This window comes from Streptomyces sp. NPDC005070, assembly GCF_053600395.1.
Genome location: NZ_JBSFZS010000033.1, coordinates 1 through 56859, shown reverse-complemented (window position 1 = coordinate 56859; position 56859 = coordinate 1). Strand labels below are relative to the sequence as shown.

Annotated in this window: 50 protein-coding genes and 1 pseudogene (1 of these 51 only partly in view); 28 read left to right on the top strand and 23 right to left on the bottom strand. The window is 70.8% G+C overall.

The features are described 5' to 3' along the window. The 4 genes from ACWEBX_RS14040 to ACWEBX_RS14025 form a co-directional block, all read left to right on the top strand. Window positions 1-406, top strand: the 3' portion of a protein-coding gene (locus tag ACWEBX_RS14040) for a hypothetical protein (RefSeq protein WP_451885105.1). Its footprint begins 188 nt before the window's first position; 406 of the gene's 594 nt are visible here — the last part of the coding sequence; its start codon lies beyond the left edge, outside the window; the stop codon is at window positions 404-406. 3 nt (window positions 407-409) lie between these two features. Beyond that, window positions 410-1057 carry an OmpA family protein gene (locus ACWEBX_RS14035; RefSeq protein WP_451885104.1) on the top strand — a complete coding sequence of 216 codons (648 nt, stop codon included), beginning with the start codon at window positions 410-412 and terminating at the stop codon, window positions 1055-1057. 84 nt (window positions 1058-1141) lie between these two features. Further along, window positions 1142-1762 carry a dihydrofolate reductase family protein gene (locus ACWEBX_RS14030; protein WP_451885103.1) on the top strand — a complete coding sequence of 207 codons (621 nt, stop codon included), beginning with the start codon at window positions 1142-1144 and terminating at the stop codon, window positions 1760-1762. A 40-nt stretch (window positions 1763-1802) separates the two neighbouring features. Further along, window positions 1803-2687, top strand: a complete 885-nt coding sequence (locus ACWEBX_RS14025; RefSeq protein ID WP_451885102.1) for an LLM class flavin-dependent oxidoreductase — start codon at window positions 1803-1805, stop codon at window positions 2685-2687. A 249-nt stretch (window positions 2688-2936) separates the two neighbouring features. Here the strand turns inward: ACWEBX_RS14025 and ACWEBX_RS14020 are convergent, their stop codons facing one another. After that, window positions 2937-3281 carry a DUF192 domain-containing protein gene (locus tag ACWEBX_RS14020; protein ID WP_384788014.1) on the bottom strand — a complete coding sequence of 115 codons (345 nt, stop codon included), beginning with the start codon at window positions 3279-3281 and terminating at the stop codon, window positions 2937-2939. A gap of 408 nt (window positions 3282-3689) precedes the next feature. Further along, on the bottom strand, window positions 3690-4727 hold the full coding sequence (mgrA, locus tag ACWEBX_RS14015; protein ID WP_451885101.1) for an L-glyceraldehyde 3-phosphate reductase: 1038 nt from the start codon (window positions 4725-4727) through the stop codon (window positions 3690-3692). A gap of 144 nt (window positions 4728-4871) precedes the next feature. On the opposite strand from mgrA, the gene ACWEBX_RS14010 reads away from it, so the two are divergent. The 4 genes from ACWEBX_RS14010 to ACWEBX_RS13995 all read left to right on the top strand — a co-directional run bounded on the left by ACWEBX_RS14010 (window position 4872) and on the right by ACWEBX_RS13995 (window position 9973). Continuing rightward, entirely contained in the window at window positions 4872-5645 is a 774-nt protein-coding gene (locus ACWEBX_RS14010; RefSeq protein WP_451885100.1) for an isoprenyl transferase, read from the top strand. A 320-nt stretch (window positions 5646-5965) separates the two neighbouring features. Then, window positions 5966-7291, top strand: coding sequence for a PhoH family protein (locus ACWEBX_RS14005; RefSeq protein WP_451885099.1), 1326 nt, complete (start codon window positions 5966-5968; stop codon window positions 7289-7291). 426 nt (window positions 7292-7717) lie between these two features. After that, window positions 7718-8416, top strand: coding sequence for an aggregation-promoting factor C-terminal-like domain-containing protein (locus tag ACWEBX_RS14000; RefSeq protein WP_451885098.1), 699 nt, complete (start codon window positions 7718-7720; stop codon window positions 8414-8416). 135 nt (window positions 8417-8551) lie between these two features. Beyond that, window positions 8552-9973: an AI-2E family transporter gene (locus tag ACWEBX_RS13995; protein WP_451885097.1), complete on the top strand. Its 1422-nt coding sequence runs from the start codon at window positions 8552-8554 to the stop codon at window positions 9971-9973. Window positions 9974-10046: 73 nt separating this feature from the next. Here the strand turns inward: ACWEBX_RS13995 and ACWEBX_RS13990 are convergent, their stop codons facing one another. Both ACWEBX_RS13990 and ACWEBX_RS13985 read right to left on the bottom strand, forming a co-directional pair. Beyond that, window positions 10047-10580 carry an alkyl hydroperoxide reductase gene (locus ACWEBX_RS13990; protein ID WP_382787873.1) on the bottom strand — a complete coding sequence of 178 codons (534 nt, stop codon included), beginning with the start codon at window positions 10578-10580 and terminating at the stop codon, window positions 10047-10049. Window positions 10581-10586: 6 nt separating this feature from the next. Then, the gene (locus ACWEBX_RS13985; protein WP_451885096.1) at window positions 10587-11141 is read right to left on the bottom strand and encodes a peroxiredoxin; all 555 of its coding nucleotides are present in this window, start codon (window positions 11139-11141) and stop codon (window positions 10587-10589) included. Between the two features lie 175 nt (window positions 11142-11316). Between ACWEBX_RS13985 and ACWEBX_RS13980 the strand changes: the two genes are divergently transcribed. From ACWEBX_RS13980 to ACWEBX_RS13965, 4 genes are all read left to right on the top strand, one after another. After that, window positions 11317-12291, top strand: a complete 975-nt coding sequence (locus tag ACWEBX_RS13980) for a LysR substrate-binding domain-containing protein (protein WP_451885095.1) — start codon at window positions 11317-11319, stop codon at window positions 12289-12291. Window positions 12292-12469: 178 nt separating this feature from the next. Then, window positions 12470-13528, top strand: coding sequence for a MarR family transcriptional regulator (locus ACWEBX_RS13975; protein WP_451885094.1), 1059 nt, complete (start codon window positions 12470-12472; stop codon window positions 13526-13528). A 54-nt stretch (window positions 13529-13582) separates the two neighbouring features. Next, window positions 13583-14056 (top strand): roadblock/LC7 domain-containing protein, encoded by a 474-nt coding sequence (locus tag ACWEBX_RS13970; RefSeq protein ID WP_451885093.1) that lies wholly within the window; start codon window positions 13583-13585, stop codon window positions 14054-14056. A 4-nt stretch (window positions 14057-14060) separates the two neighbouring features. Beyond that, a complete protein-coding gene (locus tag ACWEBX_RS13965) occupies window positions 14061-14489 on the top strand; it encodes a hypothetical protein (RefSeq protein WP_451885092.1) in 429 nt (142 codons plus the stop codon). A gap of 96 nt (window positions 14490-14585) precedes the next feature. Here ACWEBX_RS13965 and ACWEBX_RS13960 read toward each other — a convergent pair whose 3' ends face one another. From ACWEBX_RS13960 to ACWEBX_RS13950, 3 genes are read right to left on the bottom strand one after another with little or no spacing between them, the layout of a single operon-like run. Then, a complete protein-coding gene (locus ACWEBX_RS13960) occupies window positions 14586-16919 on the bottom strand; it encodes an ABC transporter permease (protein ID WP_451885091.1) in 2334 nt (777 codons plus the stop codon). After that, window positions 16916-17614, bottom strand: coding sequence for an ABC transporter ATP-binding protein (locus ACWEBX_RS13955; RefSeq protein WP_451885090.1), 699 nt, complete (start codon window positions 17612-17614; stop codon window positions 16916-16918). Before ACWEBX_RS13955 ends, ACWEBX_RS13960 begins: the two co-directional genes overlap by 4 nt. Then, the gene (locus ACWEBX_RS13950; protein ID WP_451885089.1) at window positions 17611-18138 is read right to left on the bottom strand and encodes a PadR family transcriptional regulator; all 528 of its coding nucleotides are present in this window, start codon (window positions 18136-18138) and stop codon (window positions 17611-17613) included. The genes ACWEBX_RS13955 and ACWEBX_RS13950 overlap by 4 nt, the downstream gene beginning before the upstream one ends. 471 nt (window positions 18139-18609) lie before the next feature. Here ACWEBX_RS13950 and ACWEBX_RS13945 point away from each other — a divergent pair, with 471 nt between their 5' ends. Then, window positions 18610-20919: a transglycosylase domain-containing protein gene (locus ACWEBX_RS13945; protein ID WP_451885088.1), complete on the top strand. Its 2310-nt coding sequence runs from the start codon at window positions 18610-18612 to the stop codon at window positions 20917-20919. Window positions 20920-21045: 126 nt separating this feature from the next. Here the strand turns inward: ACWEBX_RS13945 and ACWEBX_RS13940 are convergent, their stop codons facing one another. From ACWEBX_RS13940 to ACWEBX_RS13920, 5 genes are all read right to left on the bottom strand, one after another. Then, window positions 21046-22512, bottom strand: a complete 1467-nt coding sequence (locus tag ACWEBX_RS13940) for a catalase (RefSeq protein WP_451885087.1) — start codon at window positions 22510-22512, stop codon at window positions 21046-21048. A 231-nt stretch (window positions 22513-22743) separates the two neighbouring features. Further along, the gene (locus ACWEBX_RS13935; protein ID WP_451885086.1) at window positions 22744-24909 is read right to left on the bottom strand and encodes a SpoIIE family protein phosphatase; all 2166 of its coding nucleotides are present in this window, start codon (window positions 24907-24909) and stop codon (window positions 22744-22746) included. Window positions 24910-25306: 397 nt separating this feature from the next. Beyond that, window positions 25307-25999 carry a cytidylyl-2-hydroxypropylphosphonate hydrolase gene (gene fomD / locus ACWEBX_RS13930; RefSeq protein WP_451885085.1) on the bottom strand — a complete coding sequence of 231 codons (693 nt, stop codon included), beginning with the start codon at window positions 25997-25999 and terminating at the stop codon, window positions 25307-25309. Between the two features lie 115 nt (window positions 26000-26114). After that, window positions 26115-27518, bottom strand: coding sequence for a class II fumarate hydratase (locus ACWEBX_RS13925; protein ID WP_451885084.1), 1404 nt, complete (start codon window positions 27516-27518; stop codon window positions 26115-26117). Between the two features lie 110 nt (window positions 27519-27628). Next, entirely contained in the window at window positions 27629-29293 is a 1665-nt protein-coding gene (locus ACWEBX_RS13920) for a fumarate hydratase (RefSeq protein WP_451885083.1), read from the bottom strand. A 250-nt stretch (window positions 29294-29543) separates the two neighbouring features. On the opposite strand from ACWEBX_RS13920, the gene ACWEBX_RS13915 reads away from it, so the two are divergent. Together ACWEBX_RS13915 and ACWEBX_RS13910 are read left to right on the top strand one after the other, a co-directional pair. Further along, entirely contained in the window at window positions 29544-30272 is a 729-nt protein-coding gene (locus ACWEBX_RS13915; protein WP_451885082.1) for a DUF1707 SHOCT-like domain-containing protein, read from the top strand. Window positions 30273-30468: 196 nt separating this feature from the next. Then, the gene (locus tag ACWEBX_RS13910; protein ID WP_451885081.1) at window positions 30469-30840 is read left to right on the top strand and encodes a WhiB family transcriptional regulator; all 372 of its coding nucleotides are present in this window, start codon (window positions 30469-30471) and stop codon (window positions 30838-30840) included. 133 nt (window positions 30841-30973) lie between these two features. Here the strand turns inward: ACWEBX_RS13910 and glpX are convergent, their stop codons facing one another. Then, entirely contained in the window at window positions 30974-32005 is a 1032-nt protein-coding gene (gene glpX / locus ACWEBX_RS13905) for a class II fructose-bisphosphatase (RefSeq protein ID WP_326785733.1), read from the bottom strand. Window positions 32006-32131: 126 nt separating this feature from the next. Between glpX and ACWEBX_RS13900 the strand changes: the two genes are divergently transcribed. Continuing rightward, a complete protein-coding gene (locus ACWEBX_RS13900; protein WP_451885080.1) occupies window positions 32132-32650 on the top strand; it encodes a DUF4245 domain-containing protein in 519 nt (172 codons plus the stop codon). Window positions 32651-32761: 111 nt separating this feature from the next. On the opposite strand, the gene ACWEBX_RS13895 is transcribed toward ACWEBX_RS13900, so the two are convergent. The 3 genes from ACWEBX_RS13895 to xseA all read right to left on the bottom strand — a co-directional run bounded on the left by ACWEBX_RS13895 (window position 32762) and on the right by xseA (window position 35030). Beyond that, window positions 32762-33352 carry a malonic semialdehyde reductase gene (locus ACWEBX_RS13895; RefSeq protein ID WP_451885079.1) on the bottom strand — a complete coding sequence of 197 codons (591 nt, stop codon included), beginning with the start codon at window positions 33350-33352 and terminating at the stop codon, window positions 32762-32764. A 217-nt stretch (window positions 33353-33569) separates the two neighbouring features. Next, window positions 33570-33812, bottom strand: a complete 243-nt coding sequence (locus ACWEBX_RS13890) for an exodeoxyribonuclease VII small subunit (RefSeq protein ID WP_451885078.1) — start codon at window positions 33810-33812, stop codon at window positions 33570-33572. Between the two features lie 9 nt (window positions 33813-33821). Continuing rightward, window positions 33822-35030 carry an exodeoxyribonuclease VII large subunit gene (gene xseA, locus ACWEBX_RS13885; RefSeq protein WP_451885077.1) on the bottom strand — a complete coding sequence of 403 codons (1209 nt, stop codon included), beginning with the start codon at window positions 35028-35030 and terminating at the stop codon, window positions 33822-33824. 178 nt (window positions 35031-35208) lie between these two features. On the opposite strand from xseA, the gene ACWEBX_RS13880 reads away from it, so the two are divergent. Together ACWEBX_RS13880 and ppgK are read left to right on the top strand one after the other, a co-directional pair. Further along, window positions 35209-36213, top strand: coding sequence for a 4-hydroxy-3-methylbut-2-enyl diphosphate reductase (locus ACWEBX_RS13880; protein WP_451885076.1), 1005 nt, complete (start codon window positions 35209-35211; stop codon window positions 36211-36213). Window positions 36214-36242: 29 nt separating this feature from the next. Next, window positions 36243-36992 (top strand): polyphosphate--glucose phosphotransferase, encoded by a 750-nt coding sequence (gene ppgK / locus ACWEBX_RS13875; RefSeq protein WP_384788094.1) that lies wholly within the window; start codon window positions 36243-36245, stop codon window positions 36990-36992. Window positions 36993-37122: 130 nt separating this feature from the next. Here ppgK and ACWEBX_RS13870 read toward each other — a convergent pair whose 3' ends face one another. Continuing rightward, window positions 37123-37593, bottom strand: a complete 471-nt coding sequence (locus tag ACWEBX_RS13870; RefSeq protein WP_451885075.1) for a DUF6542 domain-containing protein — start codon at window positions 37591-37593, stop codon at window positions 37123-37125. Between the two features lie 305 nt (window positions 37594-37898). On the opposite strand from ACWEBX_RS13870, the gene ychF reads away from it, so the two are divergent. Together ychF and ACWEBX_RS13860 are read left to right on the top strand one after the other, a co-directional pair. Further along, window positions 37899-38987, top strand: a complete 1089-nt coding sequence (gene ychF, locus ACWEBX_RS13865; RefSeq protein WP_451885074.1) for a redox-regulated ATPase YchF — start codon at window positions 37899-37901, stop codon at window positions 38985-38987. Window positions 38988-39249: 262 nt separating this feature from the next. After that, window positions 39250-39396, top strand: a pseudogene (locus tag ACWEBX_RS13860) (ATP-binding protein); the annotation flags it as partial. Window positions 39397-39447: 51 nt separating this feature from the next. On the opposite strand, the gene ACWEBX_RS13855 reads toward ACWEBX_RS13860, so the two are convergent. After that, the gene (locus tag ACWEBX_RS13855; RefSeq protein ID WP_451885073.1) at window positions 39448-40554 is read right to left on the bottom strand and encodes a threonine synthase; all 1107 of its coding nucleotides are present in this window, start codon (window positions 40552-40554) and stop codon (window positions 39448-39450) included. Window positions 40555-40784: 230 nt separating this feature from the next. Here ACWEBX_RS13855 and ACWEBX_RS13850 point away from each other — a divergent pair, with 230 nt between their 5' ends. The 6 genes from ACWEBX_RS13850 (at window position 40785) to ACWEBX_RS13825 (ending at window position 47438) form a co-directional block, all read left to right on the top strand. Beyond that, entirely contained in the window at window positions 40785-42026 is a 1242-nt protein-coding gene (locus tag ACWEBX_RS13850) for a DUF4190 domain-containing protein (protein ID WP_451885072.1), read from the top strand. 147 nt (window positions 42027-42173) lie between these two features. Beyond that, window positions 42174-42926 carry a GntR family transcriptional regulator gene (locus ACWEBX_RS13845; protein WP_451885071.1) on the top strand — a complete coding sequence of 251 codons (753 nt, stop codon included), beginning with the start codon at window positions 42174-42176 and terminating at the stop codon, window positions 42924-42926. Between the two features lie 289 nt (window positions 42927-43215). Next, window positions 43216-43398 (top strand): SPOR domain-containing protein, encoded by a 183-nt coding sequence (locus ACWEBX_RS13840; RefSeq protein WP_451885070.1) that lies wholly within the window; start codon window positions 43216-43218, stop codon window positions 43396-43398. 45 nt (window positions 43399-43443) lie between these two features. Next, window positions 43444-43851 (top strand): (deoxy)nucleoside triphosphate pyrophosphohydrolase, encoded by a 408-nt coding sequence (locus tag ACWEBX_RS13835; protein WP_451885069.1) that lies wholly within the window; start codon window positions 43444-43446, stop codon window positions 43849-43851. 130 nt (window positions 43852-43981) lie between these two features. Then, entirely contained in the window at window positions 43982-44389 is a 408-nt protein-coding gene (locus tag ACWEBX_RS13830) for an ATP-binding protein (protein WP_451885068.1), read from the top strand. A 247-nt stretch (window positions 44390-44636) separates the two neighbouring features. Further along, complete coding sequence (locus ACWEBX_RS13825) at window positions 44637-47438, top strand: SpoIIE family protein phosphatase (protein WP_451885067.1); 2802 nt, start codon at window positions 44637-44639, stop codon at window positions 47436-47438. Window positions 47439-47531: 93 nt separating this feature from the next. Here ACWEBX_RS13825 and ACWEBX_RS13820 read toward each other — a convergent pair whose 3' ends face one another. Then, entirely contained in the window at window positions 47532-49115 is a 1584-nt protein-coding gene (locus tag ACWEBX_RS13820) for a hypothetical protein (protein WP_451885066.1), read from the bottom strand. A 256-nt stretch (window positions 49116-49371) separates the two neighbouring features. Here ACWEBX_RS13820 and ACWEBX_RS13815 point away from each other — a divergent pair, with 256 nt between their 5' ends. Beyond that, window positions 49372-49695 carry a hypothetical protein gene (locus ACWEBX_RS13815; protein ID WP_451885065.1) on the top strand — a complete coding sequence of 108 codons (324 nt, stop codon included), beginning with the start codon at window positions 49372-49374 and terminating at the stop codon, window positions 49693-49695. 60 nt (window positions 49696-49755) lie between these two features. On the opposite strand, the gene ACWEBX_RS13810 is transcribed toward ACWEBX_RS13815, so the two are convergent. From ACWEBX_RS13810 to ACWEBX_RS13795, 4 genes are read right to left on the bottom strand one after another with little or no spacing between them, the layout of a single operon-like run. Next, entirely contained in the window at window positions 49756-50526 is a 771-nt protein-coding gene (locus ACWEBX_RS13810) for a succinate dehydrogenase/fumarate reductase iron-sulfur subunit (protein WP_387298727.1), read from the bottom strand. Further along, on the bottom strand, window positions 50523-52499 hold the full coding sequence (locus ACWEBX_RS13805) for a fumarate reductase/succinate dehydrogenase flavoprotein subunit (RefSeq protein WP_451885064.1): 1977 nt from the start codon (window positions 52497-52499) through the stop codon (window positions 50523-50525). Before ACWEBX_RS13805 ends, ACWEBX_RS13810 begins: the two co-directional genes overlap by 4 nt. Before the next feature lie 18 nt (window positions 52500-52517). Beyond that, entirely contained in the window at window positions 52518-53339 is an 822-nt protein-coding gene (locus ACWEBX_RS13800; protein ID WP_451885063.1) for a hypothetical protein, read from the bottom strand. Window positions 53340-53384: 45 nt separating this feature from the next. Next, window positions 53385-53708, bottom strand: a complete 324-nt coding sequence (locus ACWEBX_RS13795; RefSeq protein WP_365480134.1) for a hypothetical protein — start codon at window positions 53706-53708, stop codon at window positions 53385-53387. Between the two features lie 545 nt (window positions 53709-54253). Between ACWEBX_RS13795 and ACWEBX_RS13790 the strand changes: the two genes are divergently transcribed. Further along, window positions 54254-56767 (top strand): ABC transporter substrate-binding protein, encoded by a 2514-nt coding sequence (locus tag ACWEBX_RS13790; protein WP_451885062.1) that lies wholly within the window; start codon window positions 54254-54256, stop codon window positions 56765-56767. Window positions 56768-56859 lie beyond the last annotated feature (92 nt).

Here is a 56859-nt window from a genome sequence, read left to right as displayed (position 1 = left end):
TCAGAACCAGGTACTGGCCGAGGTCAAGGGCGAAAACGGCTTGGTCCTCGCGGTCACCTCGGCCAAGAGGGACGGCGGGGGTTTCGTGACCGTTGAGGGAACGGTCACGAACGACACTGACACGCTCTGGGTGGCGGCTGACTGGCGTGGCGACGAGAAGGAGTTGGCCAGGAATGGCGGGTCCATCGCCGGTGCCAGTCTGATCGACCAGAAAGGCAAGAAAAAGTACCTCATTCTGAGGGACACCTCGGGCCGATGCCTGTGCACGCAGTTCACCGGAGGCGTCCGCCAAGGCGAAACCACCCAATGGTTCGCCCAGTTCCCAGCACCCCCCGCCGGAACCAGCGCCGTCGACTTCCAGGTCGGCTCCATGCCACCCGCCTCCATCGAGATCTCCGAGGGCTGACCCATGGCCCTCCCGCCCCGCGCCGCCGCGACGACGTTCACGGCCCTCGCCGTCCTGATCACGCTCGGCCTGCCGGGGCCCGCCTCCGCGGACGACGGTGACCCCAGTGCCCCGCCCGGCAGCGTCACCACCTCCCCGCCCCCCGACGTCGACGCCAACAGCCCGGGGCTCAAGCTCGCCGACGGCGCGACCCTCGCGCCCGCCAAGGTGCTGGACATCAAGTCGGTCGTGGAGGACCTGGGCGGCGAGGAGCGCCGGGAGGACACCAACGAGGACGTGACGTTCGCCCTCCAGGCGGAGGTCCTGTTCCCCAAGGACAGCTCGAAGCTCAACCCGGACTCCCAGTCCCGTATCCAGGCGATCGCCGACGAGATCAAGGCCCAGCACGCCACGACCGTCCGCGTCTTCGGATTCACCGACAACCTCGGCTCGTACGCGCACGGCCTGACCCTCTCCAAGAAGCGTGCGGAAGAGGTGCACGACCGGCTGGCCGCCGCGCTCGGCTCGGCGGAGGCGGACGTCACCTTCGAGGTGCGGGGCTACAGCGAGGACTACCCGATCGCGGACAACACCTCGGAACAGGGCCGCCGCAAGAACCGCCGGGTGGAGGTGACCTTCCCGAGGGGCGCCGCGGACGGGAACAGCGCCTGACGCGCGCGTCACCTTCTCCCGCGCCCGGCCTCCTGGCACCATTCCCCGACGAACGGGTCGCGCACGAGGTCGATGGAGTCCGCCATGAGGAAGATCGTGTTGATGTCGTCGGTGTCCCTCGACGGATACATCGAGGGCCCGAACCGTGAGATCGACTGGCACCGGGTCGACGCCGAACTGCACCAGCACTTCAACGACCTGGTCAGAGGCTTCGGTGCCCTGATGTCCGGACGGGTGACCTACGAACTGATGGCCTCCTACTGGCCGACGGCCGACAAGGACCCGGACATCAGCCCGGAGATGGCCGAGTTCGCCGGGATCTGGCGGAACATCCCCAAGGTGGTGTTCTCGCGGACGCTCGAACGCGGCACGGGGCACACCACGGTCGTACGGGAGGTCGTGCCCGAGGAGATCCTGGCGCTCAAGGCGCAGGAGGGCGGCGACCTCGCGCTCAGCGGCGCCGATCTCGCCGCGGAATTCATGCGGCTGCGCCTCGTCGACGAGATCAGGCTGTACGTGCACCCCGTCCTCATCGGCGCCGGCAAACCCCTGTTCCCCGAGTCCGAGGCCCCGACCGACCTCCGCCTCGTCGAGACGCGGACCTTCGGCAACGGCGTCACCCTCCTGCGCTACGAGCGCGACACGACCGCGAAGACGGGCCATGCCACCGGGACGGCCGGAACCGCCGGGACGAACATCGCGTAAAGCGGTTGTCCGTGACCGGCGGCCTGGGTAGGAAGTCGGCATGACGTCGCTCGGTGTTGTCTTCCGGCCCCAACTGCCCCCCGAGCGGCTGCGCGCCCTGGCCCGCGAGGCGGAGGAGGCCGGGCTCGAGGAGCTGTGGCTGTGGGAGGACTGCTTCCTCGAAGGCGGCATCTCCGCCGCCGCGGCGGCGCTCGCCTGGACCGAGCGCCTGCAGGTGGGAGTGGGACTCCTGCCCGTCCCGCTGCGGAACGTCGCCGTCACGGCGATGGAGGCAGCCACCTTGTACCGGCTGTTCCCCGGGCGGGCCGTCGTCGCGGTCGGCCACGGCGTCCAGGACTGGATGGGACAGGTCGGGGCGCGGGCCGAGTCGCCCATGACGTTGCTGCGGGAGCATCTCGACGCGCTGCGCGCCCTGTTGCGCGGCGAGCGCGTGACCACCGAGGGGCGGTACGTGAAACTCGACGGAGTCGCCCTCGACTGGCCGCCCGCGGAGGTGCCCGAGGTCCTCACCGGCGCCACCGGGCCCCGTACGCTCCGCCTCGCCGGACAGGCGGCCGACGGCACGGTCCTCACCGCCTCGACCACCGTCGACGGGGTACGGCGGGCCCGCCGGCTCATCGACGAGGGACGGCAGGCGGCCGGCCGGACGGAGGAGCGCCACCGGGTCGTCGTCTATCTGCTCACCGCCACCGGGGACGGCGCCGCCGACCGGCTGCGTGCCGAGATCGAGGCCGACGGCGAGAGCGCCGTCCCGGACCGCGGGATCGCGGGTGACGCGGACGCCGTCGCCGAAGCCGTCCAGCGCCTCGTGGACGCCGGCGCCGACACGGTGGTTCTCCAGCCCACCGCCGACGAGCCGGACCCCGAGGGCTTCGTCCGCTTCGCGGCGGAAGAGGTGCGCCCGCTGATCCCTACGGCAGATTGACCGAAAACCTCCCAATGAAGGTCACTCGGCGTGAGATGTCCCCCCGGGTGACGGACGGCGGGCCGGGTGGGCGGCGCGCCGTGTGCGGAACATCTGCACGGGGTTTCCACATCGTTATCGATCGGCTGTCGCCAGGGATGTTCGGCTGACGTAGGTTCAGGCCAAGGTAATTCGCGTCAGCAAAGCTGCGCGTGTGGCACCGCGCAGAGGAGGGGGCTGCGCGGTGCTGCCTTCCCTGGTGACGTGATGTCAGGCGTGCCGGACCGTGATCCGGGCGCCGCGCCGCACGCCCCAGCGCTCCATCGCCCCGGCCTCCGCCTCCAGGACGTGCCGGGCCCGCGGCCGCGGCAGTCCCAGCCGGCCCGGACGCATCGTGCGTACCGCCAGGACCCGCGACGACCGGTCCAGATAGGCGACGTCGATCGCGAACCGCATCCCCAGGGTGTGCACCGAACTCGCCGGTGTGAGCAGCAGCGCGCCCTCGATCCCCGAGCGTCCGAGCAGTCCCCGCCGCCGGGCGCGCGCCGTGGCGGCCAGCTCCAGGGGCACCGGCTCGGGCGTCCCCTCCGGTGTGTCCGTCGTGAACGTGGCCATGGGTGCGAAGGTAGCGGGCGGGTCAAGCGAGGGGCGCCACGCGGATCACCCGCCCGGAGTACGGACGGGCGCGGCGGCGCCACGCCGCGGAAACGGTCACGAACCCATTGGATCTCTGTCGATCCTCCACGATTCCCTTTGAATCAGCCATGATTCAGCCATGATCACACCCGGAATCCATGGTTCCGTGCTCATCGTGGCGTTGCCGGACGACTCCGGAGAGTAGTTGTGGCACGCGGATGCACGCAGCATCACTTACGAAGGGTTATGGTGGAAACCCCCCCTCGGGCCGGTCCGTCTCCCCCCCACGGACCGGCCCGTTTTTTTGTGCCCGTGACGGCCCGCCGGGCGGGCGCCCCCGTGCGCCCCTCGGACGGGCCGCCCCGCGCGGCCCGGGATTCCGGTGACTCAGTGGCGTTGGGCCCAGATGTTCGTGCCCTGCGTCGACACCGCGAACGTGTCGATCTCCCTCAGCTCCTCGTCGGTGAGCCGCGGGGCCGCCAGCGCCTCCAGGTTCTCCTCGAGCTGCCGCACGCTGGACGCGCCGATGAGGGCGGAGGTCATCCGCTGGTCGCGCAGCACCCAGGTGAGCGCGAGCTGGGCGAGCGACTGGCCGCGCCGGGCCGCGATGTCGTTCAGCCCGTTCAGCCGGCGCACGACCTCGCCGCTCAGCAGGTCCGGGTCCAGCGACTTGCCCTGGGTGGCGCGCGAGCCGTCCGGGATGCCCTGGAGGTACTTGCCCGTGAGCAGGCCCTGCGCGAGCGGCGCGAAGGAGATGCAGCCCATGCCGGCCGCCTCCAGCGTGTCGAGCAGACCGTCGTCCTCGGTCCAGCGGTTGAGCATCGAGTACGAGGGCTGGTGGATGAGCGGACGGACGCCCATCCCGGTCAGGATCCGGGCCGCCTCCGCCGTCTGCTCGCTGCTGTACGAGGAGACGCCGACGTACAGCGCCTTGCCCTGCCGGACGGCGGACGCGAGCGCGCCCATCGTCTCCTCCAGCGGGGTGTCCGGGTCGAAGCGGTGCGAGTAGAAGATGTCGACGTAGTCGAGGCCCATCCGCTCCAGCGACTGGTCCAGCGAGGCCAGCAGGTACTTGCGGCTGCCCCACTCGCCGTACGGGCCGGGCCACATGTCGTAGCCCGCCTTGGAGGAGATGACCAGCTCGTCCCGGTGGGGGGCGACATCCTCCTTCAGCAGCTTGCCGAAGTTCAGCTCCGCCGAGCCGGGCGGCGGCCCGTAGTTGTTGGCGAGGTCGAAGTGGGTGACGCCGAGATCGAAGGCGCGGCGCAGGATCGCGCGCTGGGAGTCCAGCGAGCGGTCGTCGCCGAAGTTGTGCCACAGGCCGAGCGAGATCGCGGGCAGTTTGAGCCCGCTGCGGCCCGTACGCCGGTATTCCATCGAGTCGTACCGCTCCGTTGCGGCACGGTACAGAGTGGGGTCGTTCATGGGGACGAACCTATGTCAGGGTGCACAGGCCCCTCGGCAGGCCTCGCGTTGCACAGGGGTAGGCTTCGCCCCGGGGGACCGCCATATGGACAGGGACTGTGCTCGGGCGCGGCTGTCCGATCCGCACGGAGGGGCTGACAACACGTGACCTTGCGCGACAACCTGCGCCGTCTGCTGGTCAGGTTCTATGCACGCAGGGTGGAAGGCCACCTCGACCACGACCAGGTGCCCAAGCACATCGGCGTCATCATGGACGGCAACCGCCGCTGGGCGAAGGCCGCCGGCTCGACGACGGCCCAGGGACACCGGGCCGGAGCGGACAAGATCGAGGAGTTCCTCGGCTGGTGCGCGGAGACCGATGTCGAGGTCGTCACCCTGTGGCTGCTGTCCACCGACAACTTCGACCGCCCGCAGGAGGAGCTCGGTCCGCTCCTCGGCATCATCGAGGGCGTCGTCCGCACCCTGGCGGCCGACGGCCGCTGGCGGGTGCACCACGTCGGGACGCGGGACATCCTGCCCTCCCCGATGCAGTCGGCGCTCAAGGAGGCCGAGGAGGCCACCGCGCACGTCGAGGGCATAGTCGTGAACGTCGCCATCGGCTACGGCGGCCGCCAGGAGATCGCCGACGCCGTGCGCTCGATGATCCTCGACGCCGCCGACAAGGGGACCTCGATGGAGGATCTCGCGGACCGTGTCGACGTCGACCTCATCGGCAAGCACCTCTACACCGGTGCCCAGCCCGATCCCGACCTGGTGATCCGCACCAGCGGCGAGCAGCGGCTGTCCGGATTCATGCTCTGGCAGACCGCCCACTCCGAGTACTTCTTCTGCGAAGTCTTCTGGCCGGCCTTCCGCAAGGTCGACTTCCTGCGCGCCCTGCGCGACTACGCGGCGCGACACCGCCGTTACGGAGGCTGAAACTCCGGGCGTCCCGCGTACTTCGGGACACCCGGGAGGGACGCACGTCATCGGGAGTTAACGAACGCGCCGTCATCTGCCCTGGCATGGCTTGGCTCGTTCGAGGGCATAAGCCTTGCAGGTCGACGCCCGAACCACGGGTGTCGTATCTCAGCGGACGGCACGGGGCCGTCCGCCCGGGAGGCCCTTTGCACCAGCCCGATCGTGCGGTCAGCACGGACGAAGCGGAGGGCCGGTTTTCGGCCTGTGCATCGGTGCCGCGAACCGGTCCGGTTCTCCTTCGTCGCTCCCCGACCTCATCCGAGGGGGTACGTCCTTCCGTGGTGACCAGCACAAAGCGCCGCACGCCAGACCGGCGCACCTATGTTCTCGACACCAGCGTCCTGCTGGCCGACCCGAATGCCCTGAGCCGCTTCGACGAGCATGAAGTAGTGCTCCCGATCGTCGTGGTCACGGAGCTGGAGGCCAAGCGGCACCATCCCGAACTCGGATACTTCGCCCGGCAGGCACTGCGCCTGCTCGACGAGTTCCGGGTCCGGCACGGCCGCCTCGACTCCCCGATTCCCGTTGGGGACCTCGGCGGGACGGTACGCGTCGAGCTCAACCACTCGGACCCCAGCGTCCTGCCCAGCGGGTACCGCCTGGGGGACAACGACTCCCGCATCCTCGCGGTCGCCCGCAACCTGCAGGCCGAGGGATACGACGTCACCGTCGTCTCGAAGGACCTGCCGCTCAGGATCAAGGCGTCCTCGGTGGGTCTCCTCGCCGAGGAGTACCGCGCGGAGCTCGCCATCACGGGCTCGTCCGGCTGGACCGGGATGTCCGAACTGGCCCTGTCCGGGGAGCAGGTGGACATCCTCTTCGAGGAGGGGCACGTCTACGTCCCCGAAGCGGCCGCCCTGCCCGTGCACACGGGGCTGACGATCCAGTCGGAGCGCGGCAAGGCCCTCGGCCGTGTCACGGCCGACGGCAACGTCCGGCTCGTGCGCGGCGATCGCGAGGCGTTCGGCATCAAGGGCCGCAGTGCCGAGCAGCGCATCGCGCTCGATCTGCTGCTCGACCCGGACATCGGGATCCTGTCGATGGGCGGCCGGGCCGGCACCGGCAAGTCCGCGCTCGCGCTGTGCGCGGGTCTGGAGGCCGTCCTCGAACGCCGCCAGCACCAGAAGGTGATGGTCTTCCGGCCGCTGTACGCGGTGGGCGGGCAGGAGCTCGGCTATCTGCCCGGCTCCGAGTCCGAGAAGATGAGCCCCTGGGCCCAGGCGGTCTTCGACACGCTCTCCGCGGTCACCAGCCGCGAGGTCATCGAGGAGGTCACCGCGCGCGGCATGCTGGAGGTCCTGCCGCTCACGCACATCCGCGGCCGCTCGCTCCACGACGCGTTCGTGATCGTGGACGAGGCCCAGTCCCTGGAACGGAACGTCCTGTTGACCGTTCTGTCCCGTATCGGCGCCAATTCGCGGGTCGTTCTGACCCATGACGTGGCACAAAGGGACAATCTGCGCGTCGGGCGTTACGACGGAGTGGTCGCCGTCGTAGAGAAGTTGAAGGGCCATCCGCTCTTCGCGCACGTCACGCTGAATCGTTCCGAGAGGTCCCAGATTGCGGCACTCGTGACCGAAATGCTGGAGGACGGGCAGATCTGATCCAGGCTGTCCCACCTGGTCAAAGGGTGGTGAATACACGCTGGTTGGCGCCGTCCGGCAAAGGCGAAGAGCCTAGCCGGGCGGCGTCTTGCTGCGCTGGCGTTTCCTCGAAACAGCCGAGGCAAACGGGGTGTGAGCTTTCACACGTGACGCGGAATTGCCGTGCGGCGTCGCGTAACGGCTAGAGTCTCACTCCTGTCAGGCCCCGCATACGACACACCTGTACCCCCAGCGGCACAGAACACCGGAACCTCAGAACTCCATAGAGCCGTCGTATGCCGCCCGCGCACCACGCGGCGCTCCCTCAGCGGGAGTTGCCCACCGGGCCCGTGTCTCCCCGTGACCCCGCAGTTGGGAGGCCAGCGCCGAGGGGCACGATTGCGTCCGCGAGGGTCACCTAAACGGGCGATGCTGGAAGGAAACCGTGTGAGCCGGATTTCGGTCCGGGGATTCGCAGTGGCTTCGGCCACCGCGGTCACCGCTGTCGGAAGCGTGGTCGGAGTTGCCTCGGGCAGCGTCGCCCAGCCCTCGAACGATGCCGAGGCGACGGCGAGCGACTCGACTCTCCTCGCAGACATACCTGCCGGCCAGCAGGCCCAGGTGCAGACCGCGTCCCTGACGCAGCAGGCCGATGCCCAGGCCATCGCCGCCGACGCGAGCGCCAAGAAGGACGCGGAGGCAGCCGCCCGCAAGCAGGCGGCCGACGACGCCGTCGCGAAGCAGAAGGCTGCGGCGAAGGCGGAGAAGGAAGCCAAGGAGCGCAAGGAAGCCGAGGAAGCGGCCAGCCGCTCCGCGACGCGTGACGCCTCCAGCTTCTCGGTCCAGTCCTCGTACTCCGTCGCCCAGATCCAGGCGATGGCGGCTCAGATGGTGCCGAGCGGTCAGTTCCAGTGCTTCAGCAACATCGTGAACCACGAGTCGAGCTGGAACTACCACGCGGTCAACGCCTCCTCGGGTGCCTACGGTCTCTTCCAGGCCCTGCCCGCGGGCAAGTACGCGTCCGCCGGGTCCGACTGGCAGACCAATCCGGCCACCCAGATCAAGTGGGGCCTCAGCTACATGAACGGCCGGTACGGCAGCCCGTGTGAGGCCTGGTCGTTCTGGCAGGCCAACAGCTGGTACTGAGTTCCACGCCGTACACCGGCGGCTCAACCTTGCCGAGCCCCTCCCCGTCCTAGGGGGAGGGGCTTCGGCCATGTACGGTCGGATCCGACGACTCCAGGGGGAGTGGTGGGGAGCGGCGGGGGAAGAGGACGCATCATGTCGCGTGTACCAGGATGGCTCGGCCGGATCGGCGCCGGACTCACCGAGCTGGGAGAGCGGTTGGACGAACGCCGCGCCGAGGTCGAGCTGGAGTCGCGGGGCCCCGTCGACGGTGAGGACGGCCTCGACGGGCCGGCCCCCCTCGACGCACCCGGCATTCACACGAAGACTCCCGGGCCCTCCGGTACCCCCGCCGGCCCGGCGTCGGACGCCGACGCCTCCGCGCTCCCGGTCCAGCGCCCCTCCGAGGAGCAGGCCGCGGCGCTCGCGTACACACCGCAGCCCCACCGTCCCGACCCCGCTCTCGCCGTGCCGTGGGGAGTGCGCGTCGCCGCCGAGGCGAGCTGGCGGCTGCTCATCCTCGCGGGCACCGTCTGGGTGCTGATGCGGGTCATCAGCGCCGTCCAGCTCGTCGTGCTGGCCTTCGTGGCCGCGCTGCTCATCACCGCGCTGCTCCAGCCCACGGTGGCCCGGCTCACCCTGTACGGGGTGCCGCGCGGACTCGCCACCGCGCTCACCGCGATCCTCGGCTTCGTCATCATGGGGCTGGTCGGCTGGTTCGTGGTCTGGCAGGTCCAGGAGAACATCGACAACCTCTCCAACCAGATCCAGGACGGCATCGACGAGCTGCGCAAGTGGCTCCTCAAGGGCCCGTTCCACGTCACCGACAAGCAGATCAACGAGATCGCCAAGAACCTCCGCGAGGCGATCGGCGCGAACACGGACCAGATCACCTCGGCGGGTCTGCAGGGCGTGACGGTGATCGTCGAGGCCCTCACGGGCATCCTGCTGACGATGTTCTCGACCCTCTTCCTGCTCTACGACGGCAAGCGGATCTGGGAGTGGTCGCTCAAGCTCGTCCCGGCCGCCGCACGGACCGGGGTCGCGGGCGCCGGCCCGCGCGCGTGGCGCACGCTCACCGCCTACGTCCGCGGCACGGTGATCGTCGCCATGATCGACGCGATCTTCATCGGCCTGGGCCTCTACATCCTCAAGGTCCCCATGGCCGTGCCGCTCGCCGTCTTCATCTTCCTCGGCGCGTTCATCCCGCTGGTGGGCGCGGTGATCTCCGGGGCGCTGGCCGTGGTGGTCGCGCTGGTGACCCAGGGCGTCTTCGTGGCCGTCATGACGCTCGTCGTGGTCCTCGCCGTCCAGCAGATCGAGGGCCACATCCTGCAACCCTTCATCCTGGGCCGCGCGGTCCGCGTCCACCCCCTGGCGGTGGTCCTCTCGGTCGCCGCCGGTGGCATGATCGCCGGCATCGGCGGAGCGGTCGTCGCGGTCCCGCTGGTCGCCGTGACCAACACGGTGGTCGTGTACCTGCGTTCGTACGCCGGTGAGGCGGAGCTCCGGCACACCCCCGAGCCCCGCGGCGCGACCGCGGTGGACGCCTCCCCGGCCCACCGGCCGACCTCGTAGCGAGCTCGAACGAAACACACAGGGCCCCGCCCACCGAGATGGTGGGCGGGGCCCTGTGTCCGCGTGTCGAGGACTACACGGCGAGGTGCGCCTCGGCGTCCAGCGTGGCGGCGACGGCCTGGAGCACGGCCGCGATCTTGAACGCCTCCTGGATCGTCTCCCGGTCGACGCCCGCCTTGCGGAGCACCTGCTCGTGGGAGTCGAGGCACTGGCCGCAGCCGTTGATCGCGGAGACGGCGAGCGACCACAGCTCGAAGTCGACCTTCTCCACACCCGGGTTGCCGATGACGTTCATCCGCAGACCGGCGCGCATCGTCCCGTACTCCGGGTCCGACAGCAGGTGCCGCGTCCGGTAGAAGACGTTGTTCATCGCCATGATCGCGGCGGCCGACTTGGCGGCGGTGTACGCCTCGGGCGACAACTGCGCCTTCGCCTCGGGCTCCAGCTCACGCAGCACGCGCGGGGACCGCGAGGCGATGGCGCAGGCCAGCACCGTGCCCCAGAGCTGCTGCTGCGGGAGGTCACTGTTGCCGATCACCGAACCGAGGTTCAGGCGCAGGTCCTTGGCGTAGTCCGGTATGGCGGACTTCAGTTCGTCGAGAGCCATGGAAGGTCACTCACCGGCCAGCAGGGCGACCGGGTCGAGGGTGGTCTCGCCCTTCGTCCAGTTGCACGGGCAGAGCTCGTCCGTCTGGAGAGCGTCCAGGACCCGCAGGACCTCCTTGGGGTTACGGCCGACTGAGCCGGCGGTCACCATGGAGAACTGGATCTCGTTGTTCTGGTCGACGATGAAGACGGCACGCTTGGCGAAGCCGTCCTCGCCCTCGATGCCGAGGTCGCGCATGAGCTCGTGCTTCGAGTCGGCCATCATCGGGAAGGGCAGGTCACGCAGGTCGTCGTGGTCCTTGCGCCAGGCGTGGTGCACGAACTCGGAGTCGCCGGAGAAGCCCAGCACCTGCGCGTCACGGTCGGCGAACTCGTCGTTCAGCTTGCCGAAGGCCGCGATCTCGGTGGGGCACACGAAGGTGAAGTCCTTGGGCCACGCGAAGACGATCTTCCACTTGCCCTCGTAGGTCTTGTGGTCGATCTGCTCGAACTCCTGGCCCTTCTCCAGCGAGACGCAGGCGGTCAGGTCGAACGTGGGGAACTTGTCACCGACAGTGAGCACAAACTCTCCTTGCAGCAAGGGATAGCCCTTTTTGGGGGTCTTTCCCTAGGGGGGTGGACGGCCCTGATCGTGGCACAGCCGGTATTGATTCGGGAAATAGCTACACTTGGTCGTGTTGATCGACTGCGGCTATCAGTGACGCCCGGTGAACCGACCCGGAAGGACGAGTACGGCCATGGTGAGCCCCACCGGCAGGACGGGCGGCAAGGGCGGCGGGCGCCGTACCCCCAGCCTCGCGCAGCTCCGCGCGTTCACCGCCGTCGCCGAGCATCTGCACTTCCGGGACGCGGCCGCCGCGATCGGCATGAGCCAGCCCGCGCTGTCCGGTGCCGTCTCCGCGCTGGAGGAGACCCTCGGGGTGACCCTCCTGGAGCGTACGACCCGCAAGGTGCTCCTGTCGCCCGCCGGCGAGCGCCTCGCCGTACGCGCCAAGGCCGTTCTGGCCGAGGTCGGCGCGCTGATGGAGGAGGCGGAGGCCGTACGGGCGCCGTTCACCGGGGCACTGCGCCTGGGGGTCATCCCCACCGTCGCCCCCTACCTCCTGCCGACCGTCCTGCGTCTCGTCCACGACCGCTACCCCGACCTCGACCTCCAGGTGCACGAGGAGCAGACGGCCAACCTGCTGGAGGGGCTGACGGTCGGCCGGCTCGACCTGCTGCTGCTCGCGGTCCCCCTCGGAGTCCCCGGTGTCGTCGAACTCCCGCTGTTCGACGAGGACTTCGTGCTGGTGACCCCGCTCGGCCACGAGCTCGGCGGGCAGGAGGGCATTCCGCGCGAGGCGCTGCGGGAACTGCGGCTGCTGCTGCTCGACGAGGGCCACTGCCTGCGCGACCAGGCCCTGGACATCTGCCGTGAGGCCGGGCGCGCCGACGCCCCCGTGACCACCACCGCCGCGGGCCTGTCGACCCTCGTCCAGCTCGTCGCCGGCGGTCTCGGGGTGACCCTGCTGCCCCGTACCGCCGTCAAGGTGGAGACGACCCGCAGCGATCAGCTCCTCACCGGGTACTTCGCGGACCCGGCTCCCACCCGGCGGATCGCGCTCGCGATGCGGTCGGGCGCGGCGCGGAGCACGGAGTACCAGGAACTCGCGCAGGCCCTGCGCGAGGCTCTGCGCCCCCTGCCCGTGCGGGTGTTGGGCGCGGAATCCTGAACCGCCGTACAGAGTCGGTCAATCGCGCGACCGATGAAGTCCCGTGACAGCCGGGAAATTTCAAGTTCCGTCAGGTAGTGCGACTCCCGCTGGGTTATCCGCCCCGGCTGATACACATACCCCCTCAGGGTGATTCGTCAGGCATCTGTGCGAAGTGCCGGAAGTTCCAAGGGGAGTGATGACGGGCATTCGGGATTCCCTTGGCAGGGTCGGATACGACCTGCTGTCGCACGCGCTGAGCGAATGCCAGAGCACACGGGCGACGGGGAAACTGCGGGTGTCCGGAAAACCCGGGGGAGTCTTCCATCTCCGCGACGGGGCGGTCGTCGCCGTCGAAAGTCCCGGCGCCCCGGGTGCCGAGGCGCGGCTGCTGCGCTCCGGCCGGGTCAGCGGGGAGCAGTGGGCCGAACTGCTCCGCGAGTCCGGCTGCACCCGGTGGCCCGAGGCCGGACTGATCGCGCACGGATACGCGGGGGCCGCACAGCTCCGGGTCGTCTGCATGATGGCGATGCAGGACGCGGCGTTCGCCGTCGTGGCCGGTGACGTGGAGGCGTGCGACCCGCTCGACGCCGCCTTCGAGCCGTACGCGCCGGTCGTCCTCGGCGAGACCCCCGGGCGGCTGCTGCAGGACGCGGCGAGGAAGCTGGCGGCCGTCGCCGGCCTGCCGCGGCCCGTACGGCCGGACCGGGAACGCCCCGTGCCGTCCGCGGTGCCGGACGAGATACGCCAGCAGCTCCCGCCACCGCACAAGGAGCTGCTGGCCCATGCCGACGGTCGCCGGACGGCCCGCGACATCGCCTTCGCGACCGGGCTCGGCGCCTACACCGTCACGGTGGGGATGGCCCGCATGCTCGGCGAGGGGCTGCTGGAACTGCCGGCGGAGTCCGATTCCGCCCCCCGCGTCACCGTGCGCGACCTGCCCACCGGAGCGCTCCGGCAGCGGCCCACCGGAGCCCCGCCCGCCCTGGACCCCGAGCTGTTCTCCGCCCTGTCGTCCGCGGTGGCCGCCGGAGAGTCCGCGGCACCGGAGCCCCGGCCGGCCCCCGGCCCGCCACCCGGGTCGATCGCTCCGGCCCTGCCCCGCAGAGAGCCCGGCGCGCATGCCCCGTCGCTGCCCCGCCGTGAGCCCGGCGCGAGCGGAATAGCCGAAACCCTCGCCCCCGAAAGGGCCGGGGCGAGCTGGAAAGGATTCTTCCGGCTGCGCCACCGGATCTGGACCCCGGACTCCGGAACGTAGAACCGACATGCCTGTCAACGATCGAATGCGCACCATCATCAGGGAGTTCAACGCATGAATCACGAGGCACTGGCCAGGGAAATGAGGGAACTCCGGGAACAGGTGCCCGGAATCACCGATACGGCGGTGGCGGCCGCCGACGGAATGCTCATCGCGGCCGACACCGCCGACATGATCGACCCGGAGAGCCTCGCCGCGATCGCCGCCGCGGGACTCGGCATCGCCCGCCGCGCGACGGCGGTGACCGGCCGGGGCGCGTTCCGCCAGACCGTGACCTACGGCAGTCAGGGCCTCGCGGCCTTCTACGCGGTCGGCGACACCGCGCTGATGATCGTCCTCGGCGACGAGGGCATCGACCTCGAACGGCTCCACGAGCAGACCCGGCCGACCCTCGGCCGCATCGGATCGATTCTCACCGGGACCGGCCCCGACCCGCTCGCCGGGACACCCGCCGAGCCCGATCCGCCCGCCGTGGCTCCCGACGCACTCGTCGGAGCCGTGACCGACACCGCGACCGAAGGGGTATGACGACATGGCCACCAAGCGAATGACACCCGGGTTCTCCGACCAGATCATGGGCCTGGTCAAATCACTGCGCACCGACGCCCCGGACTGCGTCGCCTCCGGAGCGGTCGACATGTCGACCGGAATGCTGCTGAGTTACGAGACCGTCGACAACCATCCGCCGGAGGTCCTGGACCTGCTCGCGGGCGCGACCCTCGATCTGTTCCAGGGGCGTACGGTCCAGATGATCGAGGACGTCTTCAAGGAGCGGCGCGGCATCGAGTCCGACTCGCACTTCTTCCAGGAGATCCTGGTCAACAGCGACAACCTCACCCATCTGTTCGTGCGGATGGGCGATCAGCAGGACGTCGTCGCCGTGGTCGTCTGCCGCAAGTCGGTGAACGTCGGCATGCTCTTCGCCCAGGTCCGCCGCGTGGTGAAGGAGTACAGCATGTGAACGCCGACCGGTGGCCCTCCCCGGGCGGGGAGGGCCACCGGCGACGGCACCCGGGGGCGCGGACGGTGTCCCGCCGCGCCGTGTCCGTCCGGGGTCCTACTCGGTGCGCAGTCCGTCCGGCCGCATCAGCCGGATCAGCGGCGGCAGGCTGAGCAGGGTCACCAGGAGCACGACACCCGCGCCGATACCGGTCATCGACAGCACACTCGCCCAGTCCACGCTCACCGAGGTCCCGGTCATCTTGAGCAGGACCGTGCCGAGGGTGAGCCCCACGACGGCCGCGAGGCCGAGCCCCAGCGCGATCGGGATCGCGGTCTGCCACAGCACCGACATGCTCAGGGTGCGGCGCCGGGTGCCGAAGGCGACCAGCGCCGACAGCAGCTTCTTGCGCTCGCGGAGCTGTTCGAGCTGCGAGATCAGCAGGCTCGCGCCGATCAGCACGAGGACGCACGCCGCGCCGACGGACAGGCCCGTGCGGATGGACGTGAACTTCCGGGACTGGGTCGTCGCCGTCCAGACGGTGGCGTCGGCCAGGGGTCCGATCCTCGCTGCGCTGTTGCGCACCAGTTCGATGACGTCCGGCACCGACTCGTCGAGCTGGACGTAGACCGTCGTGCGCGTGACGGACGCGGCCCGCTCGGGCAGCGCGCCGGGCGTGAAGAGGAAGCCGCCGAGCTCGCTGCCCGACGGGTCCTTGCGCAGACCGGCCGGCCTGACCCCCTTCGGCACCGTCCAGGCGATCTCCTCGCCCTTGCTGGAGGAGCCGTAGGAGGGGTCGAACCAGAGCCTGGTGCCGGCCTTGTCGAGTTTCGCGGTGCTGGTGTCCCACGCGGCGTTCTCGACGGCGAAGATGTCACCGTCCCGGCAGGAGGGCAGCACGGCCGTCTCCCGCAGCGCCGCGCAGTCGCCGACCGTCGCGGTCGTCGAGTTCTCCGGTTCGTCGCGCCCGTCGCCCACGTCGGTCCGCGCCAGAGCGGTCAGGTGGGTGACGCCCTTCGTCCCGGACAGGTACCGGACCGCCCGGGCCGACGAGACCCCGTCCGGTACGGCGACGGACATCTGGGCCCGGGTGAGGTCTTCCTTGCTGATCTTCGTGTAGTCGTCGTCGACCCCGGCGAACAGCATCTGCAGGGCTATCGCGCCGGCCACCGCCACGGCGATGCCGTTGACCAGGCGGGCCGCCGAGCCGCTGCTCAACTGAAGCCTGCGGATGGCCAGTTGCCAGGCCACGCCACCGGAGTTCAGCCGGGCGACGACCGCCTCGACCACCCAGGGCAGCAGCGCGGTGATGCCGACCAGCAGCAGCAGGACGCCGCCGATGACGAGGTACTGGTTGAAGTCCCCGTTGGACCGCCCCTGCCCGATCATCGGGTACAGCATCGCGAGGCCGCCCAGCGGGAGCAGCAGCCGCCACCACAGCCGGCGCCGCGAGGGCCGCGCCGTGCGCACCACGCCGAGCGGCTCGATGACGACACCGCGCAGCGCGAGGAGCGTCACCGCGACCGCGGCGGACGGGACCGCGACGGCCACCAGCGCCACCAGCGCGGGAGAGGGATCGAGGTCGGCCGGGAAGACGCTGATCCTGAAGACCATGATCAGCCCGGCGACCTGACGTCCGGCCAGGAAGAATCCCGCGCCGAGGACCAGTCCGAGCAGCGCTCCGGCCAGCGCCTCGCCGGCGGCGATCCGCCGGGTCATCCGCCCGTCCGCGCCGACCAGCCGCAGCGCCGCGAGCCGCCGGTCACGCCGCTCGCCGCCGAACCGGACGGCGGCGGCGATGAACACGCCGACCGGCATGAGCAGCACGACGAAGACGATCAGCACCAGCAGCACCAGGACGGGGTCCATGGCTTCGGACTGCCCCGGGGAGCCGAACGTGTCGATGCGTTCGACCCGGCCGGTGCCGACACCGGCCGCGGGCAGGCTCGCCGAGCCCGCGTAGTAGGCGAGCTCGTGCGGACCGACCAGCCCGGCGTCGGCGATCGTGCCGCTGACCCGGTATCCCAGGCGCTCGCGCAGCAGCGTGCCGTCCGCGGACTTCAGGAGCCGGTCGAGAGCGGGCGACACGACCATGTCACCGGGTGCGGGGAACGCGGACACGCCCGGCGGCAGCGGGGCCCGCGGACCCTCGGGCCGGACCAGCCGGCCCCGTACCTCCTCGTCGTGGAAGGTGGTGTCCGTGTGCGCGACGATCAGGGTGCGGTCCGACTTCTTCTTGACCGTCGCGCTGTACGTGAGGTCGCTGCGGGCGCTCTCCCGGTCGTGCCGGGAGGCCAGCGCGCTCGGCAGCGCGGTGGTGAGCAGCAGCAGCGCCACCCCGAGCCCGACCCCGACGGCCGTCAGCAGGACCCGCACCCATGCCTCGCGGCCCCCGGTCACCGCGAACCTGGCGCCCATGGCGAGGTCGCGGGTCCACTGGCGGGCACTCATACGATCCGCTCCATGTCCCTGGACCTGCCGTCGCGTACGACGACCTCACGGTCCGAGTAGGCCGCGACGCGCGCCTCGTGCGTGACGAGCACGACGGCGGCGTTCGTCGAACGGGCCGCGTCCGTCAGCAGCTCCATCACGCGCTCGCCGTTGAGGGAGTCGAGCGCGCCGGTCGGCTCGTCGGCGAACAGCACCCGGGGGCTGGTGACCAGCGAACGGGCGACGGCCACGCGCTGGCCCTGTCCTCCGGAGACCTCGCCGGGCCGCTTGTCCTTGAGGTCGTCGACCTCCAGCCGTTCCATCCAGGACAGCGCGGTGCGCTCGGCCTCCTTGCGGCCGGTGCCGTTCAGCCGCAGCGGCAGCGCCACGTTCTCGACGCAGCTCAGCTCCGGTACGAGCTGGCCGAACTGGAAGACGAACCCGAACGCGGAGCGGCGCAGCGCACTGCGCTGGGCGTCGTTCATCGTCGCCATCTCGCGGCCGTCGTACGTGATCGAGCCCGAGTCGGGGGTGACGATACCGGCGAGGCAGTGGAGCAGAGTGGACTTGCCGGAGCCGGAGGGGCCCATCACGGCGACGACCTCGCCGGGGTGGATGGAGAAGCCGGCACCGTCCAGCGCGGTGGTCGGGCCGTAGGTCTTGCGCAGCTCCGAGGCGGTGAGCAGGGAGCCGGGGGGAGGGGCGGCCGTGGTCATCGGGTCGTCACCGCCTCGGCGAGCCTGTCGAGGCGCGCGGCCGTCAGTTCCAGCCACCGTAGATCGGCCTCCAGGTGGAAGAGGGCGTGGTCGCAGATGAGCTGGTCGGCCAGGTCGCCCTTGCGCTTGCGCTCGGTCAGCATGCGCATCATCCGCAGATGCTCCGAGCGCTGGCTGTCGAGGAGCTCGCTCGCGTCCCGGTGGGTCAGCAGGGCGAGAACGACTTTCGTGTACAGGGTCGACTGGAGGTACGGCTCGGGCGTCTCCGGCGTCGCGAGCCAGCGCTGCACGTCGGTGACGCCGGCCTCGGTGATCGCGTACCGCTTGCGCTCGGGCCCGTCGCCCGCCTCGATCCCGTCGATCTCGACGAGCCCGTTCTTCAGCAGCCGCGACATCGTCGAGTAGACCTGGCCGTAGTGCAGAGGCCGGTCGTGACCGAATTTCTCGTCGAAGGCCCGCTTCAGGTCGTAACCGTGGCGCGGCCCGGACTCCAGGAGCCCTAGAAGGGTGTGACCGATGGACATGCCGAGCACTCTACACACGGCGTATACACGACGTGTATACGCATCGCGTATAGGTCACGTGGGAGAGGGGTCGGGCGCGGGGAACCCGCTGGTCACGGCCGATTGTCACGGTTCTGGAACCGTCGGCCGCTCCTTCCCGGGCCCGTGGCGCGCGCCCTCCCGCACGCGGGACGGCGCCCCGTGCCCTCGGGCGCCCGCCCTCCCGCGACCCGGGAGCACGAGGGCAGGCGAGGACCGGGTCCGCGCGCCGGACGCCCGCTGTTCGTCGTCTCACTTTCCTCCGTCCCGGCAACCTTCCGGCCCTTCCGCACGTCGGATTCAGTGAGGCGGTGCCCATGGGCGTGCTGATTGTCACGTCCGGAAAAGGCCGGATCGGCGCCCCTTTGTCATAGCGCGCGGTGTTAGCTTGCTGAGCTGACCTGACCGGCGAACTTGTGTGCCACACGAGAATGAAGCGGAGCGGATCGACCCATGGGACGAGCTGAAGAGAGACGAGCGCGGCAGGCGCAGGGCCGCCGCGCGGCGCCCCAGCGCTCGTCCGGACACGAGTCCGCGGGCGCCGCGCCGGGGGCGAAGGCGGGCGGCAAGCCCCGCCGCACCGGCATACGCCGGTTCGTGAACTGGAAGACGCTCCTCGGGACGTTCCTCGGCTTCTGCCTGCTCGGCATGGGCGGCTTCATCGTGCTCTACATGGTCGTGTCGGTGCCCGAGGGCAACGCGGCCGCGAGGCGCCAGAGCAACATCTACAAGTACAGCGACGGCTCGATGCTCGGGCGCAGCGGCAAGGTCAACCGCGAGATAGTCGACCTGGACAAGGTGCCCAAGAGCGTCCAGAAGACGTTCGTCGCCGCCGAGAACAAGTCCTTCTACGGCGACTCGGGCATCGACCTCAAGGGCACCGCCCGAGGTCTGATCAACACCCTGTCCGGCAAGGGCAAGCAGGGTGGTTCGACGATCACCCAGCAGTACGTCAAGAACTACTACCTCAGCCAGGACCAGACCGTCACGCGCAAGCTGAAGGAAATGGTCATCTCGCTGAAGGTGGACCGCAAGAAGTCCAAGGACGACATTCTCGCGGGCTACATCAACACCAGCTACTACGGCCGCAACGCGTACGGCATCCAGGCCGCGGCGCAGGCCTACTACCGCGTCGACGCCGAGGACCTCTCGGTCGGTCAGGGCGCCTACCTCGCCTCGCTGCTCCAGGCCCCGAGCCAGTACGACTGGGCGGTCGCCTCGACGACCGGCAAGAAGCTGGTCCAGGCCCGCTGGAACTACACCCTCGACAACATGGTCGAGATGCACTGGCTCGACGCGGGCAAGCGCGCCGGCATGAAGTTCCCGGTCCCCAAGGAACCCAAGGGCGCGCCGGGCATGGAGGGCCAGACCGGCTATCTGGTGGAGGCGGCCAACAACGAGGTGGCCAAGCAACTCGTCGCCGGGGGCACCGCCGAGGACCTGGACGACGCCAAGGCCCTGCTCACCGCGGGCGGCTGGACCATCACGCTCAACGTCGACAAGACGAAGCAGGCGCTGCTGGAGAAGACCGTCAAACAGCAGCTCACCAGCAAGCTGGACCCGAAGAAGCGCAAGGTCGACGCCAACGTCCAGGCCGGTGCCACGTCGGTCGACCCCAAGACCGGCAAGATCCTCGCGATGTACGGCGGCACGGACTACTTCAAGCACTACATCAACAACGCGACACGCCACGACTACCAGGCCGCGTCGACGTTCAAGCCGATGATCCTCGCGGCCGCCCTCGACGAGCAGGCCAAGACGCGCTCCGGGCAGCCGATCACCGCGAACACGATCTACGACGGCACCAACCGCCGTCCCGTCGTCGGCAGCGACATCGGCTTCGCGCCGCCGAACGAGGACGAGGCCAGCTATGGCCCCGTCACCGTGCAGACCGCGATGAACAAGTCCATCAACTCCGTCTTCGCGCAGATGGGCGTCGACGTCGGCATGGACGAGGTGCTGAAGGTCGCGGGCAAGCTCGGCATGAACACCAAGGACCTCCAGGCGGTGCCCGCGCAGACCCTCGGCTCCATGGGCGCGAGCCCGCTGGAGATGGCGGGCGCGTACGCCACGCTCGACAATCACGGCAAGAAGGTCACCCCGGCTCTCGTCGCCAAGGCCGAGCACAAGGACGCCACGGTCGCGATGCCGGACCCGATCGGCGAGCAGGTCATCAGCGAGGAGGCCGCCGACACGGTCACCTCGGTGCTGACCGGCGTGGTCGACGACGGTACGGCCAGGGAGTCCGTGGCGAACAACCCGGCCCGCGACGGCCAGCAGGTCGCGGGCAAGACGGGTACGTCGGACAAGAACAAGTCCGCCTGGTTCACCGGCTACACGCCGAACCTGGTCACCTCGGTCCTGCTGTTCGGTGAGGACCCGAAGAGCCATGCCCATGTCCCGCTGTACGGGGCAGGTGGCGTGGCGCGCGTCAACGGTGGTGGCTTCCCGGCGAAGATCTGGGCGGCCTACACGTTCGAGGCGATGGCGGGCAAGGTCACCAAGTTCGACCTGAACACCACGTCGGGCGCGGCGGTGGCACCGACCGACCTGCCCACCGCCAGCCAGACGCCGTCCAGCACGCCGTCGTCGACCCCGACGACCGAGGAGCCGACGACGGAGCCGCCCACCACGAGCAGCCCGCCGACCCCCACGGACGAGCCGACGACGACCGAGCCGACGACGACGAGCCCGTCCACACCGACGAGTTCGCCCACCGACGGCGGCGCCCTGGAGAATCCGTTCGACCAGACAAGTCAGTAGCGCCCGCGTCCCTGACGTGCGAGGGGGCACCCGGAGATCCGGGTGCCCCTTTCGCTTTGCCGCCGCCGCGGCCGGACCCTCGCCGCCGCGCTCGGGCGTGTGCCGCGGCCGGCTCTCGGGCGCGCCTCAGCCTCCGTCGACGCTCCGCGCGATCCGGTCGCCGGTCTCCTTGTCCACGCTGCGCCAGTACTGGAAGGCGCGCTCCAGCACCGGGCGGGTGACACCGGCCTGGAGATGGCCGCTCACGTTGCCCACCAGCCGGTCCCGGGCCGCGTCGTCGAGCACCTCGCGGACCATCGTGCCCGCCTGGCCGAAGTCGTCGTCCTCGCGGTGCGGCCTGTACGCCTCGCGCACCAGCTCACCGGCGGTCTGCCAGCTCGCGGGGTCGCCGAAGCGGCCGTCGTAGTCGGCCGCGGGGCCACCGTAGGAGTTCGGCGCGTACGGGCGGGACGCCTTCGACGGCTCGTAGCGCATCGCGCCGTCCTTGGCGTACGAGTTCACCGGGGCGTGCGGCCGGTTGGGCGGGAGCTGGCTGTAGTTGGGGCCGATCCGGTGACGGTGGGTGTCGGGGTACGAGAACAGCCGTCCCAGCAGCATCTTGTCCGGCGAGGGCCCGATGCCGGGCACCATGTTCGAGGGCTCGAAGGCGGCCTGCTCGATGTGGACGAAGTAGTCCTCGGGATTGCGGTCCAGGACCATGCGGCCCACGTCGATCAGCGGGTAGTCCCCGTGCGGCCAGACCTTCGTCAGGTCGAACGGGTTGAACCGGTAGTCCGCCGCGTCCTCGAACGGCATGATCTGGACCTTCAGCGTCCAGCTCGGCGCGTCGCCCGACCCGATCGACTCGAACAGATCACGGCGGTGCCTGTCGGGGTCCTTCCCCGCGAACTCGTCGGCCTCCGCCTGGGTGAGGAAGTCGATGCCCTGGTCGGTCTTGAAGTGGTACTTCACCCAGAACCGTTCACCACCGCCGTTGATCCACATGTAGGTGTGGGAGCTGTAGCCGTTCATGTGGCGGTACGTCCTCGGGATGCCCCGGTCGCCCATCAGCCAGGTCACCTGATGCGCGGACTCGGGCGAGAGCGTCCAGAAGTCCCACTGCATGTCGTGGTCGCGCAGCCCGGACACCGGGTGGCGCTTCTGTGAGCGGATGAAGTCCTGGAACTTGATCGTGTCACGGACGAAGAAGACGGGGGTGTTGTTGCCCACCATGTCGTAATTGCCGTGCTCGGTGTAGAACTTCAGCGCGAAGCCGCGCGGGTCGCGCCAGGTGTCGGGGGAACCCTGTTCGCCCGCGACGGTCGAGAAGCGCGCCAGCATCTCGGTGCGCCTGCCCGGCTGGAACAGATCGGCCTTCGTGAACTGACTGACGTCGTTGGTCACTTCGAAGAATCCGTACGCGCCACTGCCCTTGGCGTGCACCACCCGCTCGGGCACCCGCTCCCGGTTGAACTGCGCCATCTTCTCGATGAGGTAGTGGTCCTGGAGCAGGATCGGGCCGTCGGGGCCGACGGTGAGCGAGTGTTCGTCGCTCTCCACCGGAATCCCGACGTTGTTCGTGGTGTACGGAGCCTTCCGGGATGCCTGCGTCACGAGCGTCCTCCCGTCGGAGATGAGGTCGTCAGGTCGCTTCGATCACCCCAGCAGTCAACGCCGCCGACACCATGTCGGCAACACGGGGACGGACCCGGCACCAGCCCGGCCACGCCCGCACCGAACCACCGGCCCGGGCACTGCCGGGCACCGGCACGGACACCGTCCGGCACCGGTACCGGCGCGCCTTCGGCGCCCGGCCCACCGGGGCGAGGCCGGACGAGTACCCGGTCAGTTCCGGTTCAACTCGAACCAGACGACCTTTCCCGTACTCAGCCGGGTCGCCCCCCACCGCCGCGCCAGCCGGTTCACCAGGAACAGCCCACGACCGCCCTCGTCCGTGGCCCGCGCCTGCCGCAGCCGCGGAAGCTGGGGCACGTCGTCACCGACCTCGCAGCGCAGGACGTCCGTCCGCAGCAGCCGCAGCGTCACCGGCCGCGACGCGTACCGCACCGCGTTCGTCACGACCTCGCTGACCAGCAGCTCCACCGAGTCGGTCATGTCCTCCATGCCCCAGCGGGCCAGCGCCCGCCGGGCCAGACGCCGGGCGCGGCCGGGCGCCGCGTCCTCCGGCTCCAGGAACCAGTACGCGACATCGCTCGGCGCGATCCCGTCGAACCGCGCGGCGAGCAGCGCGATGTCGTCGTCCCGGTCGCCCGGGCCGAGCATGTCGAGCACCTCGTCGCACAGGGCTTCCAGCGGCGGCGGATGATCCGGCCCGGTCAGCGCGGCGACCGCCGCGAGCTTCTCCCGGAGCTGCTCTATGCCCGTCCAGACGTCCCTCAGGCGCGACTCGACCAGACCGTCCGTGTACAGCAGGAGCGTCGCCCCGGCCGGCGCGTCCAGCTCCACCGCCTCGAAATCGACCCCGCCCACGCCGATGGGGGCGCCCGGCGGCACCCGCAGCACCTCGGCCCGCCCGCCCAGATGCAGCAGCACCGGCGGCGGATGGCCCGCGTTGGCGATCGTGATCCGGTGCGACACCGGGTCGTAGACGGCGTACAGGCAGGTCGCCATGCGGTCGGTGCCGAGGCGCTGCGCCTGCTCGTCGAGATGGTGCAGCACCTCCTGCGGCGGCAGATCGAGGCCCGCGAGGGTCTGCGCCGTCGTCCGGAGCTGGCCCATGATCGCCGCCGACGTCATGGAGTGGCCCATCACGTCACCGACGACCAGTGCGACCCGGCTGCCCGGCAGCGGGATCGCGTCGTACCAGTCGCCGCCCACCCGGGCCGTCTCCGCGGCCGGCAGATAGCGGGACGCGAGCCGTACCCCCGTGGGCCGCGGCAGCGTCTCGGGCAGCATCGTGCGCTGCAGCTCGTCGGCGATGTACGCCTCACGGCCGTACAGCACCGCCTTGTCGATGCCGAGCGCGCTGTGCGTGGCGAGCTGCGCCGCGACCAGCAGATCGTCCGCCTCGAAGGCGAGCCGCTCCGGCCGGCGCAGGAACAGCGCCGCCCCGATCACCCGGCGCCGGCCGCGCAGCGGGGCGAGGATCGCACGCTGACCGCTCGGCACCGGCAGATCGTCGCCGAGCAGCTCGGGCAGCGCGGCCCGGGCGGCGGGCGCGTCCGCGAACACCGGCCGCACCCCGCGCAGCACCTCCGCGAGCGCCCCGCCGGGGCGCACCTCGCACAGCTCGGCCGTCATCGCCGACAGCTCGCTGGGTTCCGGACGCAGCGCGGGCAGGAAACCGCTCTCGGTGTCCCGCTCCTCGGGAATCCGGTCCGTGCGCCGCAGCCGCAGCACAAGAGGCCCCGTCGGCCGTTCGTCACCGACCGGCAGCGGGTCGCGCAGATAGACGAGGATCGCGTCGGAGAAGGTCGGCACGGTCGCCCGGCACAGCCCCATCACGATCTCGTCGAGGTCGATGCCCCGGGCGATCCGCCGGGTCGCGGCGCCCACGAAGCGCAGCCGGTCCCCGTCCCGCCGCATCGGCATCGGGCCGCCCGTGGGCACGCCCTGCCCGCTACGGCGCTCCTTGCCGCCGGAGGTCCGCGCGACCCGGCCCTGCTCGGCGTCCGGCTGGATCGGAATGCCCTCCGGCGCGGGCCGGGGGCGGTGGGTGTCGGGCTCGGTCACCGAGGGCTGCGAGTGCTCGGAGCCGGATCCGGAAGGGGCCGGCGAGGGCGAGGGCACGTCCGTGCCCGAGGACGCGGACACGCCGGCGTCGGGCACCTGGCCGGCGGCCTTGCCGCGCTTGCCGCGCGCCTTCGACGCACCCGAACCCCTCGGTGCGTCACCCGTGCGGGCCTGTACCGGTAACGCGCCGGAACCCGGGAGCCGGTCCGGCGGCTCCGAGGTACGCAGGAGCGCCCCGCGAGGGTCCGCGGGGGCGGGCGCGCCGCTCTGCCGGCGCTCGTGCGAGGTGGGGTGCTCCGTCACGCGTGTCGAGTCCATCCGTCCGGGGCTGCGCGCCGTGCGCGCAGTTCTTCCCGCAGCCCCGATACCCGGAATGTGTGCCCCAGGAACGGATTCTGCGTGTCGTCAGGGCCGGGACCGACGGCGCGAACGGCCGCCGCCCGGCACGGTACGGCTCGTCCACGGCCGAAAACGGCCCGTGCCGGCAGCGGGGCGGTGCCCGAAGCCCCGGCCCGTACGGCCGTCGTGGCGAGCCCGCGCGGTGCGACCGGTCTCTGGCCGGCCACGCCGCCGTACGCCTCGTACCCCTCGCTCACGTCTTGCCGCCCCTCGGTGACATATGGTCAAGCCCGGCTCATCCTGCGGGAGTTGTCGCTGCCGTGCGCCCTTGCGGAAGACGATCCTACGGTTGTACCACGGGGGCGCATCAAGGGTCTCATGAGGACACGTGCGCGGGCGTACGGTCCCAGTCATCCGGCAGAGCGGGAACCGGCCAGCCCGGATCCGGCCTCCAGTGCTGCCATCCGTCCGAGAACGGCGCGCCCCAGGCGCGGATCACCTCCACCGCCGACCACCCCGCTTCCTTTACCCGTGCGGCCAGTTGAGCATCCATCAGACCGGCCCGCTGCGCCATGGCGAATTCGTCCTCGTCGAGCCAGGACCAACTGCGGTCCGGGTGGACCGAGATGTCGAGGAAGTGGTCCTCGGAGTCCACCCCGCCCGCCCAACGGGCCAGTGGAGCCTCCAGGTTCACGTACCAGTTCTTGAAACGCCAGCCCTGTTCCCAGAACAGCCACACCGACCAGGCCTCGCCCGGCCGCGCCAGCTTCAGCACACCGGTCCCGGACCAGCGGCCGCGCCGCACCGCGCGAGGCTTCGTGTAGCGCGACTCCAGCGGTTCCGCATGCACCGGCGAGCCGTCCGCGAGCACGGGCTTCACGCATTCCGTGCCCGGCGCCATCCACACCGCGAGCAGGTCGGCGTCGTCGCGTACGACCGTCACGGGACGGCAGATGTGGACGCTGTCGCCGCCGTTCTCCCGGTACCGCCACAGGATCGGGCGCCCGGGCTCCCAGTACGTCGCCGGCCCGTCCGCTTCCGCTCGTCTCACCGCTCCACCCTCTGCCATGACCAGATATTAGGTGCCCCAGGCATACGACGCTGCGGCAACCGTCACGGTTCACGCCATCGGGAACCCGCTGTTACGGAGCCGTCATCAGGCGTTTCTCCGCGAGCCCGGGCCGTTACGGGTGTGTCATCCGCAGGACATCCAGGGCCTCGTCCAACTGCTCCTCGGTCAGGTCACCGCGCTCCACGTACCCCGATTCCAGCACCACCCGGCGGATCGTCTTGCGCTCCGCCAGCGCCTTCTTCGCGACCTTGGCGGCCTCCTCGTACCCGATGTACCTGTTCAGCGGCGTCACCACGGACGGCGACGACTCCGCGTACTCACGGGCCCGCTCGCGGTGCGCGACGATCCCGTCGACCGTGCGGTCGGCCAGCAGTCGCGAGACGTTCGCGAGCAGCCGGACCGACTCCAGCACGTTCTTCGCGATCACCGGCAGCATCACGTTCAGCTCGAAGTTCCCGGCCGCGCCCGCGGCGGCGACGGTCGCGTCGTTTCCCGTGACCTGCGCGGCGACCATCAGCACCGCCTCGGGAATCACCGGGTTCACCTTGCCCGGCATGATCGAGGAGCCGGGCTGGAGATCCGGGAGGCTGATCTCGGCCAGTCCGGTGCGCGGCCCGGAGGCCATCCAGCGCAGATCGTTCGCGATCTTCGTCAGTCCGACGGCGATGGTCCGGAGCTGACCGCTGGTCTCCACGATCCCGTCGCGCGCCCCCTGCGCCTCGAAGTGGTCGCGGGCCTCCGTCAGCGGCAGCCCCGTCGCCCGCGCCACCTCCGCGATCACCGCGGCGGAGAATCCGGGCGGGGTGTTGATCCCCGTCCCCACGGCCGTTCCGCCCAGCGGCAGTTCGGCCAGCCGTGGGAGCGAGGACTCCAGCCGCTCGACCCCGTACCGCACCTGGGCCGCGTACCCCCCGAACTCCTGGCCGAGCGTCACCGGCGTCGCGTCCATGAGATGGGTGCGCCCCGACTTCACGACATCGGCGAACTCCCGTGCCTTGCGCTCCAGCGAGGCGGCCAGGTGTTCCAGCGCGGGCACGAGATCGCGGGTGACGGCGGCGGTCGCGGCGATGTGGATGGAGGACGGGAACACGTCGTTGCTCGACTGCGACGCGTTCACCTGGTCGTTGGGGTGGACGCTCCGGCCCAGCCGCTCACCGGCGAGCGTCGCGATGACCTCGTTGGCGTTCATGTTGGAGGAGGTGCCCGAGCCCGTCTGGAAGACGTCGACCGGGAAGTGCGCGTCCCAGCGGCCCTCGGCGACCTCCTCGGCCGCCTCCTGGATCGCCTCCGCGACATCCTCGCCGATCACGCCCAGCTCGCCGTTCACCTTCGCGGCGGCCCCCTTGATCCGGGCGAGCGCCTCGATGTGCGCGCGTTCCAGGCGCTGCCCCGAGACGGGGAAGTTCTCCACGGCGCGCTGCGTCTGCGCCCGCCACTTCGCCTCCGCCGGCACGCGCACCTCGCCCATGGAGTCGTGCTCGATCCGGTACGCGCCTTCGCCCTGGCCATCCGCCATTGGTGACACCTCCATGGGAGACAGCATCCCGGAGCCCGCCGGTGTTCCCGCCCGGCGCGCGTCACCCGTACGGCGTCCACCTCGCGGGGCGGACGCCGTACGGGCGCGCACTACGCCAGTCCGGGGCCGCGCACCGGGATCGTGGTGAAGGTCGGGGCGGGGGCGGGGTCCTGGAAGAAGTCGTTGCCCTTGTCGTCGACGACGACGAAGGCCGGGAAGTCCTCGACCTCGATCTTCCAGACGGCCTCCATGCCGAGCTCCTCGTACTCGACGACCTCGACCTTCTTGATGCAGTCCTGGGCCAGACGGGCGGCCGGTCCGCCGATGGAGCCGAGGTAGAACCCGCCGTGCGCGTCACACGCGTCGGTGACCTGCTTGCTGCGGTTGCCCTTGGCGAGCATCACCTTGGAGCCGCCCGCCGCCTGGAACTGCTCGACGTAGGAGTCCATGCGGCCGGCCGTGGTCGGGCCGAAGGAGCCCGACGCGTAGCCCTCGGGGGTCTTGGCCGGGCCCGCGTAGTACACCGGGTGGTCCTTCAGGTACTGCGGCATCTCCTCGCCCGCGTCCAGCCGCTCCTTGATCTTGGCGTGCGCGATGTCGCGCGCCACGACGAGCGGGCCGGAGAGCGAGAGACGGGTCTTGACCGGGTACTTCGTCAGCTCCGCGAGGATGTCGTCCATCGGCTGGTTGAGGTCGATGCGCACGACGTCCGACTCGTCGAGGTGCTCGTCCGTGGTCTCCGGCAGGAAGCGCGCGGGGTCGGTCTCCAGCCGCTCCAGGAAGACGCCCTCGGCGGTGATCTTCGCGACGGCCTGGCGGTCGGCCGAGCAGGAGACGGCGATCGCGACCGGGAGGGACGCGCCGTGGCGGGGCAGGCGCACCACACGTACGTCGTGGCAGAAGTACTTGCCGCCGAACTGGGCGCCGATGCCGATCTTCTGGGTCAGCTCGAAGACCTTCTCCTCCAGCTCCTTGTCCCGGAAGCCGTGGCCGAGGTCGGAGCCCTCCGACGGGATCTCGTCCAGGTAGTGCGCGGAGGCGTACTTCGCGGTCTTCAGGGCGAACTCGGCGCTCGTTCCGCCGACGACGATCGCCAGGTGGTACGGCGGGCAGGCGGCCGTCCCCAGCGAGCGGATCTTCTCCTCCAGGAACTTCATCATGGAGCCCTCGTTGAGGACCGCCTTGGTCTCCTGGTAGAGGAACGACTTGTTGGCGGAGCCGCCGCCCTTGGCCATGAACAGGAACTTGTAGGCGCCGCCGTCGGTGGCGTACAGCTCGATCTGCGCCGGCAGGTTCGAGCCCGTGTTCTTCTCGTCCCACATGGTCAGCGGGGCCATCTGCGAATAGCGCAGGTTCAGGTTCTTGTACGCGTCGTAGATGCCGCGCGAGAGGGCCGCCTCGTCGCCGCCCTCGGTGAGCACGTTCTGGCCGCGCTTGCCCATGACGATCGCCGTGCCGGTGTCCTGGCACATGGGCAGGACGCCCGCGGCGGCGATGTTCGCGTTCTTCAGCAGGTCCAGGGCGACGAACTTGTCGTTCGCCGAGGCCTCCGGGTCGTCGATGATGCGACGGAGCTGGGAGAGGTGCGCCGGGCGCAGGTAGTGCTGGATGTCGTGGATGGCCTCCGTGGCGAGCTTGCGCAGCGCCTCCGGCTCCACCTTGAGGAATGTGCGCCCGTCGGCCTCGAAGGTGGAGACACCCTCGGAGGTCACCAGCCGGTACGGGGTGGTGTCCTCTCCCTGGGGGAGCAGATCGGTGTACGCGAACTCAGGCATCTCGCCTATTCCTCACTCGACAGTCAGCTTTTTCGGGGCTCGGTCGCCTCGGGCGCACCCCTTCGGCTCACTCGCCTGAGGCCGGCCGTCATCGGCAGCGTCCACCAGCGTAGAACCTGGCACGGGTGCCGAGGCTGTGAGGTAAGGCTCAGTTCGGACATCGGACCGTCTGTTCCGGGGGAGGACGGGTTTCCCGCGGGCGGGGCGCGAGGGGTAGTCGCGATCTATCGCGTTTGGGTACGCTGTCGCCGTGGACCTTCAAAAGAGCCCCGACGCGAGTGCCGCCACGGCGGCGAAGCCGGCCGAGCTGCGTGCCTCGGACGCCGACCGCGACCGGATCACCGACATCCTGCGCGAGGCCGTCGCCGAGGGGCGCCTGACCGCGGAGGAGCACGCCGAGCGGGTCGAGGGTGTGCTGGCCACCAAGACGGTCGGCGAACTCGACCAGTTCGTCCGTGACCTGCCCGCCGCCCACACGGGCCGCGCGGCCTCCGCGTACACCTCGGCGCCGAACCGCCCCACCCAGGGCGCGATCCCGGCGGAGGCCGACGAGAACGTGGTGGCGGTCTTCAGCTCGGCCGTCCGCAAGGGCCGCTGGCGGGCGGGCCGGCGCATCCACGCGTACTCGGTGTTCGGCAACGTCGAGATCGACCTGAGCGAGGCGATCTTCGAGTACCAGCAGGTCGTGATCAAGGCGATCTCGGTGTTCGGCAACGTCGAGATCTTCGTGCCGGAGAACGTCTCGCTGCGCGGCAGCGGCGGCGGTGTGCTCGGCAACTTCGAGGTGGACACGCTGGACTCGGGCGACCCCGACGCGCCCGTGGTCTACATCGACGGCCTCGCCGTCCTGGGGAACGTCGAGGCGCGGCCCCGGCGCGGCAAGATCATCGCCGACATCCTCGACCGGGTCACCAGCCGGGTGAACGAACGCGTGGCGGACCGGCTGGACCGGAGTTTGCGCAAGCATCTCGACCGTTGACGCTCGTGAATATGCGGGCGGCGGATGCGGCCGGTCCGCGGCGGACGATCGATCACGCGTGAGAAGGGCCGGGCTTCGGTACGCAGTGCATAGGCGCGCGCACAGCGGGTAGGGCTTGCTGCATCGTCTCTTGGAGGGCGCTGTGGAACTTCCCCGGCGCCCGGCACGCTCGCGAAGCCGTCGTCAGGAGTAGACCGTGCTGCAACCGCCGCATCAGTCCCTGCAGGTAGCTGCCGTTCCGGCCCAGCGGGCGCCCGTGCGGGACAGGGATCAGGAAGCGCCATGGCACACGGAGGCGGTGTGCAGGCGTGACGAAGCCGGCCTGTTCTTCGCCCCCTCCAAGGAGCCGACCGCTTCACGCCTCTCGCGTGAGGAGGCGGCCAAGCGCGTCTGCGCCCGCTGTCCGGTCATGGTCGAGTGCCGCGAACACGCGTTGCTGCAACCCGAGCCGTACGGTGTCTGGGGCGGCCTGACCGCCGCCGAGCGCCGCGTCGTGCTCGCCAGGCGGCGCCGCCGCGACCTGGAACTGAACAAGGCCGCCCGCGGCACGATAGCCGCGGCCGGCTGACCCACCCCGGGAAGGCCGGGTCCCCCGGGGCGCGTCGCACGCCCTGGGCGCCGACACGGAAAAGGGGCGCCCCTCCGCACAAGGGGCGCCCCTTCCGCGCCTCGTGGGCGCCCGGCCCGCGGGGCCGGTGGTCCTACTTGGCGCGGTCGAAGTCGATCGCGCTGTAGGCACGCAGCTTGCTCAGCCGGTGCTCGGACCGGATCTGGCGGACCGTGCCCGACTTGGAGCGCATCACGATCGACTCGGTCGTCGCGGTCTCGGAGCGGTAGCGCACCCCGCGCAGCAGCTCGCCGTCGGTGATCCCGGTCGCGACGAAGAAGACGTTCTCGCCGGAGACCAGGTCGTTCGTGGTCAGGACGCGGTCGAGGTCGTGCCCGGCATCGATCGCCCGCTGCCGCTCCTCGTCGTCCTTCGGCCACAGCTTGCCCTGGATGGTGCCGCCGAGGCACTTGACGGCACAGGCCGAGATGATGCCCTCGGGTGTGCCGCCGATGCCGAGCAGCAGATCGATGCCGGTGCCCTCGCGCAGCGCGAGGATGGAGCCCGCGACATCGCCGTCGGAGATCAGCTTGATGCGCGCGCCGGTCTCCCGGATCTCCTTGATGATCCCGTCGTGGCGCGGGCGGTCGAGGATGACGACCGTGACGTCCTCGGGTGTGACCCGCTTGGCCTTGGCGACCCGGCGGATGTTCACCGCCACGGACGCGTTGATGTCGACGAAGTCGGCGGCCTCGGGGCCGGTGACCAGCTTGTCCATGTAGAAGACCGCGGACGGGTCGAACATGGTGCCGCGGTCGGCGGCGGCGAGCACGGCGATGGCGTTCGTCATGCCCTTGGCGGTGAGCGTGGTTCCGTCGATCGGGTCGACGGCGATGTCGCACTCGGGGCCGGTCCCGTCGCCCACGCGCTCCCCGTTGAAGAGCATCGGGGCCTCGTCCTTCTCCCCCTCGCCGATGACGACGACGCCGTTCATCGAGACGGTGGAGACGAGGGTGCGCATGGCGCGGACGGCGGCGCCGTCGGCGCCGTTCTTGTCGCCGCGGCCGACCCAGCGGCCCGCGGCCATCGCGGCGGCCTCGGTGACACGGACGAGTTCGAGGGCGAGGTTGCGGTCGGGGGCTTCCGACGGGACTTCGAGTTCGGAGGGCAGATGATGTTCGGTCATCGACACGCACCTTTCTGATACGACGACGGCCGGATGAGGGTGTGGCCCCGACTCTATCGCCAGGCTTACAAAATGAGCAGGGGGGCCCACGGATGAGCAGGCCAGGGCACCTGCGACGATAGGCGCGTGGCAGGTATGAAAGGCAAGCAGTCGGTCCGGGACATGATTCTTTCCCTGGGCCTCATCTCGCTCATGGCGGGTGTCATCTACATCTTCATTCCGCATGACGACTCCGAGCCCGATCTCAAGCGGGTCGACTACCGGGTCGAGCTGCTGACGGCTCGCCGCGCGGCGAGCTATCCCGTGGCGGCGCCCGAGGGTCTGCCGTCGGCGTGGAAGGCGACCTCGGTGCGGTACGACGGCAGCGAGTTCGACGCCTGGCATCTGGGCTTCCAGGCCCCCGACGGTCAGTACGTGGCGGTGGAGCAGTCCACTCAGCGGCCGGCCGTGTTCATCGACACGACGAGCCAGGGCGCGCGGCAGACGAAGACGACCGAGCGCATCGGCGACCGGACCTGGCGGCGCTACGAGGGCGACCACTACGACGCCCTCGTCCTGGAGGGCAAGGGCTCCACGACGGTGGTGACCGGCACCGGGTCGTTCGGCACGCTGGTGAAGCTGGCGCAGGCCCTGAAGACCTCGTAGGGCCCGTACGGCCCGGCGGAACCCGTGGGGCGTGAAGCGGAACCCGTAGGACATGAAGAAGGGCCCCCGGCGGCAATGCCGGGGGCCCTTCTCGTTCGCTGGTGCCGTCGGTCAGACGGTCGTGATGACCTGCTCGGCGTCGAGACGCGGGGAGCGCGGGAACCAGGCGTCCTCGCCCGGCTTGCCGATGTTGACGACCATCAGCGGGGTGTGGTCGTCGTCCAGGAACTCCTTCTGGAGGCCCGCGAAGTCGAGGCCCGTCATCGGCCCGGCGGCGAGGCCGGCGGCGCGGATGCCGATGATGAAGTACGCGGCCTGCAGTGCGGCGTTCAGCCGTGCGGCACCCTCGCGGGCCGGGCGCTCCGAGTAGAAGACGTCCTTGGCGGCCGGGAAGTGGGGGAAGAGGGTCGGGAGCTCCTCGTGGAACTCGTTGTCCGCGGAGAGGATCGCGACGAGGGGGGCGGTGGCGGTCTTGGGCTGGTTGCCCTCGGCCATGTGCTGTACGAGACGCTCGCGGGCCTCGGGGGAGCGGACCAGGGTGATGCGCAGCGGCGACTGGTTGAAGGCGGTCGGGCCGTACTTGACCAGGTCGTAGATCGCCTGGACCTGCTCGTCGGTCACCGGCTCGTCGGTGAAGGTGTTCGCCGTGCGGGCCTCGCGGAACAGCAGGTCCTGAGCGGTGGGGTCAAGGACGAGAGACATGAAGAACCTTCTCGGTATGTGCGGTGGATCCGGGGGGATCTGTTGGCGAGTACGACAGTACGTCGAGGAGGTTTAAAGTTCAACCAAAAGCGGGGCGTGGTGATCCGCTTCACAGGCGACGCCATGAAGAAGAAGGCATGAAAAACGGGGCCCGCGGTGTCGCGGGCCCCGCTGGAGCTGTTCGGAGCAGGACGTCACTCGGACTCGGAGCAGGAGGTCACTCGGACCTGGAACCGGCGTCCTCTTCCTGTTCCCCGGACTCCTCGGCCAGCGCCGCGTCCAGACGGGCCCGAGCGCCCTCCAGCCAGCGCCGGCACACCTTGGCCAGCTCCTCGCCGCGTTCCCAGAGCGCCAGGGACTCCTCCAGGGTCGTACCGCCCGCCTCCAGACGGCGTACGACCTCGATCAGCTCGTCCCGTGCCTGCTCGTACCCGAGCGCCTCGTCCACCTTGCTGGTCATGCGGCCACCCTATGCATCGACTCGAACCGTGAATTCACCCTCGGCGACCCGCGCCCGCAGCGTCTCGTCCGCCGCCACCTCGGCCGGGTCCCGGACCACATGACCGTCGGCCCGCTGCAGCACCGCGTACCCCCGCTGGAGGGTCGCCGCGGGGGAGAGGGCCACCACGCGCGCGCGGGTGTGCGTCAGCTCCGAGTCCGCGCGGTCCAGCAGATGCCCGAGGGTGCGCCGGCCCCGGTCGAGCAGGGCGGACACCTGGTCCGCCCGCTCGTCGATCATCCGGTGCGGATCCTCCATCGAGGGCCGGGCCAGCGTGTGCGCGAGGCCGCGCTCCTCGCGGTCGACGAACGACTGGACGCAGCGCCGCGCCCGGTCCCGCAGGAACCGCACGCGCTCGTACTCCTCGCCGACGTCCGGCACGACCCTCTTGGCGGCGTCCGTCGGTGTGGAGGCCCGCAGGTCGGCCACGAGGTCGAGCAGCGGGCTGTCCGGCTCGTGCCCGATCGCCGACACGACCGGCGTGCGGCAGGCCGCGACCGCGCGGACGAGCTGTTCGTCGGAGAACGGCAGCAGATCCTCCACACTGCCGCCGCCGCGCGCCACGACGATCACGTCGACCTCGTCGAGCGCGTCCAGCTCCTTCACCGCCTGGACGACCTGCGGTACGGCGTGGACGCCCTGCACGGCGACGTTGCGCACCTCGAAGCGGACGGCGGGCCAGCGGTGCCGCGCGTTCTCCAGCACGTCACGCTCGGCCGCCGACGCGCGCCCGCAGACCAGCCCGATGAGCTGCGGCAGGAACGGCAGCGCCTTCTTGCGCCCGGCCGCGAACAGCCCCTCGGCCGCCAGCGACTTCTTGAGCTGTTCGAGGCGGGCCAGGAGCTCTCCCACTCCCACCGGTTTGATCTCGGTGGCCCGCAGGGAGAGCTGCCCGCGCGGCGCGTACCACTCCGGCTTGGCGTGGACGACCACCCGGGCGCCCTCGCTCACGACGTCGGCGACCGCGTCGAAGACCTGTCGGTAGCAGGTCACGCCCACCGAGATGTCGTGCGACGGGTCGCGCAGCGTCAGGAAGACGACGCCCGCGCCGGGGCGCCGCGACAACTGGGTGATCTGCCCCTCGACCCACACCGCGCCGAGCCGGTCGATCCATCCCCCGATGAGCCGTGACACCTCGCCGACGGGCAGCGGAGCGTCCGCGGACGTGTTGAGAGCCATGCGCCCGAGCGTAGTGGGCCCCACCGACAACGCCCCCGCGCCCGGCACGAGTCGCCGGTGGTCGGCGCGCCGGACATCGTGCCTCCCGGGAATCACCTGGTCCCACCCCCACCGGCTGTCCATCGTCTCTCCGAGGAGGCGATCCCTGACCCGCCGGACGCGGCCTTACGATGGGGGCATGACCGCTTCGCCTGGCCGCCGTGTCCTGCTCGCCGCCCCCCGTGGCTACTGCGCGGGCGTGGACCGCGCCGTGATCGCCGTCGAGAAGGCCCTCGAGCAGTACGGGGCTCCGATCTACGTCCGTCACGAGATCGTCCACAACAAGTACGTCGTGCAGACGCTGGAGAAGAAGGGCGCGATCTTCGTCGAGCAGACGGCGGAGGTCCCCGAGGGGTCCATCGTCATGTTCTCGGCGCACGGCGTCTCCCCCGTCGTCCACGACGAGGCCGCCGCAGGCAAGCTCGCCACCATCGACGCGACGTGCCCGCTGGTCACCAAGGTCCACAAGGAAGCCGTCCGCTTCGCCGACGAGGACTTCGACATCCTCCTCATCGGGCACGAGGGCCACGAGGAGGTCATCGGCACCTCCGGCGAGGCACCCGACCACATCACCCTGGTCGACGGCCCCGAGGATGTCGCCAAGGTCGAGGTCCGCGACCCCTCCAGGGTCGTCTGGCTCTCCCAGACCACCCTCTCCGTCGACGAGACGATGGAGACGGTCGACGCCCTGAAGGAGAAGTTCCCGCTCCTCATCTCCCCGCCGAGCGACGACATCTGCTACGCCACGCAGAACCGTCAGCTCGCCGTGAAGCAGATGGGCGCGGAGGCCGAGCTGGTCATCGTCGTCGGATCGCGCAACTCCTCGAACTCGGTCCGGCTGGTCGAGGTCGCCAAGCTGGCCGGCGCCCGCGCCGCCTACCTGGTCGACTTCGCCGACGAGATCGACGAGGCCTGGCTGGAGGGCGTGACCACGGTCGGTGTCACCTCCGGCGCGTCCGTCCCCGAGGTCCTCGTCGAGCAGGTTCTGGAGTTCCTGTCCGGGCACGGCTTCGAGGACGTGGAGATCGTCAAGGCCGCCGAGGAGTCCATTACGTTCTCGCTCCCCAAGGAGCTGCGCCGCGACCTGCGCGCGGAGGCGGCCGCACTGGTGGAGGCGCGCACCGGTGGTCCGTCCGGGAAGTGACATTCAGCCGTACGTCGTAACGTAGGGCCATGAAGATCTTCGGTGTGGACATTGGCGGATCCGGGATCAAGGGTGCCCCCGTGGACCTTGACCGCGGGGACCTGGCGGAGGAGCGCTGCAAGGTGCTCACCCCGCACCCGGCGACGCCCGACGCGGTGGCCGACGGCGTGAAGGACGTCATCGACCACTTCGGCTGGACGGGCCCGGTGGGCATCACGTTCCCCGGTGTGGTGACCGGCGGTTCCACCATCCGTACGGCGGCGAACGTCGACAAGTCCTGGATCGACACCGACGCGGGCGCGCTGCTCGGCGAGAGGCTGGGCGGTCTGCCGGTGACCGTGCTGAACGACGCCGACGCGGCGGGTGTCGCCGAGATGGAGTTCGGCGCGGGGAAGGGCCGACGGGGCACGGTCATCCTGCTCACCTTCGGCACCGGCATCGGCAGCGCTGTCTTCACGGACGGCGAGCTGGTCCCGAACACCGAGCTGGGGCACCTGGAACTGAACGGCCACGACGCGGAGAAGAGGGCCTCCACCAAGGCCAAGGAGGACCACGAGCTGACCTGGGAACACTGGTCGCGCCGGGTCACCAGATACCTCGCCCATGTCGAGATGCTGTTCTCCCCGGAGCTGTTCATCATCGGCGGCGGTGTCAGCCGCAAGTCCGAGAAGTTCCTGCCGCTGATCGAGGGCATCAAGGCGGAGATCGTCCCGGCGCAGCTCCAGAACAACGCCGGGATCGTGGGCGCGGCGATGCGGGCGGCGCAGATCGGCCGCTAGGTCGTGTCCGCAAAGTCTCGTCTGCCCGGCGACGGTACGAGAGGGCCGCCGGCCGACCGTACGAGGGTCGGCCGACGCCGGTACAGGGCGGGAGGCCGGTCGGTACGGGGCCGGCGGGCCGGGTCAGCGGTCAGCGGGCCTGTCTGCCGGGCGGTACGGCGCGTGCCCGCTCCCGCCGCTGGGCGGCCCGGCGGCGGGACATCAGGCGGATCCGGCGGACGGCCACGACGAGGACCGCGGCCAGCGTTCCCCCGTACAGCCAGCCCGCCTGCAGGGCGAGCGTGGTGACCAGGCCCATGAAGAAGTCGCCGAGGCCGCCTCCGCCGTCGGTGATCGGCGGCAGCCCGCAGGTGAAGGCGATCGGCAGGACCACGGGGGCCGTCACCAGGTCGCCGGGCCGCACCCACAGCGCGGTCAGCACGCACACCGGCAGGAAGAGCACCCCGTACACCGTCGCCGACCCGCCGAACAGCAGGTGGTCGAGGCAGGCCAGCGCGAACATCGACGCGCCGCAGAACAGACCGCCGCCGAGCCCGGTCAGCCGGGGCCGCGACGTCCGGCCCGGTTGCCGGACAGCGGGGGGCGCGGGCCGCCGCGCCACCGGGCCGCCCCGCCGGACACCGCCGTTCGCCGCCCGCCCGGCCTGTGCCGGAACAGGTGCTCCGCGTCGCGGTCTGTACTGAGGGGGACGCGTCCTGTGTTGCTCCACTGGACCAACTTAGGTCGTTTTATGTGTGGAACGGCTCATCGGACACGCCGGAGACCAGCCGAAGGCGGGGCCGTGGAAAGAGCTTGGCCATGCGTTCGATACCTCGCGGGCGGGGGGCGGTCCACGCCGTAGACTGGTGGATCGGCCCGCTCTTCTGGAGGGCCCTTCGCCCATCCTCTCGTACGGGAAGTCGCAACGTGTCGCTCACGATCGGAATCGTCGGTCTGCCCAATGTCGGCAAGTCGACCATGTTCAACGCCCTGACCAAGAACGACGTGCTCGCGGCCAACTACCCGTTCGCCACGATCGAGCCGAACGTCGGCGTGGTCGGCGTGCCCGACGCGCGGCTGGCGAAGCTGGCCGAGATCTTCGGCTCCCAGAAGATCCTTCCCGCCACCGTCGACTTCGTCGACATCGCCGGCATCGTGAAGGGCGCCTCCGAGGGCGAGGGTCTGGGCAACAAGTTCCTCGCGAACATCCGCGAGTCCGACGCGATCTGCCAGGTCATCCGTGCCTTCAAGGACGAGAACGTCGTACACGTCGACGGCAAGGTCTCGCCCAAGGACGACATCGAGACGATCAACACCGAGCTGATCCTCGCCGACCTCCAGACGATCGAGAAGGTCCTGCCGCGTCTCCAGCGGGAGTCGCGCATCAAGAAGGACATCGGCCCCAAGGTCGCGGCGGTCGAGGCGGCCCAGGCCATCCTGGAGAAGGGCGAGACCCTCTTCTCCGCGGGCATCGTCCAGGGCTCGGGCAAGGAGGAGCTGTTGCACGACCTGCACCTGCTCACCACCAAGCCGTTCCTGTACGTCTTCAACGTCGACGAGGACGAGCTGGTCGACGACGACTTCAAGGCCGAGCAGCGTGCCCTGGTCGCGCCCGCCGAGGCGATCTTCCTCAACGCCAAGCTGGAGGCGGACCTCGCCGAGCTCGAGGAGGAGGAAGCGATGGAACTCCTGGAGTCGGTGGGCGTCGAGGAGCCCGGCATGGCGACCCTGGCCCGGGTCGGCTTCGACACCCTCGGCCTTCAGACGTACCTGACGGCAGGCCCGAAGGAATCCCGCGCCTGGACCATCAAGAAGGGCGCCACCGCCCCCGAGGCCGCCGGTGTCATCCACACCGACTTCCAGAAGGGCTTCATCAAGGCCGAGGTCATCTCCTTCGCCGACCTGGTCGAGACCGGCTCGGTGGCCGAGGCCCGCGCCAAGGGCAAGGCCCGCATGGAGGGCAAGGAGTACGTCATGCAGGACGGCGACGTGGTGGAGTTCCGCTTCAACGTGTAGCGGGCGCCGTCTCATCGCGGCGCCGATCCGGCGGACACGCCGATCGCAAGGGGTCCGGCCTTTCGGGGTCGGGCCCTTTGTCCTTCCCTGCCGGGGCGGCGCCTCGGAACCCCGGCCCGTTCGACCGTGGGCGAAGAGCCGGCGAGGGTAGTTACTAACGTCTATGTTGGTAACGCTGAAGTTAGTGTCGTCGGGTCGTGTGTGGAGGTCGGCGGACGTGGTGGATTTCGTGGGCCGTCGCCAGGAGCTGGCGACACTGGAGCACGACCTGGCGGCTCTCCACCGCCAACGGGCCGCTCTCACCGACGAACCCGTTCCCGTCGTGGCGGTCTCGCGCAGCGGAGTCGACTGTCCGGGGCTCGATGCCGCCTACGGCCCCGGCGACTTGCTGGCCGCCTGGCCGTTGTGAGCGGCGTACGGCAGGTGGGGTACGGGAGTCGCTGAAGCCGTCCGCCGGGGTTCAGGGCCGGGCCAGGCCCGTCTTCGCGCCGGCGCCGCACAGCGGCACGACGGCCTCCCGGGTGCCGAGGGCGCCCTCGCGGACCGCCGCCCAGCAGGCCACCCCGGTGGACTCCACATACAGCCCGCGCCCCGCGAGATCCCTCTGCGCGTGCCGGATCTGGTCCTCCGTCACCGTCAGGAAGGCGCCCCCGGAGGCGCGTACCGCGCTCAGGATCTGGCGGGCCCGCGGCGGGCGCGGGATCGTGATGCCCTCGGCGAACGTGGGCGCCATCGGGGTGACGCCGACGAGATCGTCCGCCCCCTCGGACCAGGCGCGGGCCAGCGGGGCGACCGCTGCGGACTGGACGGCGTAGAGGGCCGGCCTCTTGTCGATCAGCCCCGCCGCGTGCAGTTCGGCCACCGCGAGGGCGGCGCCGAGGAGCAGCGTGCCGTTGCCGACCGGCAGCACGACGACGTCCGGCAGACGTCCGCCGAGGTCCTCCCAGAGTTCGTGGACGTACGTCTTCGTGCCGTGCAGGAAGTACGGGTTGAAGACGTGCGAGGCGTAGAACACGCCGTCCTCGTCGGCCGCCTCGCGCGCCGCGTGTGCCGTCGCCTCGCGGTCGCCGTCGACCACCCGCAGCCGTGCCCCGTGCGCCTCGATCTGCTCCAGCTTCTTGGGCGAGGTGCCCTCGGGGACGTACACCGTGCACGGCAGCCCGGCCCGGGCGCAGTACGCGGCGACGGCCGTGCCCGCGTTGCCACTGCTGTCCGCGAGCACCTGCCGGGGCCCGAGCCGCAGCGCCAGTTCGGCCAGCAGCACGGCCCCGCGGTCCTTGAACGACAGCGTCGGCATGAGGAAGTCGAGCTTGGCGAGCACGCCCTCGCGCAGCGGGACCAGCGGAGTACGGCCCTCGCCGAGGCTGACCGTGGGTGCGGCCAGCGGCAGGCACTCCGCGTACCGCCACAGCGAGTTCACCCGGCCGGTGAGGGACGCGAGGGGAGCCGGTGTCGGCGCGAAGTCCAGGTCGAGCGGGCCGCGGCAGACCGGGCAGCACCAGGTGAGCGAGCCGGCGGGGACGCGCGTGCCGTCCGTCGGGCAGAAGCAGTCCGGCAGTGCAGTCATGGATGCAGGTTAGACGCGAGGGCCGGGGGACGGAGCGCTTCGAGGGCCGGGGACGGAGCCCTTCGAGGCTACGGGGGGCGGAGCGCTTCGAGGGTCCGGGACCGGCCATGCTCCGGTTGCCGGCCGACAGCCCCTGTCACGACCCCGCCCGTGCCGTGCTTACGATGCGCCCAGCCAGTCGGCTGTCGTACGCGCGTTCCATCGCGGATGGATGAGGAGCAAGGGAAACCGTGGCCATACCCCCGCCGCCCGGACCGCAGCAGCCCGAGGGGCAGTACCCGCCGCCGGGGACCCCGCCGCATCAGCCCGCACCGTACCCCCGATACCCCTCCCCGCAGGGCTCGTTCCAGCAGCCCCCGCAGGCGCCGTACGCGGGTCCGTACCGGCCCTGGGGGCAGGGCTACTCCCCGTACAACCGGCCCGTTCCCTTCAACGGGCTCGCGATCGCGGCGCTGGTCCTCGGCATCCTCTGCTTCCTGCCCGCCGTCGGGCTGGTGCTCGGGATCGTGGCGCTCGTCCAGATCAAGCGGCGCGGCGAGCGCGGCAAGGGCATGGCGGTGGCCGGCATGGTGATGTCGTCGGTCGGTGTCGTGCTGCTCGCGCTCGCGGTCGCCACCGGGGGAGCGCGCGCGTTCTGGGAGGGCTTCGAGGACGCGGCAGGCGACTCGGGAGGCTCGGCGTTCTCGCTGGAGGTGGGCGAGTGCTTCGACACGCCACGCGGCTCCCTGAAGGGTCTGGCGATCGATGTCGACAAGGTGCCGTGCACGGGCGAGCACGACGCCGAGGCGTTCGCTGACTTCGAGATGGCCGAGGGCGACTACCCGGGGCAGGACGCGATCGCCGACGAGGCCGACCGGCGGTGCTATCTGCTCCGGAACACCTACGCGATGGACTCCTGGGCCGTCCCGGGCGACGTCGCCGTGTACTCCTTCACGCCGACGGCACAGACCTGGCGCACCGGCGACCGCGAGGTGAGCTGCCTGTTCGGGAACACCGACGAGGAGAGCGGCCTGACGGGCTCCCTGCGCAACGACCAGCGCACGCTGGAGCCCGACCAGTACTCCTATCTGAGCTCGGCGGCGGCCATCGACAACGCGCTGGACGGGATACCCGACACCGAGTACATCGACGACGACCTGCCCGGCTACAAGGAGTGGGCGGACCACGTCTCGGAGGCGCTGGCCTGGGAGGCGGACGGGCTGCCCGCCCACAGGTTCGCGCCGGACGCCGCCAAACTCGTCGCGGCCCTGGCCAAGGACCTGGAGCGTTCGGCGAAGGAATGGGCGAAGGCCGCGGACGCGCCGGACGCGGACACCTTCTCCGAGCACTACGAGAAGGCCCTGAAGCTCATCGACCCCAAGAAGACGGTCACCACCCGCAAGGCTCTGGGGCTCGCCACCACCCCGCCGGTGTACGACGACGGAGGGGGCACCGGTAGCGGCGGCGAAGGCGGTGGCGGAATCGAGGTGTGACGGCGGCCACAGTGGGGAGAAAGTGCCTGCGTAATGCCCTCAAGGGCGCGCTTCATCACTTCGAGTGATTCTCTGGCCTTCGCTTGCATGGCACAACCCACGGTTGCCACGCTGTTGCTGTCTGTACAACCTGATGGGAGCGGCTAAGTGACATTCGGTGAGCAGCCGGCGTATCTGCGCGTCGCGGGTGATCTCCGCAAGAAGATCGTCGACGGCTCGCTGCCACCGCACACCCGGCTCCCTTCGCAGGCCAGGATCCGCGAGGAGTACGGAGTCTCGGACACCGTCGCCCTGGAAGCGCGCAAGGTGCTGATGGCCGAGGGTCTGGTCGAGGGCCGCTCCGGCTCGGGCACGTACGTCCGCGAGCGGCCGGTGCCGCGCCGCGTGGCCCGCTCCGGATACCGGCCGGACAGCGGTGCCACCCCCTTCCGCCAGGAGCAGGCCGACTTCGGGGTGCGCGGCACCTGGGAGTCCCGCAGCCGGCAGGTCGAGGCGAGCGGCGCGATCGCCGAGCGGCTGGCCATTCAGCCGGGCGACCGCGTGATGTGCACGAACTACGTCTACCGCGACGGCGGCGAGGCGATGATGCTCTCCACGTCCTGGGAGCCGCTCGCCGTGACCGGGCGTACGCCGGTGATGCTCCCCGAGGAGGGCCCGCTCGGCGGCATGGGTGTCGTCGAGCGCATGGCGGCCATCGACGTGATCGTGGACAACGTCACCGAGGAGGTCGGCGCGCGCCCCGGACTCGCCGAGGAACTCCTGGCGCTGGGCGGCGTGCCCGGGCATGTGGTCGTCGTCATCCAGCGCACGTTCTATGCCTCGGACCGCCCGGTGGAGACGGCGGACGTGGTGGTCCCGGCGGACCGCTACCGGATCGCCTACCACCTGCCCGTGAAGTGACCGCGCGTCACCCGGCCCGCTCGTGAGCCCGGTTGGAATCTGGCCTTTCTCAAGTGAGCGGCCGCGGAACGACTTCGCCCTGCTCGCGGGCGTGCGAGGAGTCGTGCGCGGCGTGTTCGACGGCGCGCGCCCCCCGGGTCGACCCTCCTTACTGGCCGGTTGCGTACCTCTTTGTGTAAACCCGTGTTCGCTGTGTGAAGGTAAGGCGTACGCTCGGGCATATGCGGATTGCGGTTTCGATGGAATGCGGGGTTCGACGGGGGCCCGGGGCGGGAAGTGGAGGGGCGCTATGAACGACAGCACGATCACGCTTCCCTGGCTCGTCATACGGCAGGACGACAACGGCAACCGCTATCGCGTGGGCAGGTACGCGACCCGGGCCGAGGCCCAGAAGATCGCGGACAGCCTCGACGAACGCGGGCACAAACAGCTCTACTGGGTCGAGCGGATCGGGTCGAACGGAACCCGCTGATCCGCCGGGAGCCGGACCTCGTTCCGCTCCCGTAGGCTCCGGCGCATGACGGAACGGATCGTGGTGGTCGCGGGCGTCCTCGTGCGCGGCGGACGCCTGCTCGCCGCCCGCCGCAGTGCGCCCCCCGACCTCGCCGGGCGCTGGGAGCTTCCGGGCGGCAAGGTCGAACCGGGTGAGACCCCCGAACACGCCCTCGTGCGCGAGCTGCGCGAGGAGCTCGGCATCGACACGCGGGCGCTGGAGCGCGTCCCCGGGGAGTGGCCGCTGAAGCCGGGATACGTCCTGGTGGTGTGGGCCGCCCGGCTGCTGCCCGGCTCGGCCGAACCGGAGCCCCTGCAGGACCACGACCAACTGCGCTGGCTGAGTGCCGAGGAGATCTGGGACGTGGACTGGCTGGACCAGGACGTGCCGGCGGTCAAGAGCGCACTCCCGTGGCTCGATCCGGGCGTCTGACGACCCGAGTGCCCCCTCGTGCGCCGTTCGCGCCACAGTGTGCCCCGGGCGCGGTAAAGCTCCACCGATACCGGGTATGTGCCCCTTAACCCCCCGAAACCGGGCATGGGTGGGGTTTCTGGTCTGGGAAGTGATCGGCTTGATCGACACTGACGGCTACTGCGCCGAGTGGACCTTTCCCGCGGAGCCCGGTGCCGTCCGCACCGCCCGCGCCGTCGTCCGGGGACAGCTCCGCGACTGGGACCTCGATTCCCTCGGCGACATCACCGCACTCCTGGTCAGCGAACTGGTGACGAACTCGCTCCGGCATGCCACGGGACCGATCGGCGTCCGTCTCGTACGTCCCGAGGACGTGCCGGGCGCTCTGCGCGTCGAGGTCTCCGACCCGCTGCCGGACCCGCCCCGGGAACGGTCCGCCGACACCTCCGACGAGAGCGGCCGCGGACTCCAGCTTCTGGCCGGCTCGTGCCGGCGCTGGGGCACATGGCCCGCGGACACCGGCAAGACCGTCTGGTTCGAGCTGGCCGTACCGGACTGAGACACCGGGGCCGGCGCGCCCGCGCCGCGTGCGGCCGGATCACGCTCCCGACCGGTGTCGCCTTGTGTGGTTCGACGGGGTGCCACCTGGTTAGAAGACTGGGAGTATGTCGCGGCCGGTCCAAAAACCATCGGGACCGTGCTGTGATCGTGAACACCGTGTCGCGCGGCACCGTAGTGCTGGATACTGCGGGCAGCCGCCCCCGGTGACCGGTGCCGGACGCGGTGAGCTGGAGGGGACGGTTCGCGTGAGCGAGATACCAGCGAAGGCCACGGAGTCCGAGGACCCGTCGGACGGCGCGAGGGCCGATGAGGCGGGCGATGTCGCGCGCGCGGTTCCCGGCGACACGGCGGACGCCACCACGGACGACACCGCGGAAACCACAACGGACTACGCGTCGGACGACGCCGCGGAGGCCACCACGGATCACGCGGCCGACGCCGACGCCGATACGGACTACACGGACTACGCGGACTCCGGTCCGGACGCCGACCGGGCCGGCGGGACGGGCGAGGCCGGCGAGGTGCCGGGTGACGCCATGTGGCAGAGCAGTCCGCCCGGTTCGATCTACGACTACATCAAGGCCGCCTCCTTCTCCATCGGTGCGGACGGGCTCGTCGACCAGTGGAGCCTGCGGGCCGAGCAGATCTTCGGCATCCCGGCGGAGCGGGCCGTCGGCATGGACCCCATCCAGGCGTTCGTCAGCGAGGACCGGCGGGAGTTCGGTCAGCGGAAGATGGCGGAGATCCTGGACGGCCGCGAGTGGACCGGGCTCGTGCCGTTCCGCACACCCGCCGCAGAGGACGCCGACGAGGGCTCCGAGGACTCCGGGGGCAGGGAGGGCCTCGCCGAGGTCTACGTGATGCCGACGACCACCGAGCACGGCGAGCGGGCCGCCGTATGCATCGTGGTGGACGTCCGTACCCTGCGAACGATCGAGACGGACCTGGCCGCCTCGCAGGCGATTTTCGGTCAATCTCCTTTCGGCTTCCTGCTGATCGACACCGACCTTCAGGTCCGGCGCGCCAACCAGCGGTTCGCCTCGATCTTCGGCGGCACGGTCGACGACCACCGCGGCAAGGGTGTCCACGACTATCTTCCGCACGCCGAGGCCGAGCGGGTGACGGCGGTCCTGCGCCGGGTCCTGGAAACCGGCGAGTCCATAACGGACATGCACGTCACCGGGCAGGTACCCGGCTCCGACGAGCGCCGTCACTGGTCCATCAACCTCTACCGGGTGCACAGCGGCAGCGGCCGCCCCATCGGTATCGCGTGGCTCGGAACCGACATCACCTCCCGCCGCGCCGCCGCCCGCGAAGCGGCCGCCGCCCGCCGCAACCTCGCCCTGCTGAACGAGGCGGGCGCCCGCATAGGCAACTCCCTCGACCTGGAGACCACCGCACGCGAGCTCCTGGACGTCGTGGTCCCCGGCTTCTGCGACCTCGCGACGGTCGACCTGTACCAGGGGCTGCTGGCCGGCGACGAGACCCCGCCAGGGCTCGCGGACGGCAGCGCCGAACTCCGCCGGGTGGCCTTCGCCAGCGCCGTCTCCGACGCGCCCCTCGCGGGCGGTCCGGTGCCCGTGGCCGTCGGCGCGGTCCACCACTACCCGTTCAACTCGCCCTGCGCGGACGCCCTGCGCACCGCCCGGCCGCAGCAGATCCCCGCCGACGACGGCGGCCTCATCCAGTCGACGCTCGCGGTCCCGATGGTCGCCCACGACACGGTCGTGGGACTCGCCCAGTTCTGCCGTACGAAGGGCAGCGAGCCGTTCGGGGAGCGCGACCGCGCGCTGGCCGTGGAACTGGCCGCCCGCGCGGCCGTCTGTATCGACAACGCGCGCCTGTACCGCCGCGAGCACGAACGCGCCCTCATCCTCCAGCGGTCCCTGCTGCCCCCGGGCGACCCCGAGGCCTCCGGCCTCGACATCGCGTGCCGCTATCTGCCGGGCAACGCGGCGACGGAGGTCGGCGGCGACTGGTTCGACGTCATCGAACTCCCCGGCCACCGCACGGCCCTCGTCGTGGGCGACGTGATGGGCCGCGGGCTGCGCGCCGCCGTGGCGATGGGCGAACTGCGCACCGCGGTACGCACCTTGGCCCTGCTCGACCTCGAACCCGCCGAGGTCCTCTCGGCGCTGGACGAGATCGCGCGCGGCCTCGGCACCCCCGGAGGGGTCCAGCAGGCCACCCGCACGGCCCGTCAGCCCCGCGACGCCGACCTCTCCGAGGTGTACCTCGCGACCTGCGTGTACGCCGTCTACGACTCCGTGACCCGTCGGTGCACCTTCGCCAACGCGGGCCACCTGCCGCCCGTGCTGGTCGAGCCCGGTGAGACCGCGCTGATGCTCGACGTGCCGCCCGGGATGCCGCTCGGGGTCGGCGGCGAGCCCTTCGAGGAGGTGGAGGTCGAACTGCCGGAAGGCGCGCTGCTGGCGCTCTACACGGACGGACTGGTCGAATCGCGGGACCACCCCCTCGACGAGGGACTGCAGGCGTTCGTGGGCGCCCTCACCGACCCCTCCCGGCCGCTGGAGGACGTCTGCGACCACGTCCTCAACACCCTCGACACCCATCACGGCGAGGACGACATCGCCCTGCTGATGGCGCGTGTCCAGGGGCTGCCCGCCGAGTCCGTCGGCGACTGGACCCTGCCGCGCGAGCCGCGCAGCGTGGGGCGGGCCCGCGAGTACACCCGCGCCCAGCTCGTCGCCTGGGACCTGGAGCCGCTCGTCGACACGACGGAACTGCTGGTCAGCGAACTGGTGACGAACGCCCTGCGCTACGGCGAGGGCGAGATCAGGCTGCGGCTGCTCCTCGACCGCACGCTCGTCTGCGAGGTCTGGGACGCCGGGCTCGTCCAGCCGCGCCGCCGCCGCGCCCGCGACACCGACGAGGGCGGGCGGGGCCTCCAGCTCGTCGGCCTCCTCTCCGCGGGATGGGGCTCCCGCCGCACCCCGCGCGGTAAGACCGTGTGGTTCGAACTCCCCCTGCCGGACGGCGAGACAGGCCTCACGGATCCGGCGGAAGCGCTACTGAGCCTGTTCTGACCGTCGAAGGCTGCGGGGTGAGGGTTGCGGGTTGAGGACTGCGGGTTGAGGACTGCGGGCTGAGCGCTGTACGGGGGGCGCTGCCCGGGCGGTTCAGGTGAAGAACGCCCCCCGGCGGCCCCGGGTGCGGGGGCCGCCGTAGCTCATCGGGCCGCCCTCGCCGTCGCTCAGCAGGATCCCGCCGAGCACCGCGCCGCCCGCTCCGGCGCCCCCACGGCCGCCCGAGGGATTGCCGTACGCCCGTACGTCCCGTTCGGCGAGCCGGCGCGCCTCACGGGCGAGGTCGTCGGCCCGCAGCACCTCGGAGAGCGGGACGGACCCCGGACCGAGCAGCCGCCGCGCCTCCGCCAGCCGGGTCCGCGCCTCGCTGCCCACCGCCCCGCGGTGTGTGCCGATGAAGCACGCGGCCCCGGCGAGCGCGCTGCGCGCGGGCAGCAGCGCCTGGCCGTGCCCGTCGGGGACGTCGCCGCCCCCCGCCCCGGCCAGGCCCGCCCCGGCCTCCGTCACCCGGCGCAGCGCGTCCAGCGGATCGTGGGGCCCGGCGGCCGTCTCGTGACGCACGGCGGAGAGGACGACCTCCGTGTGCCCGAGCGGCCCGACGAGTCCGGCACGGGCCTCCGCCGGGAGCGCTCGGGCCGCGTTCCACGAGGCCTCCGCCGCCGTGATCGCCGAGGGCAGCCCGGCCGCCGCCGAGTCCAGTTCCGCAGCCAGCCGCTCCACGCCGTTCGCCAGGTCGAGTGCCTGCCCCAACGCCCCCTCCGCCGCCCGCAGATGGGCCGCCGCCTTCGCGCCGTCGCCCCGGTCCGCGTACTGGCGTGCTTGGTTGAGATGGGAGGTGGTGAACAGGAGCCGGTCCTTGGCCTGTTCGGCGTCTCCGGCGACCGGGAGCGAGGCGGCGGGGGCGTACCGCTCGTGGAGCTCGGCGAGGGTCGCCTCGGCGTCGCGGATACGCGCGGCGACCTCCCGGAAGCGGGCCTCCGCGGACTCCAGCGCGGCCACCGCGTTCCGCTCCAGCGCCCGGATCTGGTCCAGCCCCGGTGCCGCCGCGTCCAGCCGCTCCCCGGCCTCCCGGCAGTGGGCGATGATCTCCTCCAGGACCTCCCTGCGGTCGCTCTCGTCCCGGGCCGGGTCCACGCCGGCGGCCTCCGTCTCGTCGAGGCGCTGCCGCAGCCGGAAGGCCGCGGCGAGCCCGGCTTCCGCGTGCCTCAGGTCGTAGACGTACGGCTCGATCGCGTCGCCCGCCGACCGGTCCTCGGCGAGGGCGAGCTCCTCGGCCCCGACGCGTACGCAGTCGTCGGTCTCGACGAGCAACCGCCGCGCCCGGTCGTCGAGTTCGTGCAGGGGGATGATCTCCGGGTCGCCGCCGGGTGTCGTCCGGGTCGTCGCCCGCCGCCTGCGGCGCCCGTAGCCGTACGCCGCCAGCGCGCCCGCGGCGCCGACCGCGACCAGGGGCGGCACGAGATCGCCGGTCGTCGTCCCGTCCTGCGCGGTCGTGACCGGCCGGGCGGCGACGCCCGTGTCCCGCGCCCGGGCCACCGGGGCGTCGGCTCCCGCGCGCGCCAGCGGCAGCACCAGCCAGCCCATCGCGACCAGCCCCCCGAGCACGGCATGCGCCACCCGCACGGCTATGTGCGACGGGACCCGGCGCGACCGGCGGCGGCTCAGGGGCGACGTCACATTTGGGAGCGTATGGCCGTTCGAGCGCCTCCGCGACCGGTATACGAGGAGTTGGGGTCAGTTGGGGTACGGGAGGGATCGGGGTGTACGGGAGGGGCGCGGGGGTCGTTCTCGCGGGCGCCCTCGCCGCCCGGGGCCGTACGGGGCCCCCGCGATACGTTCGCCGCGGGACGCCGTCATCCGATGACGGCCCGGGTCCCGCGTGCGATGATCACGGCACGTGCCCCTGTCCGGCACGCGGGGGAGTGGGGGTTCGATGCACTGGTATTTCGTCGGGTTCGCCGCACTGATCGTCATCGCGCAGGCCGGATTCGGGATCGCGGCCATCGCGCGGTACTGGATCCCGCCGTGGGCGCGTCGCAGGGTCGTGCGCCCGAAGCTGTGGGGCTGGGGGGCGCTGACGGGGGCCGTGGGGTGGTCCCTGTTCATGTTCCTCGGACCGTTCCACGGACCCGACGCCGAGTTCACGCCCTACGCCCTGGGCGGGATGGGCCTGTTCATCGCGAGCCAGGTGGTCCAGATGATGGGGCAGCACCCGGGCCGACGCCCCGTGGTCCCGCCGGACACCGAAGGGCGGTGACGGCAGGACGCGCGCGGACCAGGGACGGCGCGCCGCCCCCGTCCCCGCTCGGGCCCTCGCCTACGTCCGCCGCCGGCCGATCTTCGATCCCAGCCACACGAGCGGGTCGTACTTGCGGTCGACCGCCCGCTCCTTCAAGGGGATCAGCGCGTTGTCCGTGATCTTGATGCCCTCGGGGCAGACCTCCGTGCAGCACTTGGTGATGTTGCAGTAGCCGAGACCGTGCTCCTCCTGGGCCGTGCGCTTGCGGTCCAGGCCGGAGTCCGCGGCCGCGTCCAGCGGATGCATGTCCAGCTCCGCCACCCGCATCAGGAAGCGCGGTCCGGCGAACGCGGGCTTGTTCTCCTCGTGGTCACGGACCACATGGCAGGTGTCCTGGCACAGGAAGCACTCGATGCACTTGCGGAACTCCTGCGACCGGTCGACGTCCTCCTGCATCATCCGGTACTCGCCGGGTCCGACACCGGCGGGCGGCACGAAGGCGGGCACCTCCCGCGCCTTGTCGTAGTTGAAGCCGACGTCGGTCACCAGGTCCCGTACGACCGGAAAGGCGCGCAGCGGGGTGACGGTGATCGTCTCCTCCCGGGTGAACACCGACATCCGCGTCATGCACATCAGCCGGGGCCTGCCGTTGACCTCCGCCGAGCACGAACCGCATTTGCCCGCCTTGCAGTTCCAGCGCACGGCGAGGTCGGGAGCCTGGGTCGCCTGGAGCCGGTGGATGATGTCGAGGACGACCTCGCCCTCGTTGACCTCGACGCCGAAGTCCTCCAGGCCGCCGCCCTTCACATCTCCACGCCACACCTTGAAGCGGGCCTCGTAGCTGCTCACTCGTACAGCTCCTCTTCGGCGAGGTACTTGACCAGCTCCTCCTTCTCGAAGAGGGCGAGCAGGTCGGGGCGGATGGGCTGGGTGGTCTCGTTCACCAGGTCGATCTGTCCGGCCACCGGGTCGGTGACGGCCAGCCCGCCGGTCGGATCGGTGAGCCGGCACAGCAGGTTGATCCGACGCCAGGAACGTTCCATCGCCGGGTGGTCCTCGCGTGTGTGGCCGCCCCGCGACTCCGCGCGCTCCAGCGCCGCCCGGGCGACGCACTCGCTGACCAGGAGCATGTTCCGCAGGTCCAGGGAGAGGTGCCAGCCCGGGTTGAACTGACGGTGGCCCTCCACCCCGGCGCGGCGCGCCCGTACCCGCAGCTCGGCGAGCTTCTCCAGGGCCCGCTCCATCTCGGCCTCGCGGCGGATGATGCCGACCAGGTCGTTCATGGTCTGCTGGAGCTCCTGGTGCAGGGTGTACGGGTTCTCGGGCGGCTGCGAGACGACGGCGGGCGCGCCGCCGGCCGACGTGGCGGGGACGGACTCGGGTCCCTCGGCGGAGAAGGGCCTCAGCGCCTCCGCGGCGGCCTCGTCGACCTGGGTGTCGTCCAACGGCGGACGGGTGTCCTCCCCGGTGAGACCGGCCGCGTACTCCGCCGCGTGCCACCCGGCCCTGCGCCCGAACACCAGCAGGTCGGAGAGCGAGTTGCCGCCGAGGCGGTTGGAGCCGTGCATGCCGCCCGCGACCTCGCCGGCCGCGAACAGCCCGGGCACCCCGCGCGCCGCCGCCGTGTCCGAGTCGACCGCGATACCGCCCATCACGTAGTGACAGGTGGGCCCGACCTCCATGGCCTCGGCGGTGATGTCGACGTCGGCCAGCTCCTTGAACTGGTGGTACATGGAGGGGAGCCGGCGCCGGATCACCTCGGCGGGCATCCGGGTCGACACGTCGAGGAACACTCCGCCGTGCGGTGATCCGCGGCCCGCCTTGACCTCGGAGTTGATGGCCCGCGCCACCTCGTCGCGCGGCAGCAGCTCCGGAGGACGCCGGTTGTGGTCCGGGTCCTCGTACCAGCGGTCGCCCTCCTCCTCCGACTGCGCGTACTTCTCCTTGAAGACGTCGGGGATGTAGTCGAACATGAACCGCTTGCCCTCGGAGTTGCGCAGCACCCCGCCGTCACCGCGCACCGACTCGGTGACGAGGATGCCCTTGACCGACGGCGGCCAGACCATGCCGGTCGGATGGAACTGCACGAACTCCATGTTCAGCAGCGGCGCCCCGGCGAGCAGCGCCAGCGCGTGTCCGTCGCCCGTGTACTCCCACGAGTTGGACGTCACCTTGAAGGACTTGCCGATGCCGCCGGTGGCGATCACCACGGAGGGCGCCTCCAGGACGAAGAAGCGCCCCGACTCCCGCTCGTAGCAGAAGGCCCCGGAGACCCGTTGTCCGTCCTTCAATATCCGTGTGACGGTGCACTCCTGATAGATCTTCAGGCGCGACTCGTAGTCACCGGTCTCCCGCATGTCCTCCTGCTGGAGGGACACGATCTTCTGCTGGAGCGTGCGGATCAGTTCGAGGCCGGTGCGGTCGCCCACGTGGGCGAGGCGCGGATACTCGTGGCCGCCGAAGTTGCGCTGCGAGATCCGCCCGTCCTTCGTCCGGTCGAAGAGGGCGCCCCAGGTCTCCAGCTCCCAGACCCGGTCCGGTGCTTCGCGGGCGTGCAGCTCGGCCATCCGCCACTGGTTGAGGAACTTGCCGCCGCGCATGGTGTCGCGGAAGTGGACCTGCCAGTTGTCGCCGGAGTTCACATTGCCCATGGCGGCCGCGATGCCGCCCTCGGCCATCACCGTGTGGGCCTTGCCGAACAGCGACTTGCAGATCACCGCCGTTCGGGCGCCGCGCTCGCGTGCCTCGATCGCGGCACGCAGTCCGGCGCCACCGGCACCGACCACGACGACGTCCCACTCCTGTCGGTCGACCACGGACATCAGGGGGCTCCACCCAATCTAGAAGAAGCGCGGATCGTCGAAGGCGCCGGACGCGACCAGGTACACGTAGAAGTCGGCGAGCGCCACGCTCACCAACGATGCCCAGGCCAGCAGCATGTGACGGGCGTTCAGTTTCCCGACCCACTGCCACATCCGGTACCGCACGGGGTGCTTGGAGAAGTGCTTGAGCTTCCCGCCGACGATGTGCCGGCAGGAATGGCAGGAGAGGGTGTACGCCCAGATCAGCGTGATGTTGACCAGGAACACCAGCGTGCCGAGGCCCATGTGGCCCCAGGCGTAGTGCTCGTCGCGGAAGGAGAGCACGGTGTCGTACGTGAGGATGCCGGCGACGACGAGGGCCGCGTAGAAGAAGTACCGGTGGATGTTCTGCAGGATCAGCGGGAAGCGGGTCTCGCCGGTGTACTTCTTGTGCGGCTCGGCGACCGCGCAGGCCGGCGGGCTCGCCCAGAAGCCCCGGTAGTAGGCCTTGCGGTAGTAGTAGCAGGTCAGCCGGAAGCCGAGCGGGAAGACCAGGATGATGATGGCGGGGGAGATGCCCCACCAGCTCCCGAACAGGTCCGCGTTCGGGCCCGAGCGCATCGTCCCGCACCGCTCGGCCAGACAGGGCGAGTAGAACGGCGAGACGTAGGGCGCCGCGTAGTAGTGCGTGTCCGAGAAGGCCCGCCACGTCGAGTACACGATGAAGGCCAGCAACCCGGCCGCGGTGGCGGCGGGCGCCAGCCACCAGCGGTCGGTCCGCAGATGCGGGGCGGCGATCGCGGCGCGCGTACCCGTTCGTACACCGCCGCTGTTCAGATGAGGTTCCGTACCAGTGGCCAACTTCGCACTCCGGTCGGGTTCGGGGGTGCGCCGATGTCGCGGGCGCTAGTGGGAGGGACCGTGGTGCGCGCCGAGACCCTCGTCGTCGGAATCGGTCCACAAGGAGCTGTCGTACGGGGTGTCGGAGACGGTCACCAGGTCGGGCAGCCTGCCGGAGGCCGACACCGCCGGCCCGGGTCCGGTGGGGCGCCTCGGGGAGGGTCCGGCGGCCTCGCGCAGCAGCGCGAGGCTCTCCCGCAGGTGGTCGGCGTCGGCGCGCACTCGGCGCATCTCCAGACCGGTGCCCATCTGCTGTTCCAGGCGCCGCACCGACCGCTGCAGATCGTCGAGGCTGCGCTGGACTGACGTCAGGTCGTCGTGCACGGACATGACTTGCCCTCACTTCCGTGGGCCCCGCGGCCTTCAGGCGGCAACGTTCATGCGCCTGCGAGTGTTGCGCGTCACAAGGTCCCGTGTGAAGGCGTGTGCACGGATTGAAGGCCGTCGCGCTCCAGAACGAACACCGTGCGCCGCCCTTTCCGCCCGTGCGCCGGTCGAATTCCCCGCGCGCCCGGGAGCGGACCGGAGGGCCGCGCGGCAGGCCGGACGGCACGACGGACCGGGCGCCGGTGCCCTACCCCCGTGTGCGCGGTGTCCGGATACAGACCCGCGGGGCGGCCCCGGCGCGATTCCGGATACGGGCCCGGGGCGCTGCCCTCCGGCTCGATTCCGGATGAGACCCGTGGCGGGGCCCGGCGCGGTTCCGGATTGCGCCGCACGAGTGGGGTTCCCCGCCCCCGTCGCCGTGTCGCCGCCTCCCCTCCGCCGCTCTGCTCTTCAGTTGGCACGTAGATCGGATCAACTCACTAATACCGCCGAACGGGACCAGAAACGGACCAGCTCCCGCGGCGGAGCGTCCCCCGGAGGTTGCAGTGATGTCCCACGAAGGCGTCGGACTGCGCGCGGTGATGCGCTCGGCCGCATTTCTGACCGCGGGCGTGCTCGCGGTACCCGCCCTCGCCGCGTGCAGTGCGGACGACGAGGCGGACAGACCCGTGGCGGTGCAGGACATCGCGCCCGCGTCCCGTGGCCTGATCGCCGACGGCGGCACCCTGCGCTGGGCCGTGGACGCCGTACCGGAGACGCTGAACGCGTTCCAGTCGGACGCCGACGCGGCGACCACCCGTGTCGCCGGTGCGGTCCTGCCGTCGATGTACCGGCTCGACGCGAACGGCCGGCCGAAGATCAACTCCGACTACCTGGAGTCGGCGAAGGTCGTGGGCACGTCGCCCAAGCAGGTCGTGCTGTACAAGCTCAACCAGCAGGCCGTGTGGAGCGACGGACGCGAGATCGGCGCCGCCGACTTCGCGGCCCAGTGGCGCGCCCTGTCCGGCAAGGACTCCGCGTACTGGACGGCGCGCAACGCCGGTTACGACCGGATCGAGAAGATCGAGCGGGGCAAGAACAACCTGGAGGTCCGGGTCACCTTCAGGCGGCCCTACGCCGACTGGAAGGCGCTGTTCTCGCCGCTGTACCCGAAGGACGTCATGGGTACCGCGGACTCCTTCAACGACAGCGCGCGGAGCAAGCTCAAGGTCAGCGCGGGGCCCTTCGCGGTGAAGACGGTCGACCGGAAGACCGGCCGGGTCCGCCTCACGCGCAACGCCCGCTGGTGGGGCCGTCCCAGCAAGCTCGACGAGATCGATCTGGTGGCCGTCGCCCGGGACAAGCGGGCCGAGGCCCTCGCCGACGACAAGCTCGACCTGGCCGAGATCGACCCCGCCGAGGCCGAGCAGGTCACCCTCGCCGCCCGGCACAAGGACGGCGCCCCGTTGCAGGGGGCCTCCGCGACGAGCGAGAAGAGCGGGAAGGCCACGTCCGGGAAGAAGGACGAGACGGACGAGTCCGAGGAGGAGGACGGGAAGAACCCGGCGGACGAGAAGAGCGACACGGACGAGAGCGCCGAGCACGAGAAGACCGAGAAGACCGAGAAGACCGCCAAGCACGAGAAGAGCGAGAAGGCCGAGAAGGCCGAGAAGGCCGAGAAGGCCGAGAAGGGCAACAAGGACGAGGACAGCGACAAGAGCGAGAAGGCGGCCGAAAAGGCCGGCAAGGACGAGGACGGCGAGAAGAGCGAGAAGAGCTCTCAGCACGACAAGACCGACGACGGCGAACGGGACGACGAGAGCGAGAAGGGCGAGTCGGGCACGAAGGGCAGCGGGGCCGGCGCGAGGAAGGCTTCCTCGGGTTCGGGACCGAGCGCCTTCGTGGTCCGCAAGTCCCTCGAACCCGCCTTCACCCAGCTCGCCCTCAACGGCTCCGAGGGCCCCCTCGCCGACGAGCGCGTCCGCCGCGCGGTGGCCCGTGCCCTGAACCGCAAGGAACTCGCCCGGGCCGTCCTCCGGCCGCTCGGTCTGCCCGCCGAACCGGTCGGCAGCCACCTCGCCCTCGCGGGCCAGGCCGCGTACGCCGACAGCAGCGGCGCCCTCGGCAACCAGGACGCCGCCGAGGCGCGGGCGCTGCTCGCGGACGCCGGGTGGGTGCCGGGCGGTCCGATCACGGAGCAGAAGAAGACGGAGAAGGCCGCCGGCTCCCAGGGCAAGAAGAGGGACGGCGCCGAGGACGGCAGGCCGAGCGGCGGCGGGACGTACGTCCTCGGCGACGACGACAAGCCCTCCGGGGTGGGCCGGGAGCCCGCCCAGGACCCCAGGGACCACGCGCGGAAGCAGGAGCAGCAGACCGGCGTGAGGCAGGGCGCCCACACGGACGAGCAGGCCGCCCGGCACATGGACGGCCGCCAGTACGCAGGGCAGGGCGGGCTTCCGGGGGCGTACGCGCCCAGGGGGACGGCCGCTCCGGCGGGCGCGGCGTCCAATGTCCTCGCCAAGGACGGTAAGCCGCTGGCGCTGCGCTTCGTGGTGCCCTCGGGCGCGGGCTCGGAGTCCCTCCGGCTCGTGGCCGACCGGATCGCGCGGATGCTCCAGCGCGTCGGTGTCCGTACGGACATCACGAAGGTCTCCGACGAGAGCTACTTCAAGGACCACATCGCCTCGGGCGACTACGACCTGGCGCTCTACTCGTGGCCCGCCTCCGCCTTCCCGGCCACCGACGCCCGTCCGATCTACGCCAAGCCCGTGCCGGCGGCGGACGGCTCGCTGAGCGTCGAGCAGAACTACACCCGCGTCGGCACCGACCAGGTCGATCAGCTCTTCGACCAGGCGCTCTCCACCCTGGACGAGGGCGAGGAGCGCTCCCTGGTCCGCAAGGCGGACGCCCGCATCTGGGCCGCCGCCGGCTCCATCCCGCTCTACCAGCGTCCTCAGCTCGCCGCGGCCCGCGTCGGCCTGGCGAACACCGGGGCGTTCGGATTCCAGACCCCGGTGTACGAGGACATGGGCTTCCTGAAGAAGGGCGCGAAACCTTCGGCGAGCCCGTCGAAGAGCCGGTGACCTGCGGGTGAACGGCCCGGGCCCGCCCTGTGGATGATGTACGGCTTGGTGTAACCACCTTGCTGCCAGGCCGACTTGACGTCACAGACGGC

Coding starts and splice junctions, on each gene's coding strand:
- ACWEBX_RS13975 (WP_451885094.1), top strand. CDS start 12,470: ATGACGGGCATTCGGGATTCCCTTGGCAGGGTCGGATACGACCTGCTG.
- mgrA (WP_451885101.1), bottom strand. CDS start 4,727: ATGAACGACCCCACTCTGTACCGTGCCGCAACGGAGCGGTACGACTCG.
- ACWEBX_RS13935 (WP_451885086.1), bottom strand. CDS start 24,909: ATGGACTCGACACGCGTGACGGAGCACCCCACCTCGCACGAGCGCCGG.
- ACWEBX_RS13880 (WP_451885076.1), top strand. CDS start 35,209: ATGACCGCTTCGCCTGGCCGCCGTGTCCTGCTCGCCGCCCCCCGTGGC.
- ACWEBX_RS13890 (WP_451885078.1), bottom strand. CDS start 33,812: ATGACCAGCAAGGTGGACGAGGCGCTCGGGTACGAGCAGGCACGGGAC.
- ACWEBX_RS14030 (WP_451885103.1), top strand. CDS start 1,142: ATGAGGAAGATCGTGTTGATGTCGTCGGTGTCCCTCGACGGATACATC.
- xseA (WP_451885077.1), bottom strand. CDS start 35,030: ATGGCTCTCAACACGTCCGCGGACGCTCCGCTGCCCGTCGGCGAGGTG.
- fomD (WP_451885085.1), bottom strand. CDS start 25,999: ATGGCAGAGGGTGGAGCGGTGAGACGAGCGGAAGCGGACGGGCCGGCG.
- ACWEBX_RS13925 (WP_451885084.1), bottom strand. CDS start 27,518: ATGGCGGATGGCCAGGGCGAAGGCGCGTACCGGATCGAGCACGACTCC.
- ACWEBX_RS13790 (WP_451885062.1), top strand. CDS start 54,254: ATGTCCCACGAAGGCGTCGGACTGCGCGCGGTGATGCGCTCGGCCGCA.
- ACWEBX_RS13950 (WP_451885089.1), bottom strand. CDS start 18,138: ATGTCCATCGGTCACACCCTTCTAGGGCTCCTGGAGTCCGGGCCGCGC.
- ACWEBX_RS13840 (WP_451885070.1), top strand. CDS start 43,216: ATGAACGACAGCACGATCACGCTTCCCTGGCTCGTCATACGGCAGGAC.
- ACWEBX_RS13855 (WP_451885073.1), bottom strand. CDS start 40,554: ATGACTGCACTGCCGGACTGCTTCTGCCCGACGGACGGCACGCGCGTC.
- ACWEBX_RS13835 (WP_451885069.1), top strand. CDS start 43,444: ATGACGGAACGGATCGTGGTGGTCGCGGGCGTCCTCGTGCGCGGCGGA.
- ACWEBX_RS13805 (WP_451885064.1), bottom strand. CDS start 52,499: ATGTCCGTGGTCGACCGACAGGAGTGGGACGTCGTCGTGGTCGGTGCC.
- ACWEBX_RS13945 (WP_451885088.1), top strand. CDS start 18,610: ATGGGACGAGCTGAAGAGAGACGAGCGCGGCAGGCGCAGGGCCGCCGC.
- ACWEBX_RS13920 (WP_451885083.1), bottom strand. CDS start 29,293: ATGCCTGAGTTCGCGTACACCGATCTGCTCCCCCAGGGAGAGGACACC.
- ACWEBX_RS13980 (WP_451885095.1), top strand. CDS start 11,317: ATGGTGAGCCCCACCGGCAGGACGGGCGGCAAGGGCGGCGGGCGCCGT.
- ACWEBX_RS13960 (WP_451885091.1), bottom strand. CDS start 16,919: ATGAGTGCCCGCCAGTGGACCCGCGACCTCGCCATGGGCGCCAGGTTC.
- glpX (WP_326785733.1), bottom strand. CDS start 32,005: ATGACCGAACATCATCTGCCCTCCGAACTCGAAGTCCCGTCGGAAGCC.
- ACWEBX_RS13970 (WP_451885093.1), top strand. CDS start 13,583: ATGAATCACGAGGCACTGGCCAGGGAAATGAGGGAACTCCGGGAACAG.
- ACWEBX_RS14035 (WP_451885104.1), top strand. CDS start 410: ATGGCCCTCCCGCCCCGCGCCGCCGCGACGACGTTCACGGCCCTCGCC.
- ACWEBX_RS13895 (WP_451885079.1), bottom strand. CDS start 33,352: ATGTCTCTCGTCCTTGACCCCACCGCTCAGGACCTGCTGTTCCGCGAG.
- ACWEBX_RS13995 (WP_451885097.1), top strand. CDS start 8,552: ATGTCGCGTGTACCAGGATGGCTCGGCCGGATCGGCGCCGGACTCACC.
- ACWEBX_RS13815 (WP_451885065.1), top strand. CDS start 49,372: ATGCACTGGTATTTCGTCGGGTTCGCCGCACTGATCGTCATCGCGCAG.
- ACWEBX_RS14020 (WP_384788014.1), bottom strand. CDS start 3,281: ATGGCCACGTTCACGACGGACACACCGGAGGGGACGCCCGAGCCGGTG.
- ACWEBX_RS14025 (WP_451885102.1), top strand. CDS start 1,803: ATGACGTCGCTCGGTGTTGTCTTCCGGCCCCAACTGCCCCCCGAGCGG.
- ACWEBX_RS13965 (WP_451885092.1), top strand. CDS start 14,061: ATGGCCACCAAGCGAATGACACCCGGGTTCTCCGACCAGATCATGGGC.
- ACWEBX_RS13955 (WP_451885090.1), bottom strand. CDS start 17,614: ATGACCACGGCCGCCCCTCCCCCCGGCTCCCTGCTCACCGCCTCGGAG.
- ppgK (WP_384788094.1), top strand. CDS start 36,243: ATGAAGATCTTCGGTGTGGACATTGGCGGATCCGGGATCAAGGGTGCC.
- ACWEBX_RS13990 (WP_382787873.1), bottom strand. CDS start 10,580: ATGGCTCTCGACGAACTGAAGTCCGCCATACCGGACTACGCCAAGGAC.
- ACWEBX_RS13795 (WP_365480134.1), bottom strand. CDS start 53,708: ATGTCCGTGCACGACGACCTGACGTCAGTCCAGCGCAGCCTCGACGAT.